Origin of the sequence: Alishewanella longhuensis (assembly GCF_014653435.1) — a bacterium.
GTDB lineage: Bacteria > Pseudomonadota > Gammaproteobacteria > Enterobacterales > Alteromonadaceae > Alishewanella > Alishewanella longhuensis.
Genome location: NZ_BNAO01000010.1, coordinates 113,838 through 165,694, shown reverse-complemented (window position 1 = coordinate 165,694; position 51,857 = coordinate 113,838). Strand labels below are relative to the sequence as shown.

General features: G+C 47.0%; 50 protein-coding genes and 2 riboswitches (1 of these 52 only partly in view). Of the genes, 24 read left to right on the top strand and 26 right to left on the bottom strand.

Translation table 11 applies throughout. The features are described 5' to 3' along the window. Nucleotides 1-381 precede the first annotated feature (381 nt). From IE163_RS16455 to IE163_RS16430, 6 genes are all read right to left on the bottom strand, one after another. The gene (locus tag IE163_RS16455; RefSeq protein WP_189434080.1) at nucleotides 382-804 is read right to left on the bottom strand and encodes a pilin; all 423 of its coding nucleotides are present in this window, start codon (nucleotides 802-804) and stop codon (nucleotides 382-384) included. Nucleotides 805-1,007: 203 nt separating this feature from the next. Further along, a complete protein-coding gene (locus IE163_RS16450; RefSeq protein WP_189434079.1) occupies nucleotides 1,008-1,871 on the bottom strand; it encodes an aminotransferase class IV in 864 nt (287 codons plus the stop codon). A 15-nt stretch (nucleotides 1,872-1,886) separates the two neighbouring features. Then, nucleotides 1,887-2,864: a glutamate cyclase domain-containing protein gene (locus tag IE163_RS16445; protein ID WP_189434078.1), complete on the bottom strand. Its 978-nt coding sequence runs from the start codon at nucleotides 2,862-2,864 to the stop codon at nucleotides 1,887-1,889. Nucleotides 2,865-2,866: 2 nt separating this feature from the next. Next, nucleotides 2,867-3,883 carry a 5-oxoprolinase subunit C family protein gene (locus tag IE163_RS16440; protein ID WP_189434077.1) on the bottom strand — a complete coding sequence of 339 codons (1,017 nt, stop codon included), beginning with the start codon at nucleotides 3,881-3,883 and terminating at the stop codon, nucleotides 2,867-2,869. Next, a complete protein-coding gene (gene pxpB / locus IE163_RS16435) occupies nucleotides 3,880-4,617 on the bottom strand; it encodes a 5-oxoprolinase subunit PxpB (protein WP_229833618.1) in 738 nt (245 codons plus the stop codon). The genes IE163_RS16440 and pxpB overlap by 4 nt, the downstream gene beginning before the upstream one ends. Then, nucleotides 4,605-5,387 (bottom strand): 5-oxoprolinase subunit PxpA, encoded by a 783-nt coding sequence (locus tag IE163_RS16430; protein ID WP_229833617.1) that lies wholly within the window; start codon nucleotides 5,385-5,387, stop codon nucleotides 4,605-4,607. Before IE163_RS16430 ends, pxpB begins: the two co-directional genes overlap by 13 nt. A 351-nt stretch (nucleotides 5,388-5,738) precedes the next feature. Between IE163_RS16430 and IE163_RS16425 the strand changes: the two genes are divergently transcribed. Next, nucleotides 5,739-6,752, top strand: coding sequence for a sensor domain-containing diguanylate cyclase (locus IE163_RS16425; protein ID WP_189434076.1), 1,014 nt, complete (start codon nucleotides 5,739-5,741; stop codon nucleotides 6,750-6,752). Nucleotides 6,753-6,776: 24 nt separating this feature from the next. Here the strand turns inward: IE163_RS16425 and IE163_RS16420 are convergent, their stop codons facing one another. The 9 genes from IE163_RS16420 to IE163_RS16380 all read right to left on the bottom strand — a co-directional run bounded on the left by IE163_RS16420 (nucleotide 6,777) and on the right by IE163_RS16380 (nucleotide 17,358). Next, on the bottom strand, nucleotides 6,777-7,571 hold the full coding sequence (locus tag IE163_RS16420; RefSeq protein WP_189434075.1) for a putative hydro-lyase: 795 nt from the start codon (nucleotides 7,569-7,571) through the stop codon (nucleotides 6,777-6,779). A gap of 114 nt (nucleotides 7,572-7,685) precedes the next feature. Beyond that, on the bottom strand, nucleotides 7,686-9,770 hold the full coding sequence (recG, locus tag IE163_RS16415) for an ATP-dependent DNA helicase RecG (protein WP_189434074.1): 2,085 nt from the start codon (nucleotides 9,768-9,770) through the stop codon (nucleotides 7,686-7,688). 106 nt (nucleotides 9,771-9,876) lie between these two features. Further along, nucleotides 9,877-10,269, bottom strand: coding sequence for a deaminase RidA (ridA, locus tag IE163_RS16410; protein WP_189434073.1), 393 nt, complete (start codon nucleotides 10,267-10,269; stop codon nucleotides 9,877-9,879). Between the two features lie 6 nt (nucleotides 10,270-10,275). Continuing rightward, nucleotides 10,276-12,393 carry a bifunctional GTP diphosphokinase/guanosine-3',5'-bis pyrophosphate 3'-pyrophosphohydrolase gene (spoT, locus tag IE163_RS16405; protein WP_189434072.1) on the bottom strand — a complete coding sequence of 706 codons (2,118 nt, stop codon included), beginning with the start codon at nucleotides 12,391-12,393 and terminating at the stop codon, nucleotides 10,276-10,278. Between the two features lie 122 nt (nucleotides 12,394-12,515). Further along, nucleotides 12,516-12,791: a DNA-directed RNA polymerase subunit omega gene (gene rpoZ / locus IE163_RS16400; protein ID WP_189434071.1), complete on the bottom strand. Its 276-nt coding sequence runs from the start codon at nucleotides 12,789-12,791 to the stop codon at nucleotides 12,516-12,518. Between the two features lie 61 nt (nucleotides 12,792-12,852). Beyond that, nucleotides 12,853-13,485 (bottom strand): guanylate kinase, encoded by a 633-nt coding sequence (gmk, locus tag IE163_RS16395; protein WP_189434096.1) that lies wholly within the window; start codon nucleotides 13,483-13,485, stop codon nucleotides 12,853-12,855. Between the two features lie 142 nt (nucleotides 13,486-13,627). Continuing rightward, the gene (locus IE163_RS16390) at nucleotides 13,628-14,140 is read right to left on the bottom strand and encodes a hypothetical protein (RefSeq protein WP_189434070.1); all 513 of its coding nucleotides are present in this window, start codon (nucleotides 14,138-14,140) and stop codon (nucleotides 13,628-13,630) included. An 85-nt stretch (nucleotides 14,141-14,225) separates the two neighbouring features. Continuing rightward, nucleotides 14,226-14,312, bottom strand: a riboswitch (cyclic di-GMP riboswitch). A gap of 92 nt (nucleotides 14,313-14,404) precedes the next feature. Then, nucleotides 14,405-14,893: a PaaI family thioesterase gene (locus IE163_RS16385; RefSeq protein ID WP_189434069.1), complete on the bottom strand. Its 489-nt coding sequence runs from the start codon at nucleotides 14,891-14,893 to the stop codon at nucleotides 14,405-14,407. Between the two features lie 86 nt (nucleotides 14,894-14,979). Continuing rightward, nucleotides 14,980-17,358 (bottom strand): fatty acid cis/trans isomerase, encoded by a 2,379-nt coding sequence (locus IE163_RS16380; protein WP_229833616.1) that lies wholly within the window; start codon nucleotides 17,356-17,358, stop codon nucleotides 14,980-14,982. Between the two features lie 119 nt (nucleotides 17,359-17,477). Here IE163_RS16380 and IE163_RS16375 point away from each other — a divergent pair, with 119 nt between their 5' ends. Next, a complete protein-coding gene (locus IE163_RS16375; protein WP_189434067.1) occupies nucleotides 17,478-20,426 on the top strand; it encodes a ligand-binding sensor domain-containing diguanylate cyclase in 2,949 nt (982 codons plus the stop codon). Nucleotides 20,427-20,562: 136 nt separating this feature from the next. Here IE163_RS16375 and IE163_RS16370 read toward each other — a convergent pair whose 3' ends face one another. Beyond that, the gene (locus IE163_RS16370) at nucleotides 20,563-20,841 is read right to left on the bottom strand and encodes a hypothetical protein (RefSeq protein ID WP_189434099.1); all 279 of its coding nucleotides are present in this window, start codon (nucleotides 20,839-20,841) and stop codon (nucleotides 20,563-20,565) included. A gap of 174 nt (nucleotides 20,842-21,015) precedes the next feature. Between IE163_RS16370 and IE163_RS16365 the strand changes: the two genes are divergently transcribed. The 4 genes from IE163_RS16365 to IE163_RS17870 all read left to right on the top strand — a co-directional run bounded on the left by IE163_RS16365 (nucleotide 21,016) and on the right by IE163_RS17870 (nucleotide 23,167). Beyond that, entirely contained in the window at nucleotides 21,016-22,023 is a 1,008-nt protein-coding gene (locus tag IE163_RS16365) for a YecA family protein (protein WP_189434066.1), read from the top strand. A gap of 153 nt (nucleotides 22,024-22,176) precedes the next feature. Next, nucleotides 22,177-22,380 carry a hypothetical protein gene (locus IE163_RS17880; RefSeq protein WP_229833615.1) on the top strand — a complete coding sequence of 68 codons (204 nt, stop codon included), beginning with the start codon at nucleotides 22,177-22,179 and terminating at the stop codon, nucleotides 22,378-22,380. Between the two features lie 126 nt (nucleotides 22,381-22,506). Beyond that, nucleotides 22,507-22,719: a Fic family protein gene (locus IE163_RS17875; RefSeq protein WP_229833614.1), complete on the top strand. Its 213-nt coding sequence runs from the start codon at nucleotides 22,507-22,509 to the stop codon at nucleotides 22,717-22,719. 13 nt (nucleotides 22,720-22,732) lie between these two features. Then, nucleotides 22,733-23,167, top strand: coding sequence for a Fic family protein (locus IE163_RS17870; protein ID WP_229833613.1), 435 nt, complete (start codon nucleotides 22,733-22,735; stop codon nucleotides 23,165-23,167). 126 nt (nucleotides 23,168-23,293) lie between these two features. Here the strand turns inward: IE163_RS17870 and IE163_RS17865 are convergent, their stop codons facing one another. Further along, entirely contained in the window at nucleotides 23,294-23,956 is a 663-nt protein-coding gene (locus tag IE163_RS17865; RefSeq protein ID WP_229833612.1) for a DUF6088 family protein, read from the bottom strand. A gap of 238 nt (nucleotides 23,957-24,194) precedes the next feature. On the opposite strand from IE163_RS17865, the gene IE163_RS16350 reads away from it, so the two are divergent. The 3 genes from IE163_RS16350 (at nucleotide 24,195) to IE163_RS16340 (ending at nucleotide 27,019) form a co-directional block, all read left to right on the top strand. Continuing rightward, nucleotides 24,195-25,331 carry a Fic family protein gene (locus IE163_RS16350; RefSeq protein ID WP_189434095.1) on the top strand — a complete coding sequence of 379 codons (1,137 nt, stop codon included), beginning with the start codon at nucleotides 24,195-24,197 and terminating at the stop codon, nucleotides 25,329-25,331. A 143-nt stretch (nucleotides 25,332-25,474) separates the two neighbouring features. After that, nucleotides 25,475-26,527: a helix-turn-helix domain-containing protein gene (locus IE163_RS16345; RefSeq protein WP_189434065.1), complete on the top strand. Its 1,053-nt coding sequence runs from the start codon at nucleotides 25,475-25,477 to the stop codon at nucleotides 26,525-26,527. After that, entirely contained in the window at nucleotides 26,528-27,019 is a 492-nt protein-coding gene (locus IE163_RS16340; protein WP_189434064.1) for a PIN domain-containing protein, read from the top strand. It begins immediately after the preceding gene. 58 nt (nucleotides 27,020-27,077) lie between these two features. Here the strand turns inward: IE163_RS16340 and IE163_RS16335 are convergent, their stop codons facing one another. After that, nucleotides 27,078-27,992: a BrxR family helix-turn-helix transcriptional regulator gene (locus IE163_RS16335; protein WP_189434063.1), complete on the bottom strand. Its 915-nt coding sequence runs from the start codon at nucleotides 27,990-27,992 to the stop codon at nucleotides 27,078-27,080. Nucleotides 27,993-28,046: 54 nt separating this feature from the next. After that, on the bottom strand, nucleotides 28,047-28,352 hold the full coding sequence (locus IE163_RS16330; RefSeq protein WP_189434062.1) for a hypothetical protein: 306 nt from the start codon (nucleotides 28,350-28,352) through the stop codon (nucleotides 28,047-28,049). A 301-nt stretch (nucleotides 28,353-28,653) separates the two neighbouring features. On the opposite strand from IE163_RS16330, the gene IE163_RS16325 reads away from it, so the two are divergent. Beyond that, the gene (locus IE163_RS16325) at nucleotides 28,654-28,971 is read left to right on the top strand and encodes a hypothetical protein (RefSeq protein WP_189434061.1); all 318 of its coding nucleotides are present in this window, start codon (nucleotides 28,654-28,656) and stop codon (nucleotides 28,969-28,971) included. Nucleotides 28,972-29,151: 180 nt separating this feature from the next. After that, a complete protein-coding gene (locus IE163_RS16320) occupies nucleotides 29,152-32,292 on the top strand; it encodes a DEAD/DEAH box helicase (protein ID WP_189434060.1) in 3,141 nt (1,046 codons plus the stop codon). A 153-nt stretch (nucleotides 32,293-32,445) separates the two neighbouring features. On the opposite strand, the gene IE163_RS16315 is transcribed toward IE163_RS16320, so the two are convergent. After that, the gene (locus tag IE163_RS16315; protein ID WP_189434059.1) at nucleotides 32,446-33,306 is read right to left on the bottom strand and encodes a YicC/YloC family endoribonuclease; all 861 of its coding nucleotides are present in this window, start codon (nucleotides 33,304-33,306) and stop codon (nucleotides 32,446-32,448) included. A gap of 145 nt (nucleotides 33,307-33,451) precedes the next feature. On the opposite strand from IE163_RS16315, the gene rph reads away from it, so the two are divergent. The 3 genes from rph (at nucleotide 33,452) to IE163_RS16300 (ending at nucleotide 35,349) form a co-directional block, all read left to right on the top strand. Further along, nucleotides 33,452-34,171, top strand: a complete 720-nt coding sequence (rph, locus tag IE163_RS16310; RefSeq protein ID WP_189434058.1) for a ribonuclease PH — start codon at nucleotides 33,452-33,454, stop codon at nucleotides 34,169-34,171. Nucleotides 34,172-34,173: 2 nt separating this feature from the next. Next, complete coding sequence (gene pyrE, locus IE163_RS16305; protein WP_189434057.1) at nucleotides 34,174-34,818, top strand: orotate phosphoribosyltransferase; 645 nt, start codon at nucleotides 34,174-34,176, stop codon at nucleotides 34,816-34,818. Nucleotides 34,819-34,977: 159 nt separating this feature from the next. Further along, the gene (locus tag IE163_RS16300) at nucleotides 34,978-35,349 is read left to right on the top strand and encodes a diacylglycerol kinase (protein ID WP_189434056.1); all 372 of its coding nucleotides are present in this window, start codon (nucleotides 34,978-34,980) and stop codon (nucleotides 35,347-35,349) included. A gap of 63 nt (nucleotides 35,350-35,412) precedes the next feature. On the opposite strand, the gene slmA is transcribed toward IE163_RS16300, so the two are convergent. From slmA to coaBC, 3 genes are read right to left on the bottom strand one after another with little or no spacing between them, the layout of a single operon-like run. Continuing rightward, nucleotides 35,413-36,006, bottom strand: coding sequence for a nucleoid occlusion factor SlmA (gene slmA / locus IE163_RS16295; protein ID WP_189434055.1), 594 nt, complete (start codon nucleotides 36,004-36,006; stop codon nucleotides 35,413-35,415). Between the two features lie 16 nt (nucleotides 36,007-36,022). Further along, on the bottom strand, nucleotides 36,023-36,481 hold the full coding sequence (dut, locus tag IE163_RS16290; protein ID WP_189434054.1) for a dUTP diphosphatase: 459 nt from the start codon (nucleotides 36,479-36,481) through the stop codon (nucleotides 36,023-36,025). Between the two features lie 23 nt (nucleotides 36,482-36,504). After that, nucleotides 36,505-37,713 (bottom strand): bifunctional phosphopantothenoylcysteine decarboxylase/phosphopantothenate--cysteine ligase CoaBC, encoded by a 1,209-nt coding sequence (gene coaBC, locus IE163_RS16285; RefSeq protein WP_189434053.1) that lies wholly within the window; start codon nucleotides 37,711-37,713, stop codon nucleotides 36,505-36,507. Between the two features lie 93 nt (nucleotides 37,714-37,806). On the opposite strand from coaBC, the gene radC reads away from it, so the two are divergent. The 5 genes from radC to mutM all read left to right on the top strand — a co-directional run bounded on the left by radC (nucleotide 37,807) and on the right by mutM (nucleotide 40,547). Next, nucleotides 37,807-38,481, top strand: a complete 675-nt coding sequence (radC, locus tag IE163_RS16280; protein ID WP_189434052.1) for a RadC family protein — start codon at nucleotides 37,807-37,809, stop codon at nucleotides 38,479-38,481. 265 nt (nucleotides 38,482-38,746) lie between these two features. Next, entirely contained in the window at nucleotides 38,747-38,983 is a 237-nt protein-coding gene (gene rpmB, locus IE163_RS16275; RefSeq protein ID WP_189434051.1) for a 50S ribosomal protein L28, read from the top strand. An 11-nt stretch (nucleotides 38,984-38,994) separates the two neighbouring features. Next, nucleotides 38,995-39,150 carry a 50S ribosomal protein L33 gene (gene rpmG / locus IE163_RS16270; RefSeq protein WP_008219722.1) on the top strand — a complete coding sequence of 52 codons (156 nt, stop codon included), beginning with the start codon at nucleotides 38,995-38,997 and terminating at the stop codon, nucleotides 39,148-39,150. A 93-nt stretch (nucleotides 39,151-39,243) separates the two neighbouring features. Then, nucleotides 39,244-39,732, top strand: a complete 489-nt coding sequence (locus IE163_RS16265; RefSeq protein ID WP_189434050.1) for a hypothetical protein — start codon at nucleotides 39,244-39,246, stop codon at nucleotides 39,730-39,732. A 2-nt stretch (nucleotides 39,733-39,734) separates the two neighbouring features. After that, complete coding sequence (gene mutM, locus IE163_RS16260) at nucleotides 39,735-40,547, top strand: bifunctional DNA-formamidopyrimidine glycosylase/DNA-(apurinic or apyrimidinic site) lyase (RefSeq protein WP_189434049.1); 813 nt, start codon at nucleotides 39,735-39,737, stop codon at nucleotides 40,545-40,547. A gap of 26 nt (nucleotides 40,548-40,573) precedes the next feature. Here the strand turns inward: mutM and IE163_RS16255 are convergent, their stop codons facing one another. The 3 genes from IE163_RS16255 to IE163_RS16245 form a co-directional block, all read right to left on the bottom strand. Further along, nucleotides 40,574-42,214: a BamA/TamA family outer membrane protein gene (locus IE163_RS16255; RefSeq protein ID WP_189434048.1), complete on the bottom strand. Its 1,641-nt coding sequence runs from the start codon at nucleotides 42,212-42,214 to the stop codon at nucleotides 40,574-40,576. 102 nt (nucleotides 42,215-42,316) lie between these two features. Continuing rightward, nucleotides 42,317-43,195 (bottom strand): mechanosensitive ion channel family protein, encoded by an 879-nt coding sequence (locus IE163_RS16250; RefSeq protein WP_189434047.1) that lies wholly within the window; start codon nucleotides 43,193-43,195, stop codon nucleotides 42,317-42,319. Between the two features lie 10 nt (nucleotides 43,196-43,205). Further along, nucleotides 43,206-44,015, bottom strand: coding sequence for a DUF432 domain-containing protein (locus IE163_RS16245; RefSeq protein ID WP_189434046.1), 810 nt, complete (start codon nucleotides 44,013-44,015; stop codon nucleotides 43,206-43,208). A 282-nt stretch (nucleotides 44,016-44,297) separates the two neighbouring features. Between IE163_RS16245 and mgtE the strand changes: the two genes are divergently transcribed. From mgtE to IE163_RS16220, 5 genes are all read left to right on the top strand, one after another. Then, a complete protein-coding gene (gene mgtE / locus IE163_RS16240; RefSeq protein ID WP_189434045.1) occupies nucleotides 44,298-45,641 on the top strand; it encodes a magnesium transporter in 1,344 nt (447 codons plus the stop codon). A gap of 135 nt (nucleotides 45,642-45,776) precedes the next feature. Beyond that, the gene (locus IE163_RS16235) at nucleotides 45,777-46,196 is read left to right on the top strand and encodes a type 2 periplasmic-binding domain-containing protein (protein ID WP_189434044.1); all 420 of its coding nucleotides are present in this window, start codon (nucleotides 45,777-45,779) and stop codon (nucleotides 46,194-46,196) included. Beyond that, nucleotides 46,186-47,355, top strand: coding sequence for a hypothetical protein (locus IE163_RS16230; protein ID WP_189434043.1), 1,170 nt, complete (start codon nucleotides 46,186-46,188; stop codon nucleotides 47,353-47,355). The genes IE163_RS16235 and IE163_RS16230 overlap by 11 nt, the downstream gene beginning before the upstream one ends. Next, on the top strand, nucleotides 47,355-49,760 hold the full coding sequence (locus IE163_RS16225; RefSeq protein ID WP_189434042.1) for a putative bifunctional diguanylate cyclase/phosphodiesterase: 2,406 nt from the start codon (nucleotides 47,355-47,357) through the stop codon (nucleotides 49,758-49,760). Before IE163_RS16230 ends, IE163_RS16225 begins: the two co-directional genes overlap by 1 nt. A gap of 34 nt (nucleotides 49,761-49,794) precedes the next feature. Then, nucleotides 49,795-49,911, top strand: a riboswitch (TPP riboswitch). A gap of 108 nt (nucleotides 49,912-50,019) precedes the next feature. Beyond that, on the top strand, nucleotides 50,020-51,857 hold the 5' portion of the coding sequence (locus IE163_RS16220; RefSeq protein WP_189434041.1) for a TonB-dependent receptor. Its footprint extends 241 nt past the window's final position; the window shows 1,838 of its 2,079 coding nt (coding positions 1-1,838); the start codon lies at nucleotides 50,020-50,022; its stop codon lies off the right edge, out of view.

The following is a 51,857-nucleotide window of genomic DNA, read 5'->3' as shown; positions in this document are numbered from 1 at the left end:
TTGGTTCGGTATCTGACCCTGAAGGTTCAAGGTTGGAAGGTTGGTACTTAAAAAAACAAACCCGCACGAGGCGGGCTTGTTGTTCGGTATCTGACCCCGAAGGTTTCGATTAGGCAAGCCAGCGCATGAATATCAGTGGTTCGGTATCTGACACCGAAGGTTTTTAAGGTTTTTGACTCCGAAGGTTCAAAAACAAACCCGCACGAGGCGGGCTTGTTGGTTTGGTATCTGACCCCGAAGCTTCCGGTATCTGACCCCGAAGGTTACTTGGGGCGCTAATCCGGTTAATCCGGTTTAACGCTTTGCTTACTCAGAAAAACAAACCCGCACTAGGCGGGCTTGTTGGTTTGGGATCTGACCCTGGCTGCTAACCCTGAAAATTTAGCAAAGTTTCGGTGTATTGCTTGTACATGTACCAGTAATCGCCCAAGTAGTGCCGTTCGCGCCTAAAGTAGGTGTTGCTACATATGTTAAGCTATCTACTGCTGCAGTTCCTGTAGCTGTAATTACACCAGCAGCCGATACATCAAGAGATTGTACGTTCCCTACTGGAGCAGCAATTGCTGCTGGGACGCCATTGGTGCCCGCGCCGCAAGCAGTTAAGGCACCAGTAGTTTGTGCGCACACACTCACAGCAGTTTTGTAACCATTTGCGAGAGAGATTACTTCAGAGAAACGAGCACGTTTTGTATAATCTTGATACGCAGGCAAAGCAATGGCTGCCAAAATACCAATAATCGCAACAACGATCATTAATTCGATTAGGGTAAAACCCTGTTGTTTTGCACGTTGAACATTAATCATTTTTAAAACTCCTGAGTTTAAAATAGCCCCAAGGGCTACTATTCATTTTGGATGCTTTTCAACAAACCGCAAGTTAAATTTAGATGTCTTTAGTAATAAATACTAATTTATTGCCGAAGCTCAGTATTACGGCGCTTTTAAACGTTTTTAGCGACAAACTGGCCTAATTCTTAAGTATTAGCTGCAATATTTGTTTAACGTGGTTAATCGTACTTATGGGCACTAAAGAGCTGTTGTGCCTTGAGCCAGATATCGCCGACCTTGCCATCGCCTACCGGCTTACCATTAATCTGTAGCACCGGTGCTATTTCTTTACTGGAGCTGGTAAGCCAAATTTCATCGGCTGCTACTACTTCATCATAACTAATGTCACGCTCTATCACGTTAAGCTGCGAGTGCTGGCGCAAGATCTGTAATAACAGCAAGCGGGTAATGCCGGGTAATAATTTATGGCTAAGCGGTGGGGTGGCAATCTCGCCATTTTTAACGATAAATACATTTACCGCAGCGCCTTCGGTGAGGTTACCTTCGCGATCAAAAAGTAAAATCTCCTGGGCGCCTTGTTCTACGCCTTGTTGATAATGCAGCACATTACCCAGCAATGACGTGGATTTAATATGGCAGCGCTGCCAGCGTAAATCGTTGCCGGTAATCACCGCATAGCTAGTGGCTTTGGCTTTATCGGGTATTGGCGCGGCGGCGATAGCAAAGGCATAAGCAAAGATGGTTGGGCTAACGCCAGTGGGAAAGGCATGGTTACGTTTACTGTCGGTGCCGCGGCTTACCTGAATATATACCGCTAGGTTATCACCTAGTGTCGGGCGGTTTGCTTCAAGCAGCTTATCGCATAGTGCGCGCCAGGCGGGCTCAGTCATGCCGTGCTCAATACTCAGTGCCGCCAAACCCGCATGTAAGCGACTAATATGCGGGGTAAAGCCGACAAAACGGCCATGATAGGAGGGGATCACTTCGTAAATACCGTCGCCAAATAAAAAGCCCCGATCCATCGGTGATATTTTCGCTTCGCTTGCGGCCATAAACTGGCCATTTAAAAATACTGTGTTCATGCTACTTCTCAATGATTAACCATTAATATTATTAATTACCAGCGCCTGTAAGCGACTAATTAAGGCATCACCTTCCTGATACGGCAGGCCATCTTCGGTTAGGGTGGGCTGGCGGGTGACGCCATCGATACAGCCATGCTCTACCAGAAAGGTTAAAATGGGTAACAGTGCCGCGTTTGCCAGCAGGTTTTGCCCGCGTAGTAGCGAGAGCATGGCAATAATGCCCCAGGCCGCCCAATTTGATACATCGGCAATCACCAGTTCGTCGCACTGGGTAACACTTGGCGTAATGGTTAGCTGGCCTGCCAGGCTGAGCTGACTGAGCGCGGCGGCCACATTACCCATGCCAATTTCATTACCGCCATCGCCAATGGCTAGCGTGGGGCAGCGGGCCTGGGTTAAAAAGAAATCGAAACTGGCGCAGCGCTCGGAAATATCTTCGCCACGCATATTGTTATAGCGGCCATTGGCACCAAAGCCCGGGCGTTCTATGGCTAATACCAGGGCAGGTTTAAGCGCGGCCAGCGCCTGCTCGGCAATATTGGGCAGTTGCTGGTACTGGTTTACGCTAAGCGGGTAGCATTGATAATGCCCTTTTAATACACTAAACAGTGGGTCGCCACAAAGGATGATCGGCTTAAGGCCAATTTTTTCGGCACATTGATAAAGCGCAATGGCACCAACAGGGCCGTCGGTTTCAAAGGTATTGAGTACCGGAAAGCCAGTACCGATAAGTACTGTGCTGCCAGCGGGTAAATTAAACAAACGGGCTGCCCGTAATACGTAACCAGGGCGTAAGTGTGGTTGCACTAACTGCATACCACGTAAATTGCGTTCGACCAGGAAGTTTTCTATTTGCAGGCTTAACGCATTAAAATTAAGTGCGCTATAGCCAATAGGCAAGGTGCTAGGTGGCGTAGTGCTCACGCCGGTAGTGTCCGTTAGCGCAGCGCCAGTAGCGGGGTTGCAATGGCTAGGTGTGGGTTTTGTCATGGTTAGCACTCTTGGCTGGCGCTGGCTAGCGCGCAAAATATTGTTGTTTCGCGCTCGAAGCGGGCAGCATCGAGTTGCAGCGCATTATGGGCTTGCTCTGCGCTAACAGGGGTAAAGTGTACCTCAGTGCCGGGGGTGGCTTGCGCCAGTTGCCAGCAATCCAGCGATAACACATTACCTATTTTCGGATAACCCCCTAGGGTTTGTCTGTCGTTTAACAGCACTATTGGCTGGCCATCTGGCGGTATTTGTATTGCGCCATAGCTAATACCCTCGGATAACAGCTGGCGTGTGCTGCAATGAATAGCGCTGCCATTAAGTTTATAGCCCATTCTATCGCTCTGTGGGCTAACCTGATAGGGATTTAAGTAAAAGCGTGCGCGCTGGCAGGCGCTAAATAACGACGCCTGATAGCCTTCAATTACTCTAAGGGTTAGCGCTGTTTGACCTGGCAGGCTGCGCTTGGTCAGCTCAGTGGGTAGGCTGCTGCCTGCTGCTGTAACCTGCACTGCCGCGGTCGCCAGCGGTAAAAGATCATTAGCCTGCAACTTTTGACCGGCGAGGTGCTGCCTGGGGTTATCGGCGGCCTTGCGCACAAGGCCACCAATGCCTTCGCGCATTACCGTAGCGCTGCTACCAAACTGAGGTGGCACTTGAATACCCCCTGTTACCGCAATATAGGCACGCAAGCCGCCACTAAAGATGCCCAGTGCCAGTTCATCGCCAGGCTTTAAATGCAATGCTTGCCAGCAAGGTACCGGTTGCCCATTGTGACTAAGCGCTAGCGCGGCGCCGGTAACGGCTAGGGTGCAAGGACTTTGCGCTAGTAGAATTAAGCCGCCAACACTATGTTCAATTACGGTGCTGTTTAATGGGTTACCCACCAACGCATTAGCCCAGCGAAAGCTGTGGCCATCCATTGGCCCGCCTTGAGTTAGTCCCAAGCTGCCCTGACCAAAGCGCCCGAAGTCTTGCAGTAAACTGAGTACCCCAGGGCTTACTATGCGCAACGCGTTCAAAGTACACCGCCTAATAGCGTAAAGTCACGCTCTGTTATGGGCACAAATTTTACCTGATCACCCACCGCTACCGGCATAGCCGGTTCTTGCCAGGCGTTAAACATGGCTATGGGGCAAAGCCCCAGTAAATGCCAGCCGCCGGGCGATGCCGCAGGGTATACCGCGGTTTGCCGGTCGGCAATGGCAACGGCGCCGGCCGGTACTTTCGGGCGTGGGCTACTTAAACGCGGCACGGCAAGCTGTTCGGGTAACTCGCCTAAGTAAGCAAAACCAGGCGCAAAACCAATAGCATAAACCTGATAGCTGGTTGAGCTATGTAATGCGATCACTTCGTTGATGCTCAGATTTTTGTCTTGGGCGACCTTGGCTAAGTCGGGACCACTTTGCTCGCTATACCATACTGGCAATTCCACTTGTTTGCCCTGCTGTTGGCTAACCAGATTTACCGCTTTGGTTAAGGCCTGCTCCAGTAAAGGTTTAATGCTTAAGTGGCTATGCTGTAATGGGTTAAACACAATCAATAAAGACGCATAAGAGGGCAACAGTTCTAGCAGTTGCTGCCCAAGCATCGGGCTTAATTGGCTGTTGGCTAAAGCGATCTGCTGAGCGGCAGCGGGGCTGATGACTTGGGTGTTAAGATACAAAATAAAAGCGTTTTCACCCGCCAGGCTTAGTGTGTAATCAGCAGGTGTTAGCCTGGTTGCCATGTTAGCTAAGGGCGTTACTGCTGGCATCTGTTGATAAGCTCCCGTATTTGCTGTAACTGGCTTATTGCTGCCAGATTATCACCATGCACACACAGGGTGTCGGCGTGCAAAGGTAGCGCTTTGCCACTCTCCGTGGTTACGCTGCCATAGTTTAACAGTTGCTGTACTTGTTGCAGTACTTCGCTGCCATGCAGCACGGCACCTGGCTGAGTGCGGGGGGTAAGTTTACCCTGGTCGGTATAACGGCGGTCGGCAAAGGCTTCCAGCAATAAAGTTACGCCAAGGGTACTGGCTTGTTGCTGATACTGTTCGGCCTCATTGGTGGCCAGTATCATCAACTTTAACGGTTTGTAATAGCTGGCCACTGCCTGTAATACCGCTTGCCAAACAGTGGGTTTACTCATCATATCGTTATACAGTGCCCCATGCGGTTTAATGTAACTAAGCTGCAATCCCTGGCATTGTGCCATGCCATCTAACGCAGCTATTTGGTAATGCATAAGGTTGATGATTTCCTGCTCGCTACATTGCATGCTGCGCCGGCCAAAGCCTTGTAAGTCGGGGTAAGACGGATGTGCGCCAATAGTCACGCTGTGCTGCTTTGCCAGCGTTAAGGTGCGCTTGATCACGTCGGCATCGCCAGCATGAAAACCACAGGCAATATTAGCCTGGTCGATATAAGGCATGGCTTGGCTGTCTAGCCCCATTTGCCAGCTGCCAAAGCTCTCGCCTAAGTCGCAGTTAAGCAGTAAAGCAGCATGCTGTGATTGCTGAGGTATGCTTGGCATATTTGGCATGAGGTGTCTCGCTACTTAGTTGGATACCTATCAGGCGCTGCTATCGCCAGCTTAAAGATGGTCAATTGGGCTGACAGCTGCAAGTGAATTGGATATAGTTTGCTCGACTGTCAGCCAGTTGTCCAGCCATTGGCTGGGGGTTTTAGCATAAAAAATTCTATTGGGTCACTTTGTTGGGAATAAAGTATTCTACAGGTGGGTTAGATCATCGCTTAATGTAGCGAGTGACGGTTTTTTTTGCTAAAAAGTGACTTATTTTGGTCGTTTCAAATATACTCACTGCAAGGACCTGTTTTGTGCTTTACTAGGGTGGGTTAACCTTTAACAAGCCATTTTTTAAAAGAGTTGGGTATGAACAGTGACCGTTTAGATAGTAGGTTTCAGGAGTTGCATAACGCCCTATCGCCTCTTATGCAATTGGTGTGCAGTATTACCTCGCTGGAAACGGCCTTTGTTACCTATATTGATCCAATGCTTGCCAAACAGCAAGTTGCGGTTGTCTATGGCAATGGCGATATTCATATCGTGGCAGGCTCAGAACAGCCCTGGCAGGATTCGATGTGCCGCCAGCTATTTAATGATGATAGTTGGTTAAATCTGAATATTGCGCAAACTTACCCGCAAAGTGTGGGGGCTAAATTAGGCATGACCACTTTTTTTGCGTTGCCGGTGCAATATGATGAGCAGTTGATTGGCAGTTTATGCGGCGCTAGCACGCGCCAGCAAAGTTTATCTGCTACCCAGTTAAAGCAACTGGAATTAATTGCTGCGGCAGTCTCTTGGTTAATCGCTAAGTGGCAGCGCTTGATTAAACTACAACAGCGGTTGCACATTACTCAACAGCGGTTAGAGCAGTCCTATCAAGATCGTGAATCGTTAAAACAATTAGCAGAGCAAGATCCCTTAACGGGTTTGTTAAACCGGCGTGGCTTTGCAGAGTTATGGCAAAGCTGCACTGAGCAGGATATTACTGACGGTGATATTGCGGTTATCGCGCTGGATTTTGATAATTTTAAACAACTGAATGACAATTTTGGCCATCAGGCCGGCGATGAAGCGCTGAAAGATTTAGCGCTGCTATTGCAAAAAAATACCCGTGATTATGATTTCGCCGCTCGCTTAGGTGGCGATGAGTTTATGCTGGTATTGCCAGGTTGCAAAAGGCTAGAAGCTGTGCAAATAGCAAAGCGTATGCAGCAAGACTATGCTGCTACTCAACATGGTAAGCAGCATAGTATTAGCATGGGCATGGCGATAAGCAGTGTTGGTGCCGCTGATGATTTGCTGCTACTGGCAGATAAAGCCTTATATAAAGCAAAAAACAGTGGTCGCGGTCAATTGGTGATCAATACTTTTCGGCTTTGACTTTAGGGATTTGCCTGCCTGGGCTTATAGCATAGCCAACTTGCTATTGCTTAAGTCTGTTATCAGCATATGGCCAGGCGCGTGGCTAATGCAAAAATCTAACTTGGCATTGGCAATGGCAATTTGAGGTGTTACGCCACAGGCCCAGAACACCGGTACTTCACCCGGCTTTATGCTAACGGCGTCACCAAAATCTGGCTTGGTAATATCGGCAATACCAATAGCGGCCGGATCGCCAAAATGTACCGGTGCCCCATGTACTTGCGGAAAGCGTGAGCAAATCTGAATAGCGCGAATGGCATCGGCAGGCGTCATAGGCCGCATACTCACCACCATATTAGCGCTAAATACTCCGGCACTTTGGCAGGCTAAGTTAGTGCGGTACATCGGCACATTCACTTGCTCGGTAATATTGCGGATCTCCAGGCCATCAGCCAGTAGCGATTCTTCAAACGAAAACGAGCAGCCAATTAAAAAGGTGACTAAATCATCACGCCACAGTGCGCTTAGGTCAGTGACTTCTTCCACCAACTCGCCTTGTCGAAATACCCGATAGCGTGGCAGATCGCTGCGGATATCCAGCTCTGCTGCTAAAGCTGGCATATCCACTGCTCCCGGCTTGGCAGCCATGCCCAGTAGTGGGCAGGGCTTGGGATTAAAATGACAAAACTGCAAAAAATCAGCAGCATAGGCTGCCGGAATAATTGCCATATTGGCTTGTACAAAACCCGGTGCTAAGCCCGAGGTATTGCTGTTAAACTGGCCACTGCGACATAGCTGACGGAGCTGATAAGGTGTTAAAGCGGTCACATCTTGCATAGCGTACCTCATTCTTGTTGTTCATAAACCCAGCTTTTATCCACACAACTTCGGTACGGTACCGGAGTTGTGTGGATAAACTGGTCGGGCCGGTACCGGAGTTGTGTGGATAAGTTAGGCGTGGCCGTATATTTCTTTGTTGGCTAGCCAGCGTTTTATCAGTTGTAGGCTCTCTGGCCGGTGTTGCTGCCATAAGGTGGCGGCAATTTGCCGTGCTTGTGGCAGCAGTTCGCTGTCGCGGCTTAAGTCGGCAATTTTAAATTGCATTAGCCCTGTTTGCCGGGTGCCCAATAACTCGCCGGGGCCGCGAATTTCTAAGTCGCGCTGAGCAATTACAAAGCCATCGTTGCTTTCGCGCAGTACGCCAAGCCTGGACTGCGCGGTGCGGGATAGGGGCGCATGATATAGCAACACACAGTGCGAGATGGCGCTACCGCGGCCGACCCGGCCTCGCAGCTGATGTAGCTGCGCTAAGCCCAGCCGCTCGGGGTTTTCAATAATCATTAAGCTGGCGTTGGGTACGTCTACCCCCACTTCAATAACGGTAGTGGCGACCAGTAAATCTAAGGCGCCCTTACTGAAGTCTTGCATAATTTGTTGTTTTTCCGCGCTTTTTAAACGGCCATGCACCAAGCCAATTTTTAGCTCGGGCAAGGCTTGCTGCAGCAGTACGGCGGTATCTTCTGCCGCCTGGCATTGCAGCGCTTCTGATTCTTCAATCAGGGTACACACCCAATACGCTTGCCGTTGTTGTTCGGTGACCACTTGCCTAACCCGGCTGATAACTTCATCGCGGCGACTATCCGGAATGGCGACTGTGGTCACCGGGGTGCGGCCCGGCGGTAATTCATCAATCACCGAGGTATCCAGATCGGCATAGGCGGTCATGGCCAAGGTGCGGGGAATAGGGGTAGCGGTCATCACCAATTGATGCGGATAATGATCGGCTATGCCGCCTTTTTCGCGTAGCGCCAGCCGTTGATGCACGCCAAAGCGGTGCTGCTCGTCAATAATCACTAACGCCAGCTTGCTAAAAGCCACCTCTTGCTGAAAGAGCGCATGGGTGCCAATAATCATTTGTGCTGCGCCGTTTTGCATGGCCTCTAAGGTGCTTTGCCGAGCTTTTCCTTTGGTTTTACCACCCAGCCAGGCCAGTTGAATACCCAAGGGTTCAAACCAGCGCTGAAAATTAACGGCGTGCTGCTCGGCAAGCAGCTCGGTAGGGGCCATTAATGCCACCTGATAGCCATTGCCGATTACGGTAAGTGCGGCCAGTGCCGCCACCAGAGTTTTGCCCGAACCCACATCGCCTTGTACCAAACGCAGCATGGGCAAGGCTTTGGCTAAGTCTTGTTGAATATCATTCACTACGCGTTGCTGTGCGCCGGTAGGTGTAAAGGGTAACTGGGCCAAAAATTGTTGCAACAAGCTGGCCGGAACAGGCAAAGCCACGGCCTGTTGCTGTTGTCCCTGGCTACGTAACTTGTACATGCTAAGTTGCTGGGCAATCAGCTCTTCTAAAATAAGCCGCTGCTGCGCCGGGTGTTTGCCTGCTTCTAATAACGTGAGGGCAGCGTCTGGCGGTGGCCGATGAATATAACGCAGCGCATCGGCTAATGACCAGGGTTGGCGCAGTAGCGCTGCCGGTAAGTATTCGTCGGGAGCATAACGGTCTAAATAACTCAGGGCGGCATCCGTTAAATTACGCCAGGTCGCCTGTTTTAAGCCTTCGGTGGTGGGGTAAATAGGGGTTAGGGTTTCAGCAACCGGGGCATCTATAGCGTTGTCTTGGATCACCCGATATTCCGGATGCAGCATTTCCAGCCCGCGCGGGCCGCGTTTGGCTTCACCAAAACAGCGCAATACCGTGCCTTTTTCTACCGCGTTTTTTTGTGCCGCTGAAAAGTGAAAAAAGCGTAGGGTAAGGCTGCCGCTATGATCGCGCAGTGTTACCAGCCAGCTGCGCCTTTTACCAAATTGCACCTCGCTGCTTTGCACTTCGCCTTGTATTGTAGCGTGTACCAGCGGCATCAAATCGGCAATAGGATAAAGCCGGGTGCGATCTTCATAACGCAGCGGCAGGTGAAACAGTAAATCTTGGATACTAAAAATCGCCAGTTTTGCCAGGCGTTCAGCAGCTTTGCTGCCCACGCCTTTAATGGCAGAAATGGCGATATTATCCAGACGTGTTTGGCTCAAAACGCTTTTCTCAACAGCATAGTCATAAAAGCATGATCTAAAAAGCAGGTTTTGAAAAACATAGCCTTAACGTCCAAAGCCCGAAGTATGCTCTTACTTGGCAAAATTAATGGGTAGAGGGCACTTCCATTACGCCGTCAATTTCAATTTGTGCGCCACGTGGCAGGGCACTTACTTGCACAGCGGCACGCGCTGGGTAAGGCTCAGCGTAGTACTGGCTCATAATTTGGTTAACGGTAGCAAACTGGCTTAAATCGGTTAAAAAGATATTCACTTTGACCATATCGTTTAGGCTGCCACCGGCAGCTTCGCAGACCGCGCTTAAATTTTTAAACACCTGATGCGTTTGTTCGGCAAAATCTTCCGACACCATTTGCATTGAGGCTGGTTCTAATGGAATTTGCCCTGATAAATAGACGGTAGTGCCAATTTTCACCGCCTGGCTATAGGTGCCAATAGCCGCCGGGGCATCGTTAGTGCGGATAATCACTTTAGACATAACAACTTACTTCCTTCTGTAAACTTTTTGCACATCGGGCAACACGCGGATTTTGCGCATGACGTTGGCCAGATGTACACGGCCATTGACCGACAGGGTGATTTTAATAACGTACTCGCCGGTATCACGATCGTCGGTGGAAAGATCCTGAATATTCGAGTCTTGCGAGGCAATAACCGAGGTGAGCTTAGCCAGTACGCCCTGACGGTTGATAATAAAGACCCGGATATCGCATAGAAATTGTTTTTCGGTGGTGTTATCCCAGCGTACCGGGAAGAACTTGGCCGGTTCTTTTTCCCAGCCTTTGATGTTGCGACAATCGTTACGATGTACGTTTAAGCCTTTACCGGGCGTGGCATTGGCCACTATCGGATCGCCTGGGATAGGGCGGCAGCATTTAGCAAAGGTCACCAGCATGCCTTCCGAGCCGACAATAAAGGTGTTACCTTTGGGCATCGGCAGGGCTTTGCTTTGTGGCTCGCTGCTTTCAAACTCGCCTAATAAGCGCCGGGCGATAGCGATAGGCAATTGGTTGCCCAGGCCTATTTCGGTATAAAGCGCATCTAACGATTGCTGATGCACATTGGCCAGCACCTGCTCTATGCGTTCTGGCGCAATATCTTCAATTTTTACATTGCCAAGCGCAGAGGTGAGTAACCGCTTACCAAGGCTGATGGCTTCGTTCTGCTGTTGCTTCTTCAGATAATTACGAATACCCAGGATAGCGCGGCTGGTGACCACATAGTTTAGCCAGTTGGCATTAGGCTTACCGCCAGGGCTGGTGATGATTTCTACCGTTTGCCCGGTTTCCAGCGGTTTGCTTAGCGAGTAGGGTTTACGATCGACCTTAGTGCCGACACAGCGATTACCAATATCGGTATGCACCGCATAGGCAAAGTCTACCGCGGTGGCGCCTATAGGCAGCTCAACAATGCGGCCTTTGGGAGTAAATACATACAGCTCGTCGGGATAGAGTTCGGATTTTACATTTTCCACAAACTCAAAGCTGGTACCTACGCTTTGTTGTAGCTCAAGCAAACTTTGCATCCAGCGCTGGGCGCGAATTTGAGCAGTAGATTCACGCACTTCACCATTGGCTTTATACATCCAGTGCGCGGCAATACCCTTGTCGGCCATTTCGTCCATTTCGCGGGTACGCATTTGAATTTCAACCGGAATACCATGCGGGCCTATTAACGAGGTATGCAAGGATTGATAGCCATTTTGTTTAGGAATAGCAATATAGTCTTTAAAGCGGCTTTCAATAGGTTTAAACAGATTGTGCATGACACCTAAGGTGCGATAGCAATTATCTACGCTGTCTACCACTACCCGAAAGGCATAGATGTCCATGACATCATTGAACATCAGCTCTTTGTTTTTCATTTTACGGTAGATGCTGTACAGGTGCTTTTCGCGACCGCTAACATCAGCGGTAATGCCGTTTTGTTCAATGCGGCTGCGGATATCGTGTTGTACTTTTTCCAGCAGTTCGCGTCTGTTCCCGCGCGCTTGTTTAACCGCAGAGCTCAGCGCGCGATAGCGCATTGGGTACAGCGCCTGAAAACCCCAGTCTTCCAGCTCATTTTTAATATTATGAATACCCAAGCGGTTGGCAATAGGGGCGTAAAGTTCTAAGGTTTCTTTGGCAATGCGGCGGCGCTTGTCGGGGCGCAGGGCGCCTAAGGTGCGCATATTATGGGTGCGGTCGGCCAGTTTTATCAAAATAACCCGGATATCCTGGGTCATGGCCATAAACATCTTTTGTAAGTTGGTGGTTTCAAACTCTTTAATGTCTTTAAATTTTACTTTATCGAGTTTACTCACACCCTGCACTAATTCGGCTACCGTAGCACCAAACAACGCAGTGAGATCTTCTTTGCTTACCGGGGTGTCTTCAATAACGTCGTGCAGCAAGGCCGCCATCAGGGTTTCGTGATCGAGTTTCATCTCGGCCAGGATACTGGTTACCGCGACCGGGTGGGTAATATAGGGCTCACCGCTGGAACGATATTGCGGTGCATGTGCATCTCTGGCTACCACATAGGCCTGTTGTACCAGATTTACCTGCTCCGGTGGCAGATACGCACTTATCTGATTTTTTAGACCTTCAAATAGATACACGAAAACTCCAAACTAGTGCAGCAGAAACAAAATTACCTGGCTGATTTAAGCTTAGAATATACGTTTAAATTTGGCGAATGCCAACGGCTAAAGCGCTGTTGGCACCGAAATGACAGGATTTTTTACTGATCAGAACCAATAATAGCCGCAACAGCTGCCATTTCTGACGCTTCTTGTTGCAGTTGATCACGACGCTCTTGCGCATCGAGGATGCTGCTGGTGATCAGGCCTTTTTCTATTTCGCGCAGGGCAACTACGGTAGGTTTGTCGTTTTCACGGTCTACCAGTGGCTCTTTGCCTTCTACTGACAGCTGACGAGCACGGCGTGCTGCAACCAGAATTAAATCAAAACGGTTACCAATTTTATCTACAGCATCTTCAACGGTTACGCGAGCCATTCAGCACTCCGACAATTCTTTAGGATTAAACCAGGGATGTTACAAGACCGCCTAGTGTACGCTATTTTGTGCCTTTCGCCAACAGCTGATCGAGTAATGTACTGTGCCGATGTTGTTGGCTGGCTAACGAGTTGCGTTGGCTTAATACGATCTGTTCCATTTGCTGCAAGGCATCGCTTAGCGTGTCATTAATAATCAGATAGTCGTACTCATCGGCGTGCGACATTTCACTTTGTGCTTTTGCCATCCGACCGGCGATAACCTCGGCACTGTCGGTACCGCGCTGATTAAGACGCTGCTCTAGCTCAGTTAAACTGGGCGGCAAAATAAAGATACCGATAGTGCTTGGCTCTTGCGCCCGAATTTGCCGGGCGCCTTGCCAGTCAATATCCAGAAATACATCGATACCTTGGCTCAGTTGTTGGTAAATTGCATTACGCGACGTGCCGTAATAGTTGCCAAACACCTCGGCCCATTCTAAAAACTCATTATTGGCAATGCGCGCTTGAAAATCTTCTACCGTAGTAAAATGATAATGCACACCATTTTGCTCGCCAGCGCGTGGCGCACGGGTAGTGTGTGACACACTAAGTTGCATATCGGCATGTTTTTTTAGCAAGGCTTGAATTAATGTTGATTTACCGGCACCACTGGGGGCGGAAATAATAAAAAGGTTGCCGCTTAACTGCTTGATGTTTAAATCTGTCACCATTGCCACCTTGGCGTTTAATAATAAAAGCAAGTTTACTGGTTGTTATTATGAGGTGCAAATGTGTGGAGGGACATTTTTAAAGTATTGAAAGCCAGATTGCACTGGCTTTCAATATGAATGGTATTTACTCAGTTATTGCTAGAGGATACCAGGCTTCTCCGTCAACGGAAACTTCTAGCAATGGGTCTGCACTTTCGAATGTTAAACTTCCCTCTACCAGAGCGTAATCTGTCCAGTTTTTATTTGGCGCAACACATTCACCAGGGCTAAGGTAGGCTGTTGACGAGCTGACATTAGATTCTGTTCCTAACAGAATAAAACCGGTGATTTGATTTTTTTGTTTAGGATGGAAGTTGATTGAGCCAGAGATGCTGTCGTAACTTTCATTTTTAGGATGGGTAACATAATTACCGCCGTTATTGTAGCCGCCGCACACCCAGCTAGCTTGTTGCGCGCCTGAGCTGAATCTGAATTGAACTAAAGCAGCGTTATTTTGGAAGGCAGAGTTATTCCAGTCGAACAGAGACTGCACATCACCCTTACCGACATAACCAACACCATTTTCATCATAAGTAACGGCGGCAGAGGCAGTAGTTGCAGCAAAAACAGCAGCTAAAGCAAGTAATTTGAATTTCATGTAGAACTCCGAAAGGTAAAAAATTTAAGTTTCCTTACACTCAGCAGTCCGTTTTAAATAGCAGAGACTGAGCATTTTCACCTGATTCGACAACCCGGCCATCTTTGCTTTTTAATGCTTAAGATCCGTGGCTTTGCGACCCCACCTCACAGCGGGTGTACCTGTTCGTCAGTATTTTGTTGTTTAACTACACTAGTAGTGAATCAATAATAATCCTTATTGATTAGTTGTCAATCAATTGCACAATAAATAACCGTTGTTTTTTTACTTAGTTTTCTTAGCTTTGGCTTTAATAGATAACGTTAGCGTAAAAGTTGCCATTGCTTCATCGCCATGTTTGCTGGGGCAAGTTACTACGACAGAAACGGGTTTATTTATGCGCTCACCGGTTGCCAGGGATTCGTCAATCATCTGATCAATGATATCGCCATCATGACTGGTAAAGTGCACAGTGCCTTCTGGGCGTTTTAGAAATTGGCCGTTAACGTCTTTAAAGGCAAAATTGGCGTTAACGCCACGATCTTTGGCTTTGCTAAAGACTGAAAAGGCGCCAGCTAAATCAGCGCCTATGGCTAGAGCACCAAAATAAATACTGCCCAAATGGTTTTTGGTGCGCCATTTATGTGGCATGGTAATTTCAACGGTTTTCTCATCCATGCGCACGATTTTGGGGGAGCAAAAACCAATTAACGGAATATAGCGCCAGGCGAAGAGTTTTAAAAACCAGTTTGCTTTGCGTAGTGAAGTTGCCATACCGAGTCCTTCATATTTATCTTGTTTCGGCTAGCTTATCACTGGTCCGACCAAAAGCAAATTGCTTGTTTCTGTCTGGTGGTGAGTTAGCGGTTTTCCAACCGGTTGTAATCCAACCAACTGCCATCAACCGGATACTGCTGCATAAAGCGCTTATTCAGTTCATCGCTAAAGGCCCAAAAGTGAGCGCTGCTGCGGCGGACGGCAAAATGCTCTATGAGTTTAATATAGTCTGCTTCGGTTTGTAGCTGTTGTACCTGCGCTACTAATCTGGGTAGCTCACTTTCTTGTACTCGCCAAAAAGCGTCGGGGTAACTGCCCAGTAAACCACTCACTAGTGTTGTATCATCTTTTTCCGGGTTGCGATTACTTTCTTCGTTAAACAAACTGCTAACATTGTAATGGGCACTGTTGCGGATCAGGGTAAAAAGTTGGGGTGTTGTAGAGGTGGTTGAATCTACCATTATCATCGTCAGTTCAGGCAGTAATGAAGCAGGTTTACCTTGCAGTTTACCAAGCTCTGCCAGCAAAGCGTTGCTGCTCTTAGCAAGTTGACTGTCATGCAGTTGATAGCGTGCCGGTTGCACCGCTTTCAGATGTTCAGCAAAAAGTTGATACAGTTCTTGCTTCGGATCGTCGCTAACAAACTGAATACCGCTAGGTTGGTGGAAAGGGTTAATATCGCCTTCAATAAACTTGGTTAATTGTGGCCCGGATTTTTGGTACCAGCTTTTGAATTCGCTTCGCCGCAGCTCGGCAGGTAAAAAAGCTAGAAAGTTAGACTCGCCTTCCATGCGCAGAAAATCCATATAAAGCCGGGTCATTAATTGATGGCCATAGTTGCCATAAACATCAAAGCCCGCGACCAATAAGTAATGAATGCGTTCTAACAGCACATAATCAATAACCCAGGCTGTTTTTGGTGGTTCGCCGATTAGGCCTTTTACCACGGTGGCGTTATCAAAATGGCGAAATACTGTCAGGCTGGCATTCTGGTTGTTGCCATCGCCGTCCCATAGTCCTTCCGGGGTAAGGTGCACACCGTCTTTTAACGCTTGGTTCATAAACTCACTGCGGGCTCGCATATAGTTGCCCTGCCGGGCTGCAAAGCCAACCCAGCTTAAAGCCAGGGTGGAGCTTTCTTTTTCGGCTGGCAGACGGAGGTTGTCTTGTTGCGATAAATAAAAGGCATCAACAGCGCTACTTTCGGCTAATTCTGGTTTTACAAAATAAACCCAAAAGCGATCGTTAATTACATTAAGGGCTACCTGGCCGCGGCATACTGGCCCTTTAATGTAGCCCATAATAGTATTTTCAGCGCGTTCCAGCATAAAGCGATAGCGGGCATTTATCGGTAATTCAACAAAAGCGGTTAGCGGATTAGCCGCAACTTCAGGTGCATAGCTGGGTAGTTTGTTCACTTGATATGCAGCGTCTTTAAACCAACTTTGCCATTTTTGCATTAGATCCTGGTTGATGTCGTAGGGCTGATGCGTCTTATGCACTAGCGTGTCGTGTATGGGTTGCAGCCGGTAATACACCCGGTTTACGCCCGGATCATCAAAAGGCCGGCGACTGGCGATCACCTCAATAGTGTTACCTGGTGCAGTTTTAGAACGTACCAGGCGAAAGAATTGTGGCTGCTCAGTGGCCTGATGCAAAGCGCTAAAATAGAGGTTTGAGGTAAATAAATGTTCATAAATATAGCGAGCACTTAGTTGGGTTTTTAGATCATCGCTATTTAACCATTGCTCCAAAGCCTCTGTGGCGGCGAGATGCGCAGCAGAGAGTGCAGGATCAGGGGGCATATAAGCGCCTAGTGCCAGCCAGTCCATTAGCAGCTGATGTTCATCAGTATTTAAAGCAGGCAAACCAAATGGCATACCAGAGTATGGCTGGCTTTGGGCATAACGATCAAATTCTTCAATAGTGGGGCACTGTTGTTTGCGGTTTAAACTAAAATCGAAATGCGCTTTTAGTTCTGCGCTGCTAGGATTTGGCTGTTGTTGTTTTAAGTTAAGCATTCTGGCTGTTAATGATGCTTGCAAGTTGGCTTCTGGCGTTTGCTGCCGCTCGTTTAATACCGGGAAAAAGCCGCGGGCGCGCCACTCAGCAATGCTGGTCGCATCCAGATAGAGGCGATTAGGTGTAGCTGCCAGTAACCGGCCACCATCGTACACTTTTTCTTTGTGTGCGCCGCGTTCAAAACCATGTGGTGAAGTCATTTTTAACTGGCAAGGGGCATCGTAGCAGGCGTGACACATTACGCAGCGCGACTCGAGCAGAGGCTTTATTTGCTCATTGTAATGCCTTGTTAATATGTGCCTATCGGTGTCGGATGCGCGGGTTGCTCGATTGGCCTCATTGGCACTACCGTAATGTTTATCGAGATTTAAACTAACCAGCGCAGCACAACTTGTTAGCAACAGCGCTAATAAAATAAGCCACTTTTTTGACTTCAGCATACTGCGGGCCATCCTTGAGAACGTTTTGGCATGCTAGACATTCTAACGGGTATTTTTTCACATTACTAATTAGCAGGCTTTGTGGTATAAAAAACCAGCTGTTTAAAACAAGGAGCATTATGCGACGGCTCGTTTGGTTTTTTGTGCTACTCAGTCTCAGTCTCAGTCTCAGTGCAGCTGCAGAAAATCGTTTTACTCCCTATGCTGATTATTTATATCGTATCTGGTCGGTAGAGTCGGGGCTACCGCAAATATCTGTACAAACAATAGTGCAGGATGCTGACGGCTTTATTTGGCTTGGCACGCAAAATGGCCTAGCGCGGTTCGATGGTCAGCAATTTGAAGTGTTTAATACGGCGAATACCCCCCTTTTACCCTCAAATTTAATTTCCTCTTTATTAATCGATGATCAGCAACAGCTATGGATTGGTACAGCAAATGGATTAATCAAACGCGTTAATTATCAGTTTGTGAACATTGAGGGTGGTCGAGTTGGAAATATTAATGCGCTTTTGCAAACCGAGGATGGCAAGGTATGGGTAGGGGCTGATCAGCTCTATTATGTTGCGGAACAAGGGTTGCAAAATTATCGCGAGCATCAATCTGAGGTTTTTAGTTTATTACAAAGTTCTACAGGTTTATGGGTAGGGGCGGTGAATGGTGTCGGTCTGGTACAAGACAATAGCTACCAATGGTTGGCAGCCCCAGTTACAGAGCATACTTTGCAGTTCCACGAGCTGGGCTTTTACCAAAATGCGCTGTGGCTGGGTAGCCAGGCAGGGTTGTATCTGTTAGACGAGTTTACGAAGTGGCAGCCAATAACATTGCCAGATTCTGATACGCAAAGGATAGAACTTATTTTTAACGATCAACAGCAAGGGTTGTGGATTAGCACTTTGGATAGGTTGTTCCGTTGGTATAAAGGTGAACTGATTGAGCAAATTATCATGCCTGAACAAGATAACTTCAGCTGGGTTGAAAGTATGCTGCAAGACATTCATGGCAATCTATGGTTGGGAAGTCGCTCACATGGCGTAAAGCGTTTACGCAAGGCGATGACCGAGCGTTATGGTACAGCGGAAGGTATCAGTGATCCTTATACCTGGGCAGTGCAACCCTGGCAGCAATACTTGATGGTAGGCAACCGTAAGGGTGTTGAATTATTTGACCCAACAACACGTAGCTATCAGCAAATACTAGGTGAGGAGCAATTACCCAATCCTTTTGTTTATAGTTTCTTTACGGATAAGGCAAAACAGCTGTGGGTAGGTACTCGTGGAGGTGTGGCTGTTTTCGATGAAGCTACATTAGAACCGCTATTTCAGTTACCAACATTAGCGCATCTGTTGGTTACAAGTTTTGCCGAGCAGGATAAGCGTTTATGGTTGGGTACCAATGGTGGCCTGTATTTTTATGAGCAACAAAATGTTGTGGCCTTTGAGCATAGCCATTTACCAGCAGAAGTGCGGGTACGAAGTATTTTTCCTGATGCGCGCGGTCAATTGTGGATAGGTACTGAAGTTGGATTGTTTGTTAAAGATAGGCATGATCAGGTGCAACGTGTTGATGATCCGGTGTTAGGTCACAGTTTTATTACCACCGTTTTCGCGTTACCGGATGGTCAATTATTTATTGGTACTTTTGACCGTGGTTTTAGTATTGGAGAGCAAGGTAGTTGGCAGCGTTTTACCCAGCAAGAGGGCTTACCCGGCAATGGTGTTATTTATGTGCACTTGCAGGACGATATGCTGATTGTTAGTAACTTTCAAGGCATATACCGGCTAAATTATCCTGAACTGCGTAGCGGCGTTATCAACGAACTGTATATGTTAGTAGATGATCGCCGACCCGAAGGCACAACTGACTCACATCGCTGCTGTAATGGGGCTGGGGCCAGTAAAGGAGCCTTACATGCAGATCGGTTATGGTTTCCTACGTTAAATGGTATTGTGGCAGTTGGTTTGAACCAATTAAATACTATAGCGCCGTTGCCCAAGCCTGTGATCACCGCCATTCGGGTGGATGAGCATACTTATCACGATAAAAACTTCAGTTTGGCCGCCGGGCAACGTGACTGGCAAGTTAGCTTTAGTGCACCTTATTTTATACAAGCGCTTTCACTGCAGTTTCGATACCAGTTAAGAGGGTACGATGATAGTTGGGTTTATGCCGGGAATAGACGAGAAGCATTTTATACCAACTTAGCACCAGGGCATTATCAATTTACGGTGCAGGTGAAATCTGCGGCTGATTATCGGTGGAGCGATTCTGCTTACGTATCAATTTACTTACCTGCTAAATGGTATGAGGCGAAGTGGTTTATCTTTATGCTATTTTTCAGCAGCCTTATGTTGCTTTGGGGCATATACAGGTTAAGAGTAGCAGCTTTAGATAGGGCGCAGCGGCGGTTGCAACAGCTGGTTGCTGAGCGCACTGAGGCGTTGCATCAAGCTAATATCCGTTTGCAACAAATTAGTATGGAGGATGCGCTAACCGGTTTGCATAATCGGCATTATCTTAGTATCCATATAGAGCAATTGTTAGCGCGCGCGCAGCGTAATGCAATGCCATTAATGTGGGTGTTGTTGGACATTGATCATTTTAAGCAAATTAATGATCGTTTGGGGCACCAGGTAGGCGATAACGCGTTAAAGCAAGTTGCCAGGATACTGCAAGAAAATAGCCGAAGTACTGACCATTTATTACGTTGGGGCGGCGAAGAGTTTTTATTAATTTTGGAAGACAGCGCTAATACTGAGCAATATTTACAGCGTTTACAAAAAGCGCTGACTGCTGGAGAGTGGCAGGCGCTTGGCTTAAATAACCCACTAACATGTTCTATTGGTGCTATGCAGCACTTACCTGAGCAGGATTGGCAAAGTTGTCTGCAATTGGCTGATCTGGCGCTTTATCAGGTTAAAAATTTAGGTCGCGATGGTTATTTACTGCTAAAAGCTACTCCTAAATATCCTGTTCACGGTCATCCAGAGAATATGTTATTAGCCGAGCTTGTTGCTAACGGCTGGCTAAGTTGGCAAAGCGACAAGCAAGCGTTTACATCAAATTAGGTTTTATCTGATTTTAAACATACTGATTAGGTTATTTGCAACCACTAGCCTTTATGGGGCGCTTTAGTTTCGGATATCTATATCCTTCAATTTACCCGTCAACGTAAACATAAATTGGAAAGAGGGTGGTGCAGACTTATCGCGCATACTGACGTTTTAATTCTGCAATAGATTTGTGTTCGCCGCTTTTTTTCAACGACAGTCCTTCGTAGCTGAAGTTGACCTTATAATTTTCCATATTAGGGGTGAATTTAGCCTGACGTTCATTGGTAACATGTATCTGCATAATTCGTTTTGCTTCGCTCAGAACGATTAGCCTCCCCTCAGGTGTATCCAAATCGAGCTGCTTAACGGGCTTGATCTTTGGCCGTTGAACAGGTTCGGTAACACCGTATTTTGCAAGTTTGTTTTCCATCGTGTTTGCACTCAAGCTGTTGCTCATATTTAGTTTATATCTCATGTACACGAGTGTCGACTGAGCTTTTGAGATTCATTGAAATGCTGTTTACACTATCGAAATTTTACGAGTAAGAAGTGAGTAGATATACTGGTCTTTGAAAAATATTGACATAGTGCAGAGCGATTTAGAATGAAAGCAGGTCGTAACGAGCCATGCCCTTGTGGCAGCGGTAAAAAATACAAACAGTGCTGCATCAATGCTACATCTAAACAGCATAGTGATGTATTTGATGATATTGCGCAAACTGTGGCGATGAATCCTAATTTGACGCTTGAGGAGTTAAATCTTGTAGCGCAGCAGAGAATGGCAGAACGTAATAACAGACCTAGCGCCGATTTTTGCGGTTTGACACCAACGCAAATGGCGAACTGGCTTTATGCCCCGTTGGATGAATTAGAGTGGCTGACCATAAGCACGCCTGAAGATATCTCATCTAGCCCTGTGATGCGATATTTAACATTGATCCTTGATGAAGCGATGCAAAATAACGGTTCCTTTAAAGCAACCAGCAAGGGCAACTTACCGGCAAAGTTGGTTAAACAGGCCGGTGACTTATTGCCGGAGTTTTCGATATCCAAGGTAAATTCGCGGTTAAGTATTAATGACTTTGTGGGTGTAAATGAAGACAAATTTAACGCTTTACACTACACACGCGTTTTGGCAGAAATCGCCGGGATTATTTATCGGCGCAGTGGTTGTTACCATATTAAAAAAGCAGCGCAGAATCAGTACGAAAAACAAGGTATTCAGGCGTTTTTCCTGCCTATGCTAAAAGCTGCCATCAGCAAATATAATTGGGGTTATCTAGATAGCTGGGAAAATGATGTGGATCTGCGTACCTTTTGGGTATTTATGCTGTGGCGTTTGCAAAGCCACGGTTCTATTGATCAGTTGATAGACGACGTTGCGAAAGCTTTTCCAGACTTGCTAAGCCAGCTGACACCTGATGAGCATTTTTCATCCATCAGACTGCTGAGCTTACTAATCGAGTCACGTTTTATTGAGCGTTTTTTACAATTTTGGGGGTTTGTCGTTGCCGACCCGAGAAAGAATTTTGCAAAAGAGCATGTACTGCGACGCGCCAGTATACAACCGCTTCTCATGCACACTTTTCACTTTACTATTAAAGATCGCTAGGGTGGTATGAGCGAATATCAATATTATCGATTTGAGTGTCTGGATGGATTTTTAGACAGCTGCCAACGCCATGCGTTGAGGCAAATTTCAAGCAGTGCCGAAATTACCGCAACCTCTTTTCAAGTTTAATGTTTGTTTAGTAAGGGGAAAGGTATGAGTTATATTCCACCATTTACCATTACCGCCGATATTGTTAATTTGGTGGCAAACATAAGCGAGCAGGTGGGCCAGTTAAATGCCAGTGCGCTTATTGTGTCGCCGCAATTGCGCAAGCAAAACCGCATAAAAACTATTACTGGCACCCTAGCTATTGAGGGTAATACGCTGAGCGAGGAGCAAATTGCCGCCATAATTTAAGGTAAGCCGGTTTTGGGAAGCGTTCGTGAGCTGGCAGAAGTGAAAGGGGCAATAGCGGCTTATGAGGCTCTGGTTCATTTTAAAGCCCACAGCCTGAACGATTTACTCGCCGCCCATGGCTGAATGATGGCAGATATTTTAACTTCGGCTGGGCAGTTTCGGCATAAGGCGGTAGGTATCCACAAAGGCGGTGAAGTTCATCATGTAGCACCACCAGCACATAAAGTTTCCGGCTTAATGGCCGATTTAATGCAATGGTTGCAGCAGGCAAAAGATCATCCGTTAATCACCAGCTACGTATTTCACTACGAATTTGAATTTATTCACCCCCTTTGCTGATGGCAATGGCCGTATGGGACGTTTGTGGCAAACCTTAATTTTGTCGCAATGGCACCCGCTGTTTTTATCCTTACCCCTAGAAAGTATGATTAAAGATCATCAAGCACAGTATTATCAAGCCCTGGAACAGGCAGATGAGCAAGCTGATAGCACCGTTTTTATTCATTTTATGCTAAGCACTATTGCGAAAACTTTGGCTCAAGCTTTGGTAAGAAACGCCCCTGTAAACGCCTCCGTAAATGCCCCTGTAAATATTGCTGGCTTGAAAACGCTTGATGCGATTATGTTATTGCTGCAACACAATCCGCACTTAACGCGCCAGCAATTAGCCGATGTGATAGGAAAAGACTTACGCACCATAGGTCGAGCAATTAGCAAGCTACAACAAAACAACCAATTAAAACGCATAGGCTCCGACAAAACCGGGTACTGGCAAATTCACCCTTAGGAGGTGTTTAGCGTTAGCTTTTAGAGGTTTTCCCACCACTTTACCCACCATTTGTCTCATGCTTGAATTTAGTCAGTGCTTCTTCTATTCAACTCGAAAATAACCTGAAAAGGGTTTAGTGAAGGTCTACCGCTTGTATTTGCGTTTTAGGTCTGCAATAGATTTTTCCTCGCCACTGCTTTTCAAAGACAGCCCTTCATAGCTCAGGCTGACCTGATAATTTTCCATATTAGGTATGAATTTAGGCGGAAGCTCATTGGTCATCAATCCTAACTCTTGATCGAGTCGTGAAAGTTCTTCAAGTGCTTGTAACCGCTGCTCTTCTAATTGCTCATCTTGCTTGGAGAGCTTTGTATGGCTTTGTGCTACTTTGTTGGTATCAGGTTGTTGATGATTTGCGAGCACACATCTCCCTATCGCGATTTTACGACTAACACGCGGATTCTTCGGAATAACAATGGGGTTTGCGGGAACCTGTGTACTTTTTCCGTCGTAGTATCTTTGAGATACCTCATCAAATTGATATTCGATACCTAATCTCTTTAACGCCTCAAGAAGAACGCCTAATGCACCTCGGTTGTTATCTGGCATTAATTTACCGTTGATCCTATTTATCCTGGTCCGAACATACAGACCGTGGCCAATTTTCATTAGCAAACCTGCCTTAACCAGATTTCTTAACCCCCGGCCCACCTGAGCATAATCGGCGATATCAGCAAAATCAGAGCGCATAAAAACAGAATGCTCAGCGTTTTTCACTCTGATTACTAATCTGTCTTGTATTGTCATCTGCTATCTCCTGTCACTCGTGGCAAAGCGTAAAACTATGTTAGTTAAATGACTAAGTGCTCGGCATCCATCATACGTTGGTGACGTGCCAAATTCAGCTGAATTCACCTAGTTAATATGTAGCATTAATCAATGATCAGCTCCACTAACGATTTCTGAGGTGATTAATCTTGCTATTCACCTCACTATATGAGTAGATTGTGTCATGTATTCACCTCAATCAGCAGAAGATCAGCCTATGTGGATCTGGCAACAACCCGATTGGCCCAGCCGTCAGCAAAATTCACCGCAAGTTTTTCGTTATGATCATGCGGCACTGACGCCTAAGTTACGTGAGCTGCACTTTTTGCAGGGGGTTCTGCTGGGCAAAATGGGGGTGCAGGACAACTCGCAGGCCGCACTGGATAACATGCTTGCCAATATCCTTACCTCTAGCGCTATTGAGGGAGAGCGACTTAACCATAGCGTGGTGCGTTCATCATTAGCCCGAAAGCTAGGTATTGCTGAACTGCAAAGCGTTGCAACAACAGCGCAATCGGATGGCCTTGCTGCGATGGTGACCGATGCTATCGGTAATTGGCAACAGCCATTAACGCAGGAGCGATTATTACAGTGGCACTCTTGGCTATTTCCTTCTGATAGCTCGCTATTACAGAGAGAGCAGATAGGGCAGAGAGTGCAGGGCGGGCAGCTGCGCGGTAACGATCCGATGCAAGTTATTTCTGGCAGAATCGACCGCCCTAAAGTGCATTTCGAAGCACCACCACGTGAAGTCTTGGAAAGCGAACTTAATTGCTTTATCGATTGGTTTAACCGCTCGCAAGAGGATGTCAATTTAGACCCGCTGCTACGCGCCGGCATTGCGCATTTCTGGTTTATCACACTGCATCCACTGGAAGATGGCAATGGCCGCTTGGCCAGGCTGCTGACCGATCTGGCGCTGGCGCAGGCCGAGCATCAGTCCATCCGCTTTTATGCCATTTCGGTTGCCATTCTGGAGCGACGAAGCAGCTATTACGACATCCTGGAGCAAAGCCAAAAAGGCGATACTGATATCACTGCTTGGTTGGTTTGGTTTCTCGACACGCTAGCCGCTAGCCTAAAGCAGGCGCTGGCTGATATTGAGCAAACGCTACTAAAAACCCGTTTCTGGCAACGGGTAAATCAAACGCAATTGAATAAAGAACAAGTTAAAGTACTAAACCGGTTACTGGATGGCGATTTCAGCGACGGCATCAGCAATAGCCAATATGGCAAAGTGGCTAAGGTAAGCCCCGCAACCGCCAGCCGACACTTGGCACAGTTGGTAGAAATGGGGTGTTTGGTTAAAACCGCTGCTGGGGGAAGAAGTACTCGGTATGTGATCTCGCATTAGCGGGCGTTTACAGCCTTATAAAGCAAAGTATCTAAACAACTCCAAGATCGCCATCCTTTTTACCCTGTGATGTCAATCGACAGAATCACCCAGTTGGTTTATAATTTCCCAAAAATACTTATATTTATAAACCGGAGGTCAGTGTGATTGGAGAGCGCATAAAACGAGCCCGTACTGCTGCTGGCCTGTCTATGCAGGCCTTGGGTGATATTGTTGGTATTAGTGCCAACATGGTTAAAAAATACGAGCATAACCAAAGTATGCCTTCCTCGGGTGTGTTGCTCAAATTGGCTGCTGCATTATCGGTTCGCTCTGAATACTTTTTTCGCCCAGCACAAGAGACGTTAGGTGAGGTAGAGTATCGAAAGAAAGCGTCAGCTCCAGCTAAGCTACTGAAAAAAATAGAATCTGATGTGATCGACCAAGCTGAACGCTGGCTGGCGCTCAAAAATGTGTGGCCTAACTTCCCAATTTCAGACTTTGACTATCATCCGGATATGTCAGTGGTGAGTTCATTAGCTGCGATAGAGCAGGTTGCAGCTAAAGTACGTAGCGACTGGCAATTAGGGATGAATCCGCTACCTGACTTAATTGATTTGCTTGAGTCTAAAGGTATTTTGGTCATTGTCAGCAACGTGCCTCAAGCAGATAAATTTGATGGATTACAAGCCAAGATTTCAGGGATGCCTATCGTTGTGGTATCTGCGCACTGGCCGGGGTGTCGCCAGCGATTCACGTTGGCACACGAACTTGGTCACCTAATTTTACATGGTCTGTTAGATGATTCCATTGACGAAGAGATGGCATGCAATCGTTTTGCATCAGCATTTTTATTGCCAGACATTGGGCTTTATCAACACTTAGGTGAGCAGCGCTCGAACATTGATGCTAAAGAACTTTACTTTTTGAAGCATGAATACGGCTTAAGCATGGCAGCCTGTTTGTATCGTAGCGCCGATCTTGGTGTTATCAGTGAAGAGAAAAAGCGCCAAATTTTTATCCAGTTTTCTCAAAACGGCTGGCGTAAGCAAGAACCAGGGAAGCCTTACCCGCAAGAGCAGACACAGCTGTTTGAGCAACTAGTCTATCGCGCTTTAGCAGAAGGAATTCTTAGCGAGTCGAAAGCCGCTGAATTGTTACAGATATCGGTGATGGCACTGCATAAGCAACGCCGAATGTTAGCTGAGGCTGTATAGATGTACTTGTTGATCAGTGATGCCAATATTCTCATTGATCTCGAGGAAGGCCAGTTGCTGGAGGTCTTTTTCAATTTGCCCTACCAATTCAAAGTTCCTGATGTGTTATTTCATGAGGAGCTGAGTGAGCAACACGGCTTTCTAATTGATTTAGGCTTGTCTCTGGGTGAGTTAAACCCTGAGTCTATGATGTATTCCTTTGAATTGAGGCAAAAATATACGGGCCCCAGCATGAATGATTGCTTCGCACTTGCGTTGGCCAGACAAGAACAGTGCCCGCTTCTTACCGGCGATATAGCGCTTAGGAAGGCTGCCGAAAAAGAAGCGATATTGGTTCAAGGGACGCTATGGGTTGTCGAGCAGCTTGTCACGCATGGCATGCTTACAGTTGTTGAGGCGCAAGCTGCTTACGATAAAATGGCAAAGGCCGGGCGTCGCCTGCCATGGACTCTTGCTAAACAGCGCCTGATGCAATTTTCAAATTATCGGTAATGTCACCGATTTGAGATTATCTTAATTGGCATCAGCAGAGTTTAGAGCCGACTTGTCATCAAAACGCATGCCGCTTCACCTCATCCAAGTTCGCCACCATAATTTGCTGCGCTTCTGGGCGCGCTTCTATTTTGGCTAAATCTAGATTTAGCGCCTGCACGGCATAAGGTACCAGCGCAGAGCGCACGGAGAACACCCGCTTGCCGTGTTGCATATTGTAATCTTCGGCAATAATGGCTTTTTGATAGTCGGTTAAGCGGGAGTCCGGCACCAGCACGATATCAATAGTGGTATTCCAGCGTTCATCCTGCTCTTTAGTCATCTCGGCATCGCCTTCAATGCCATGTATGCCGCGAAAGCGGCTAAGCACAAAATCCCGAAAATCGCGGTTTTTCTCGCAGTAGGCGCGTACATGCCAGCGTAGTGGCGTGCAGACCAGTGTATGCGGGGCAATAATGCGGCTTTCTTCATCTGGGCTGGTAAGCGACACATAACCCATATCGATCTTTTTACCGTCCCGCGCGGCCTGCACCAGTGCCCGCAAAATATCCGGGTTTACTTGGCGTAGTGGTGGCGTCAGCATTTCGGTATGGGCAAAGCCTAAATCAAGCTGGCTAAAGGTGTGGGCAAAATCTTTGGTGCTGGCTAGCGCATGCAGGTATTCATCGGCCAGGCCACTGGTGACTTTGGGGGTAAAACTGGCAGCCGGTTTATAGCCTTTTAGTTTGCCGTCATACACCAGATTACCCGGCGCAATATCGCGCAAATAGGCGTTAATATCTTTGGATGCCTGCTGGCGTGCGATACCAAAACTATTACATAAATGATTGGTGGTTAAACGGCCTTCCCATAGCGCGACAATTTCAATTAGCCGGTAACGCATTAACAGCTCCCAGCGCAGCGGCCAGCCACTGGCGTCTAGGCTACTACGGTTATCTGTTGAAAGTGGGGGCTGTGGTTGAGGGTTTTGCATATAAACTCCTGTAAAATGTGTCTGCTTAGCATACACACATGCATTAACTAGGTTCTAGGCTTCGGCCGTTGCGGCAGTTAAGGTGGCAACCGGCCAAGCTAAATTAAACTGCTGAAGAATGGCTTGCTCCGCCGCTAACCACTGGCAAAAGTTATCCACTTTTAAGCCATAAGGAATGGCCAGCACATAATACTCATAACCTAAATAAACTAAATCGGCATAGCGCCAAATACGCCCAGCATACACCACTTTATCTTGCCGCGCTGCAGCTAAGTGCTCAATAGCATTCATGGTTTTACACAGTTCTTGTAAACGTATTAGCCGGGGTAAATCCTCAGCACAAATAGGTTGGTTGTTCATGATTAGCTCGCTTGATGTTTGGGTATACGCCAACTCTAAGCCAGTGCGCGAACGTCTTAAAGGGCTTGGCGCAAAGGCCAAAAAACATCTGCCTGAAAAACATACACTGAGTGTCTGCACAGTATGGTGTGAAATAACAAAAAGTCTAAGATGGTGACTCATGGATGACATGTCATTGACCATGACAGGGTATGGACAAACTAGCAGGACGCTACTGGCAAGGATGCTATTCAAAAGGATGCTATTCGCTTGGACGCGCAGGGACAAACAGGCAAGGATGCCAATTACCAAAGGAGGTTAAATGAGCATGCTACAGCAAGATCTATTCTTAATAACCTTAGAAGCGCAATTTCGCGATCTGTTCCAAGCCAGCAAAGCCGGCAAAGCCGGCAAAGATAACCACGAACAACGCTTGCGCACACAAGGCTTTATTCATGCCGGTGAGCTATTACAGCTATGCAGCCGCCAACAAGTGCAGCAACTAATGGAAAAGGTACACATAGAGGTATTTGGGATCAGCATTGCCGAACGAAAGCCCTCAGCCCAAGCGCGCCGCCAGCAGGCTTTGCAACTGGGTGATTATGCTTACTTTGAAGAGCCGGCGTTTAATCGGCAGTAGGATTGAAGTTTATAGAACTTGGCCTATCTTCATGCATGTTTTTGTTCATTTTCTTTACTGACTAAAGGTAAATGCGCTTGCTGAAAAAGCCTTAGTTGGTAAGATTCACTATCAATTATGTTGAGGCTATTTACGAACATAGCCAAGTTTAGGGATTCCCCTGCCAACACAAGGACTGGTATGCAACAGATCGGCATTTACGAGCAACTTATCACTCAGTTAGTCGCTAACCGCCTTGATCGTGACAAGTTTTATGTGGGAGAACGTGAGCTAACGAGCGCTGAGGCATCCATTTGGCTATCGCGTTTTTTATCCCATATTTTGGAATACGCCATTGAGGCGGTGCCTGCCAGTGATAATCGTTTGCAGCAGCAAATTGACTTATCCAATCAATTATTACTGTGGTTAAAGTCGCAAATTCAAGATAAAGATTTTATCGATGAGAATTTGCTGTGTAGCCAAGGTAAAATTTTAACTGCGCTCTACGAACTGGAAAACCCGGTTGCCGCCGACTTAAAAAGCTATATTAGTGATATTTTCCCGCTGACAGGGCTTAGCCAAAGCGAGCTTTTTTGTGGTAGCAATGCCGGCTTATCAATGGAATCTGAACTAAAGCGCGAAATTTTATCGGCTGATAAAATTTACTGGTTAGTCTCTTTTATCAAGTGGGCAGGGATTCGGATCTTTCGAAAAGAGCTTGAAGCCTTTACCGCCAGTGGCCGCGAGTTAAAAATTATCACCACCTCCTATATGGGCGCGACCGATGCCAAAGCGGTTGAGTATCTGGCTAGCTTGCCCAATACCGAAGTAAAGCTCAGTTATAATACTGAGCGTGAGCGCTTACACGCTAAGAGTTATTTATTCTTGCGTAATACCGGTTATCACACGGGCTATATTGGCTCATCTAATCTGTCGAATTCTGCCTTAACCAGTGGCTTAGAATGGAATTTGAAAATCACTTCGCAAGAAATTCCGCATATTATCAATAAATCGTTGAGTACCTTTGAAACCTACTGGGCTTCTAACGATTTTGAGCCTTTTAGTGGTGACGCTGTTTGCAAGGAAAAACTAAAAACAGCATTACAAAAACAGCGAAGCAGCGGTGAACATGCGCAAAGCCACTTTTTTGATCTCACGCCCTTTGCGCATCAGCGCGAGATTTTAGAACAGCTGGCGGTAGAGCGCAGTGTCCATCAGCGTTATAAAAACTTAGTGGTCGCCGCAACAGGAACAGGCAAAACGCTGATCTCTGCCTTTGATTTTGCCCGTTTTGTTAAAACCAAACCGCAAGCGCATTTTTTGTTTGTGGCACATCGGGAAGAGATCTTACTGCAAGCCCGAGCGGCTTATCGTGGTGTGTTACGCAACAGTGGTTTTGGTGAGCTGTGGGTAGGCGGTCATTCGCCAGCCCATTACCGACAATTGTTTGTGTCTATTCAAACCTTAAATAATCAGCTAAGCCAACTGAACCTTACCGCCGATTATTACGATTATATTGTGATCGATGAAGTACATCATATCACCGCGCAAAGTTACCGTGCGGTTTTAGCCTATTTTTCCCCTGCCATTTTGTTAGGTTTAACGGCCACACCTGAGCGGCATGATGGTGGTGATATTTTAGCGGACTTTGGTGGTGTGATTGCGGCAGAAATTCGCTTGCCTGAAGCGATTAACCGCCGCCATCTATGTCCGTTTCAGTATTTTGGTATTGACGATGATACCGATTTACGCAGCATCTCATGGGCGCGCGGGCGCTATGATATTGCGCAGTTAACCAATCTCTATACCCATAATCAGGTTCGGGTGAACAAGATTTTGCTGAGTATGCAGGAAATAATTACTGACCTTAGCAACATGAAAGCGCTGGCTTTTTGCGTTAGCAAAGATCATGCAGCCTATATGGCACAGCAATTCTTGCTGAAAGGGATTAAGGCCGATGTGCTGACCAGTGATAACAGCCAGGAGCGACAGCAAAAGCAGCAGGCCATTCGCTCAGGGCAAATCAATGTGCTGTGTGTTGTGGATATTTTTAATGAGGGTGTCGATATCCCCGAAGTGGATACCTTATTGTTTTTGCGGCCAACGGAGAGCTTAACGATTTTCCTACAGCAATTAGGGCGGGGCTTGCGGTTAGCTGATGGCAAACAATGTTGTACTGTACTGGATTTTGTTGGCAACTCGCGCCCCGAATATGACTTTGCGCATAAGTTTCGAGCCTTAATTGGCCGAACAAACCGCGCCATTAGCGAAGAAATAAAACAAGGTTTTCCGCACGCACCACTGGGCTGCCGCATTGAGTTAACTAAACGCACTGAGGAAATGGTACTTAGCAATATTCGCCAAGCTACGCTGACATTAACTCGATTATTGGCGCTTATCCGGCAGTATCCGCAGCACTCAACGTTACCGTTAACGCTAAGTAATTTCTTAAGCCAACATCCCTTTATTAATTTGCATGAACTTTATAAACGCGGTTGTTGGGCTGACTTGGTACAAAGAACACAACATTCTATCCAAGAGCAAAGCCCTGATGACAATTGGTTTAATATCTGCAAAAGAGCCATTTTTAACCGAATTCTGACCTGTGATGATCATCATTACTTAAGTTTTCTAAAACAGCTTTGCCTAAATAATTTTGCCATGACGGCTAACACCACCCGTTATGCCTTAATGTGCCATTATGATTTTTGGCAAAAAACAGGCACAGAGTCTGGCTTTACCTCGTTAGCACAGAGCCTTGCTAAGTTAAATAAACTGGGTATTAAGGCGGAACTGTTTGATGTGCTGAACCAGCAATTAGCGCAAACCAAGCACCAGCAACTGAGTATGGAAAATTTACCTGACGTGCCATTAAGGCTGCATGCCCGTTATGCTCGCGAGCAAATATTGGTGGCTTTTGGTGCAACCACGTTTGAAAAACAAGCCCCTGCGCGCGAAGGTGTATTGGTACTGAAAGAACAAAATATCGAGCTACTGTTTGTTACCTTAGATAAAAACGAAAAACACTTCTCGCCAACCACCATGTATCACGACTATGCCATCAATGAGCACCTGTTTCATTGGCAGTCGCAAAATAGTGCCAGACCCGATCGTGGCCGTGGTTTAGAGTATGTTCAGCAGCAAAAACTGCGAAAGCGCATAGTCTTGTTTGTGCGTGAGCAAACCAGTGATGAGTATGGCCGCACCATGGGGTTCGTCAATTTTGGTGAAGTAGACTATGTCTCGCATACTGGCTCACAACCCATGAACATCACCTGGCAGCTAAAAGAACCCATGCCTGACTTTATGTGGCAACAAGCGGCAAAGTTAGCAGTGGGCTAAGGGTATCTAAACTGTAGTGGGAGACAAGTTAAGTTATGTAGTTATTCTAAAAGATGTAACGTTCTGAAATGAGATAGGGCAACGCAAAAATATAAAGCCCTGTTAAATCAGGGCTTGGGTGGAAATTGAAACGTTTAGAAAAAGGAGTGAATGTTATTCAATATTCTGGATCTGCTCCCGCATCTGTTCTATCAACACCTTAAGCTCCACTGCCGCATTGGTAATCTCAGTGCTGATAGCTTTCGATGACAGCGTATTCGCTTCGCGGTTAAACTCTTGCATCATAAAATCTAAGCGACGGCCGCAGGCGCCGCCTTTTTTTAGGGTGTGGCGGGTTTCTTTAATGTGTGCGTCGAGGCGGTCTAGCTCTTCGGCTACGTCGGATTTAGAGGCTAAAAAGGCCATTTCTTGCTCGAGGCGGTTTTGGTCTAAGTCGGCTTTAATCTCATTTAGGCGGTTGGTGATACGGTCGCGTTGCCATTGCATGGCTTGCGGTAAATGTTCCCGCACAAAGGCCACGCGTTCGCCAATGGCGGTTAAGCGTTGCTGGATCATCTCTTCAATGGCCACACCTTCGCGGCCGCGACCGGCTAAAAAGTCTTGTAAGGCGGCATCAAAACCGGCCAGTAATTCGCCTTGCAGCGCGTCTAAGTCTTCGGTTGGTGTCTCCATTACGCCTGGCCAGCGCAAAATGTCGGCAATGTTTAGTGTGGCTTGGGGGGCTTTTTGTAGCAGTTGCTGAGCTTTATGTAGTAATTGCTCAGCAAACACCTCGTTTAGTGTTAGCTCGCCCGCAGCCTGATTAGCCTGATACCGTAAATTCACTTCAATTTTGCCGCGTTGCAGGCTATTGCGCAGTTTGTCGCGCAGTAGGCTTTCTAAACCACGAAATTGTTCAGGTAGCCGAAAGTAAGATTCTAAGTAACGTTGGTTAACTGAGCGAATTTCCCACTGGGCAGTGCCCCAGCTGGCTTTGGTTTCGTGGCGGGCAAAGGCGGTCATGCTATGAATCATACTGGGCTTCCAAACAACTAACGAAAATTAAGTGTTTTGAAGTATACCTGACTTTCGTTTAATTGGGCTGATTTTGGCGAATGGATAGCCCTAAGCGGCCTTAACTCCTATAATAGCCATTAATTTATTAGTCAGGAGTAGCCTTATGCGTCCAAGTGGCAGAATCGCCAGTCAGATCCGTCCTCTTTCTTTTACCCGCAATTTTACTGCCCACGCCGAAGGGTCGGTTTTGGTGGAATTTGGCAATACCAAGGTGATTTGTACTGCCAGTGTGGTAGAAGGCGTGCCGCGCTTTTTAAAAGGCAAAGGCCAAGGCTGGATCACCGCTGAGTACGGCATGCTGCCACGTGCTACCCATAGCCGTAATGATCGTGAAGCGGCACGCGGCAAGCAAGGTGGCCGCACTATGGAAATTCAGCGTTTAATCGGCCGTGCGCTGCGCACCGCAGTTGACTTAAGCCTGTTGGGTGAAAATACGATTACTATCGATTGTGACGTCATTCAGGCTGATGGCGGTACCCGCACGGCGTCTATTACCGGTGCCTGTGTTGCGTTAGTGGATGCCTTTAGCTATATGCAGGCAAAAGGCTTGTTAAAAACTAACCCGTTAAAATTTATGGTTGCTGCCGTTTCAGTTGGCATGTATCAGGGCAACGCGGTAGCCGATTTAGATTACGCTGAAGACTCTGCTGCTGAAACCGATATGAACCTGGTGATGACCGAAACCGGCCAGATTATTGAAATTCAGGGCACAGCCGAAGAAGCGCCTTTTAGCTTTGAGGAAATGCAGCAAATGTTGGCGCTGGGCAGTGCGGCCATTACTGATATTGTTAAAGCGCAAAAACAGGTGCTGGGTAAGGAGTAAAGATGAAAGCTTTTCAACGTGAATTTATTGAATTTGCACTGTCGCGCCAGGTATTAAAGTTTGGCAGTTTTACACTAAAATCAGGCCGTACCAGCCCGTATTTTTTTAATGCCGGGCTGTTTAATACCGGCAGTGATTTAGCCAAGTTAGGCCGTTTTTATGCCGCAGCACTGCAGGACAGCGGTCTTGAGTTTGATGTGCTATTTGGCCCAGCTTATAAAGGCATTCCTATTGCGACGACTACGGCTGTTGCTTTAGCTGATCATCATGATCGCGATGTGCCATATTGCTTTAATCGCAAAGAAGCGAAAACCCATGGTGAAGGCGGCAACTTGGTTGGTTCACCCTTAAAAGGCCGCATTATGCTGGTGGATGATGTGATCACCGCCGGTACGGCGATTCGAGAGTCGATGCAGTTAATTCAGGCACAAGGTGCTGAGCTAACGGGGGTGTTGATTGCGCTGGACAGGCAAGAGCGCGGCCAGGGCGAGTTATCGGCGATTCAGGAAGTAGAGCGCGATTTCAACACCAAGGTTATTTCCATTATTAGCTTGCCAGATTTAATTAGCTTTTTGGCCGATAAACCGGAGCTCGCCGAGCATTTAGACGCTGTAAAAGCTTACCGTGCTCAATACGGTGTGGCATAACACATTAGCGCAATAATGCCCGGTTAAGCTGTATCTGGCGTTAACTTCTGAACAAGCGGTATTGCAGGGAATACCAATATCGCTTGAATAAGCCTGTCAGTGAGTACAGTTCTGACTGTGGCGCTGCGCTTGAGATTATGGATAAGGAAAGGATAGCTCATGCAAAAACCCAATGGCACTGGTATTGGCCGTATTGTTAAAGCTGCGCGTTGCTCGATGCAAGGTTTTGCGGCCAGTTGGAAGTTTGAGTCAGCCTTTCGTCAGGAAGCGACGCTAACTTTGCTGGCGCTACCACTCGCCGTTTGGTTAGCCAGTTCGGTAAGTCAGTTTGCGTTACTGATGGCAGTATGGTGTTTAGTTTTGGTGGTCGAGCTGCTTAATTCTGCCATCGAATCGTTAACTGATCGGGTGGGGCTAGAGCGGCATGAATTGTCGGGTCGTGCTAAAGATATGGGTTCGGCAGCAGTGTTTGTTGCTTTAGTCATAGTCGCGTTGGTGTGGGGTGCTGCGCTTTTTGAGCGGTTTTATTAACTCTGTTTAAGCAGAGGGTTCAATATGACCCCTCTGCTGACAACCAAGCGGTGCTTTGCCAGGCTATGCAAATAAGCTTTGCTCAAATAAAGCCCACTGATGTGCCCAATATTGGGTAGGTAAACGTTTAAAACCTGAACGGACAAATTGGTTAATTTTGCCCTCTACTGTGGCCAGCAGCAGGTTGGCAAGTTCGGCTTCATCAATATTAAAACTCTTACCTTCACGCAGTTTACGCTCACGCAGGCACTGTCGGAATTGTGCTTCGAGCTTTTCAAATAAGGCCGCAACCCGCTCTAGTAAACGCTCTTGCTCGCCCTGCAGTGCGTCACCGGTTAGAATACGACAAAACCCTGGGTTACGTTCGGCGAACACCAGCACCAGTTGCAGCATTAAACTAATGCGGGTTTGCGTATCTTTATGTTCTTCGGTAATGGCATTTACCCGTGATAACAGCGTATCTTCAATAAACTCAATTAGGCCTTCATACATACGAGCTTTGCTGGGAAAGTGCCGGTAAAGCGCTGCCTCTGATACCCCGACCTTTTCAGCTAAGGCTGCCGTAGTAATACGCTGACCGTTGCTGTTGCTTTCCAGCATAGCCGCCAGGGCTTGTAAGATATCTTCTTTACGATTGGGTTTTTTAGCTGTTGTCATGCGCGCAGGGGGTTCCTTACTGCTTACCGGAGTGGCCGAAGCCGCCTTCACCACGTTCTGTGGTATCAAAACTACTTACTACATTAAACTCAGCTTGGACTACCGGCATAAAGACCAATTGCGCAATGCGATCACCCGGTTCGATAGTAAAAGGCTCTGTACCGCGATTCCACATAGATACCATTAACGGGCCTTGATAATCTGAATCGATTAATCCCACTAAATTGCCCAGTACGATGCCATGTTTATGACCTAAACCAGAGCGCGGTAAAATGGTGGCACATAAATTAGCATCGCCAATATAAATGGATAGACCGGTTGGGATTAGCACCGTTTGGCCAGGTGCTAAACTCAACGGTGCGTCCAGACAAGCCCGTAAGTCTAAGCCCGCAGAACCTGTTGTGGCATATGCGGGTAACGGGAACTCAGTACCAATACGTGAGTCGAGAATTTTCAGGTCAATCGCTTTTTTCATAACAACTTCTTTTTATGTTTATTTTAGGCTTGATAGTGCTGGCTGATTAGCGCAATAAGCTGCTCTGCCAGCTGTTGTTTCGCTTGTACCGGTAAATCCAGCTCGCCACCGCGCCAGATCACGCTAACGGCATTTTGCTCACTGTTAAAGCCTATTTGGCTGCCAGAGACATCATTAGCGCAAATCATATCCAAGCGTTTGTTCAGTAGTTTTTGCCGGGCGTAGTCCAGTACATTTCGGGTTTCCGCGGCAAAGCCCACGGTAAAGGGACGCTGCTGCTGCAAAGCTGCCACTGTTGCGATAATGTCTGGGTTCTTCACCAGTTTTAGCTGTAGCTCGTTCTCGCTACCCTTTTTAAGCTTATCGGTTGCGATCTCTGCTACCCGGTAATCTGCAACTGCGGCACAGCCAATAAAGATGTCGGCAGTAACCGCTGCGGCTAATGCTGCTTGTAGCATCTGTTCTGCACTTAACACGTCAATACGATCTACGCCAGCAGGGGTAGGTAATTGCACCGGACCGCTTATCAGGGTGACCCGGGCACCGGCTTTAGCGGCAGCGGCTGCCAGAGCATAGCCCATTTTCCCAGAACTATGATTACTAATATAACGCACCGGATCAATGGCCTCGCGAGTGGGGCCAGCAGTAATAGTAAAGTGTAAACCTTGCAAATTTTTGACAGGTGTAAATAACCGTTCTGTTAGGGCGGTAAGCTCTAACGGTTCTAACATACGACCTGCACCGACATCGCCACAGGCCTGCGCCCCAGAGCCAGGGCCAAATATGTGAAATTTATGTTCACTTAATGTTGCAATATTCTTTTGGGTAGCTATATTTTTATACATCTGCTGGTTCATAGCTGGGGCAACCGCCACCGGGGCACTGCTGGCAAGTACGCAGGTGCTTAATAAATCGTTAGCTAAACCATGGGCAAGACGGGCAATTAGATCGGCACTGGCCGGAGCAATTAAAATAAGATCGGCCCATTTTGCCAGCTCGATATGGCCCATAGCGGCTTCAGCTGCAGGGTCGAGCAGGCTATGGCTAACCGGGTTGCCAGAAACGGCCTGCAGTGTCAGCGGCGTAATAAATTGCTGGGCGGCATCGGTAAGAATAACCCTAACCTCGGCTCCGCGCTCTTTTAGGCGCCGTACCAGATCAGCACTTTTGTATGCGGCTATACCACCGCTGATGCCAAGTAAAATACGTTTAGAAGCAAGGGTTTGCTGCATTTTAATACTGTCCCGGCCACGTGAATGATGGCATAAGATAGCACGGAATCAATAATTCAGCATCAGTTCAGCTGTTTGAAAAAGGAGGAAATTATGGCTATTACCGACTGGCCGCTGGCAGAGCGCCCCCGTGAAAAACTGCTGGAGCAAGGTGCCGCGGCGTTATCTGATGCCGAGTTATTAGCGATTTTTTTGCGTACCGGTATAGCGGGTATTGATGCGGTGAGTTTAGCAAGGCAGCTATTGCAGCAATTTGGCGGCTTAAAGCCTTTGCTGGCCGCCAGCCAAAGCGAGTTTTGTCAGGCCCGGGGTTTGGGTGAGGCCAAGTATGTGCAATTGCAGGCGGTATTGGAGCTTAGCCGACGTTTTTTGCAACAACAGCTGCAGCGCGAAACCGTGTTCTCAGAACCTGAGTTAGTACGAAAATATTTAAGTCATCTACTCTCGCACGAGCAGCGTGAGGTCTTCATGGTACTTTACCTTGATAATCAACATCGTATGATCTGTGCTGAGCCGCTTTTTCAGGGCACTATTGATGCCTCGCCCGTGTATCCGCGTATTGTAGTTCAACGCGCTTTAAAGCATAATGCCGCCGCTGTTATTCTGGCTCATAATCATCCTTCTGGGGTGGCCGAGCCAAGCCGCGCTGACAGAGCGATTACTGAGCGTTTAACACAGGCCATGGCCTTGGTGGATATCCGGGTTTTGGACCATTTTGTGGTGGGTGATGCTGAAGTTGTCTCTTTTGCTGAACGCGGCTGGCTATAACGAGGTGCTGGCCTTTAATAGCGCTGCTGCCGGTAAATACCCAAAATCATTGAAGTTGCAGAGAAATGGTAAGTGAGCGGGCTGGTACTTCAGCGAGCGAATTTAGCGAATACCGCTGTAGCTGCAAGGATGACGGGTATAATTTGTCTTGAGTTTAACCGCGCTTTCGTGTATAAAGTGCGCCCTCATCCATTTTCGGGGCAACCTTCAAGGCCAGAAGGGTGAAAGATAGCTCGAGCTGACGTAATTTTGGAGAAATATTGACATGTCTAGAGTATGCCAAGTAACTGGCAAAGGTCCGATGGTAGGTAACCGTCGTTCGCACGCCAACAACGCGACAAAGCGCCGTTTCCTGCCTAACCTGCAAACTCACCGTTTCTGGGTTGAAAGTGAAAACCGTTTTGTTACTTTACGTACTACCCCACGTGGTATGCGTATTATTGACAAGAAAGGTATCGACGCCGTTTTAGTAGACGTTCGTGCCAACGGTCACAAGGTATAAGGAATTAACAAATGCGCGATAAAATCCGTTTAGTTTCTTCTGCTGGTACTGGCTTCTTCTACACTACAACGAAGAACAAGCGTACCATGCCAGAAAAGATGGAAATCAAAAAGTTCGATCCTAAAGTGCGTAAGCACGTGATTTTCAAAGAAGCGAAAATCAAGTAATCGACTTACAGAAACCCGGCTTAGGCCGGGTTTTTGCTTTTTAAGCCCTGCCTGCGTTACTATGTTTTGCATTTCATTTTTTGCAGATTAGCTATGCTGAAACTCTCACGCCGTAACTGGAATAATGTACTGATCTTTTTGGTACTGATTTTAATGTATAGCCTTTATGACTGGTCAGGCAGTAATACTGCTTCTGTGGCTGAACCTACGCAATTGGTGCCTGAGCAAGCACAGCTGTTAAGTGTGTCTGTTGGTAATCAACGTTTAGTGCAGGCCGCTGGGCAATGGCAATTACAGCCAGTCGGTCGTGCAGGTGTGAATGCGCAGCAGATGGCCAGCGCTTGGCAATATAGTATTCTGCAGCCAGTAAGTTTGCAGGCACAGCAAAGCTGGGTGCCGGTAGCTCAGGCCAGCGTGCAGCTGGTGGGTGAGCTGACACCACAAATTTGGCTGCTCTACCCAGAGCCTGCTGAGCAGAATGCATCAGTAACACAACAGAAGTACTTGCTGCAGCAAGTGGGGCAGTCGCAGCTGTATCAGCTTAGCGCAGCCCAGGCCCGTTTATTATTTTTAGTGGAGTAAGCATGCCGGAATTGCCTGAAGTTGAGGTATCCCGCCTTGGGATCAGTCCGCATTTAGCACAGCAAACACTGATTAAGGTTATTGCCCGGCAACGGCAACTGCGCTGGTGGATACCGGATGAGGTGGTTGCTGCAGCAGAGCAGCCTATTTTATCGGTAAGCCGCCGCGCTAAATATTTGCTGATAGAGTTACCAACTGGCTGCATTATTTTACATTTGGGGATGTCTGGCCATTTAAAGGTGGTGCCAGCCAAACAACTACCTGAAAAACATGATCATCTCGATTTTGTGCTAAGCAGCGGTCAGTGTTTGCGGTTAAACGATACCCGTCGCTTCGGTGCGGTGTTATGGCAAGCGAAAGATACGGTGCATCCGCTATTAGCGGCATTAGGGCCAGAGCCGTTAACCGACGCCTTTGGTGCCGCGACTTTGCTTAACGCTTGTGCCAAGCGCAGCGCGGCCATCAAATTGGTGTTAATGGATAACAAGGTGGTAGTAGGAGTAGGCAATATCTATGCGAACGAAGCGCTGTTCAAGGCGGGTATAGCCCCGCAGGCACCGGCTAACCAGGTAAGTGCAGACAAACTAACTTTGCTAGCAACCGTAGTCAAAGAAACGCTGGCTGCCGCTATAGTTCAGGGCGGTACGACGTTGCGGGATTTTAGTCAGGTCGATGGTAAGCCAGGGTATTTTAAACAAGAATTGTTGGTGTATGGCCGTGCGACCCTGCCTTGTGTGGTTTGTGGTACCGCTTTGCAGGAAATTCGTTTGGGGCAACGGAGTACAGTGTTTTGCCCTAAATGTCAGCCACACTGATAGCAGCGTGAGTTGGGGGCTTTAACTTAAAAGCGCCTTTTCGCCGTGGCCCGCCATTGCCAACTGCTAATGTCTGGGTTATCGGTTACAGGCCGGGTGAGATCCAAATGAACCATGGTGCCACGGCTGGAGTGGCTGGATAACAAGCGAATGCCAACCCCGACGCCTAATAAAATTTTATCGTCAACACCGGCTCTGCCGTTTTGGGCGCTGGCGTAATCAAATTGGGTATTGGCTCCCCAACTGCGACCGACATCAGTAAAGGCGGCAAAGCCGACATCAAAAATTTGCCATAGGTTCCAATCGGTATAATGGCGGTATTCGGCTGTGGCAACCATCCGATTATCGCCACGCTGGTAATACAGTGGAAAGGCCCGCAGTCCGCTATCTCCTCCTAGGTATAAGGCTTCATCTGTAAATAAATTTCTGCCTTTCTCCGCAGAGATGCTGGCCATTACACTGTTGCGGGCATTGAGTTGATGATTTACCTGTAATGCCAGATGCCATAATTCCTGACGAGTATTTTCCCAAGCTAAGCGATCGTAGCTCAGCTCACTAAATATCCAGGTTTGCGGCCCCAACTGCCAGGCTTTATCTACATTTAGTGTAAGTTGTAAGCCGTCTGCATCAGCACCAAGCCACGGTTGTAAATAACCTAAGCGCAAGCGTAATTGCCAGCCTGCATTGATATCTTCTACCCGATTAAACTGGTTTATATTATAGAGTTTGTAAAAATCATCCTGCAGTAATTGATACTCTATCCATAGTGCCGATAAGTTGCGTTCGGCAGGTAATGGCAAGACGGTGCCCGCCTGCTCACTAAAGGAAACATCTTCCAGCGTTAACCCCAACAGTAGGCGTTGAATACTTTGCCCACGCGCCGCTAATTTAAAGCCTGCCGAACTCTCGAATTGATTGCGGGTGCGATCGTATTCATTGACACTTTCGGCTAATAAATAATCTGTTACCTGCTCTTTATTTTTTAACAAATCAAAGTTAAAAGCCCAGTCAGAATCTAAGCGATAGAATGGACGCTGCAAGGCAAATTGATAATTCTCGCCATCGGAGTTATTGGCATAACTGACCAAGGTATTCCAATGACTCCCAAAAATATTGGGACTGGCAAAACTAAGCAAATAACCGGTACGCTCACTGTCTTTTGAGTAATCCAGTTGGATATGGTTACCTGAACCCAGTAGATTATCCTCGGCGATGCCCAAAGAATATTTGGTTTCACCACCTTCGCTGGAGAAATCGATCTTAGGCAGTAGCGACCAGTTGTCCCAGGTGCTGACCTGCACCACCGCGCTGTTATCTGCGCCACAATAGCTGACAACCTCTACTTTGGCATCTCGCAAATAACGTCGGCTACGTAGCAAACGCTCTGTTTCAGCTAGCTCTGAGAGTTTTAATGGTGCCGCTTCGCTAAACAATAAATCATCACGAATGGTTTCTTCGGTGCTAATAATATGGCTGGCATTCGCAAAGCGATGCAGCCAAAAAATGCCTTTTTCGGTAAGGTCGAAGACGTTATTGCGTTGAAATGTTATCGCGCTGATAGTGGGGTTTTGTTGTTTTAACAGCGCACTATCAAAGTCGCTGTTGCACTGGGCAGACAGCGTAAAACTGGTAACAGACAATGACAACAGGCTTAAACTACGCCACATTCGCAAGCTCCTGGTAAACCCGGCTGTATTGGCCAGGTTATCTTTACTATGACGTGTTTTGGGATAAATACCAATGTCTATATTATCAGGCACTGTGCTGGCTTAAGAATTTGCCGGTTTATCTGGTTTTTGCTCTGTACTGGCAGGCGTTGCTTCCGAGACAATCCGCACCGGAAAGGGCGGCGTCTCACTGCCAGCATAAAGGGTGCGATGTGGGAAGGGGATTTCAATGCCAGCAGCATCAAAGGCCAGTTTTATTTCCTCTTGCAAGCTATTACGCAGCGCTCTAAAGTTGCCGGTGCTGCACCAAACCGAAAATTGCAAATTTAAGGCAGAGTCACCAAAGCCGGTAAATAAAAAGGCTGGCGCGGGTTCGTCCAAACTGAGTGGATTTTTCTCTGCTACGTCAAATAGTACTTTGCGTACATTAGCGATATTTTCTTTATAAGCTACCCCTAGAAGCAAATCAAAACGGCGAATGGGGAAGCGTGTCATATTGGTCATTTCAGACTTGATCAAACTTTCATTCGGGATCCGCACAAACAGATTATCAAAGGTGCGTAACTTTACTGACAGTAAATCAATCGACAGTACTTCGCCGATCGTCGTGCCCACTTTAATGGTATCGCCAATTTGGAAAGGCTTTTCACCAATCAGAAATAGCCCGCTGATTAAATTGGAAGCGGAGGTTTGGGAGGCAAAACCAATAGCCACGGATAATACGCCAGCAGCGCCAAGCAGAACACCTAGAGAGAAGCCCAACTGATGCAACGCTGAAGCTAAGAATAGAGCTAATACCAGCCAATAGACAACACGGCGGAACAACACGGCATGATGTCTGGAAAAATTGTTACTGATGATTTTCTCAGCGGCTTTGGCGGTATAACGGGCGAGTAAGAAGCCGCTCAAAATCAATAATAAGGCCTGGAGACCATTGATCACAGCGTCTGATTGTATAAATTGCAGCAGAGCATCAAACATAATCTATCCTTTATTGGCTAAAGATGCCGGTGAAAGCCCGTACTAAATTGTTTTTATCAGGTAACTCTCGTGGTGCCGTTAACAAATCAGCACTGCTCAGACCTGCGGGCAGCTCCTTGCTAATTTTAAAGCGGGTTAAACTGCTGTCACCTTCATGTTGTAAAGTAATAGGGTCGGTCCAAAGGCTGCCGTCATTACGACCATAAATGGCGAGATAGGGCAATGGAATACTAATTTTATCAATAGTTAGCATTTTATCAGAACGATTTTCGATGGTCACCGCCGTGACGGCTCGATGCGGCCTGGCCGGTATTTCCGCCAAGCTTTGCCTGGCATGTGTTTTATCTGCGTAACACAGCTGGCCATGCTCAGTGGAAGCGCCAAACCAGGTGTCGGATAGACGTTGAATAGAGATTTCCAGCAATATGGTTTGCGGTTGCTCTAAACTAACCTGTATACAAACCGGGGAGCTGATATAAAACACATTTTGTTCCCCTGCCGGAATACTTACCGGCTGACGGGTTTTAATCACCACTGGCCGTTCTAACAATTTTGGTGTTAAGCGGAAGCTGGTTGGGCTGTGCCGAAAAATAAAGCGTTGTGATGTTAACAGTTCCGGCAAACAGACAGCACTCTGGCTGACAGTGCTAAAGTTGGTTTCGGCTTGATCCTGGCGTTCAAAACTAAACTGCCATTCTTGCAGGCAACGCTTAAAATACAGCGTAATGGGGCCAACACTGTATTGCCAGCATTCATCCAGAGCCAATGCCTGAGGCTGCCACCACTGAGACAGGATCGCTGTATTTTGCTTGGTCATCATTCCACTCCTTTGATGCGAAACACTATGCTAACAGAAAGTCTGGTTTATTCAGTAAAACTTTGGCTGCTCAGGTTGAGTTCAGCTCACTTAGCTTATAAAATAGCGTGAAAATTTGCTTAAGTGGCAATGTGTTAATTATCCATTTGGAGTTTTTCAACTTTATGGACGTTCCCAGTAGCAGGCGTAGCCTGCATAGTCACCAGAATCATATTAATCTGCGCTTAATAAGCTGATCTGCTAGCCAGTCTCTTATTAAGCAGTTGTTGCTGATAAGAGGTTGTTATGGAATTACCTGTTCTTATCGATACTCTGCGCGCTGCGCTGGAGCATGATACCGCCCATTTGTTACGTGACCAGCTGGAAGATGTGCATCCAGCCGATTACGCTGCTGCCCTAACAGAATTTTCTGCTACCGAACTTTGGACTTTATTAACGGTTTTACCGCGCGCAGAGCAGGCTGAGGTTTTTGGCTATTTACCAGCTGAAGTGCAAGTTAAACTGGCCATTAGTATTAGCAGACGGAAATTGTCACCTATTATCCGGCAAATGTCGTCGGACGAACGCGCTGATTTATTTAATCGGTTAACGGAAGAGCAGCGCGATACGCTGTTACCTGCACTGGCGCAAGCTGAGCGAGAAGATCTTTTGCGCTTATCGGCGCATGAAGAAGGCAGTGCTGGCGCTATTATGACTTCAGATTATGCGGTGTTGCCGCCGGATCTTACGGTGCGCGAAGCCATTGAAGTGCTGCGCCTGGAAGCGCCGGACAAAGAAACTATTTATTCATCTTATGTGGTAGATAAAGCGCGGCAATTGATTGGCGTAGTCAGTTTGCGCGATTTAATTCTGGCACCCGTGAGTATGCGGGTTGATGATTTAATGAATCATGATCCTATATACGCCAGTGTCGATATGCCGCAGGAAGAAGTAGCTAGTTTAATAGCCAAGTACGACTTACTGGCACTACCCATAGTGAATGAGCAACATCAAATGGTTGGTATTGTGACCTACGATGATGCGATGGACGTTGTTGCGGAAGAGGCCACCGAAGATTTCCACAAAACCGCTACTATCGGAAAGCTGGAGAGTAGTGTTAAACATGCTGGTATCGGCCTGTTATATCGCAAACGGGTATTTTGGCTGGTTGTACTGGTATTCGGTAATATTTTCTCCGGCGCTGGCATCGCCTACTTTGAAGAAACCATTGCCAGCTATCTGGCGTTGTTATTCTTTTTACCCTTACTTATCGCCAGTAGCGGTAATGCTGGAGCGCAGTCTGGCACCTTAATGGTGCGTGCTTTAGCTACCGGTGATGTTAAGCTGCGAGACTGGGGCTCATTATTAGGTAAAGAATGTCTGGTAGCCGGTTTACTTGGCCTGACAATGTCGGCCGCAGTGGTGGGGTTGGGGCTGTGGCGCGGCGGGCCCGATATTGCTGTAGTAGTGGCGCTTACCATGATGTTAGTAGTGTTAGTGGGCAGTTTAATTGGGCTATCATTACCTTTCTTACTCAGCCGCTTTAATATGGACCCGGCAACAGCAAGTGGTCCTTTAATTACGTCTATCGCTGATGTGGCAGGCGTGCTTTTGTATTTCTCAATAGCGACCTGGTACTTAGGGTTGTGAAATAATTTTCACTTTAGTAACATTTTTATCTGCTATTGCTTATAGTTAAAGCTGCTACTCAGATAGTCAAGCTAGCTTTTATAAAGCGACTATAATTAATAACCGGTTAGCCGGAGTTAGGTTTATAGGGATAAGATGACTTTACTACGTGCTTTATACTGTTTATTGCTGCTGCTTTCCTGGCCTGTAAAGGCGCTGGAAGTTGTTGCACACTCATCTGTGAGCGAAGAGCAGCTTAGTACATCTCAACTCAGAGCCATTTTTACTATGCGGCAAACCCGTTGGTCTGATGGGCAGCCCATCCAGGTGTTTGTACTAAATTCGGCAGATGAACAACATATCCGATTTAGTCGGAACTATTTAAAAATGTTTCCTTATCAATTAGATGCGATATGGGATCGGCAGCGTTTCTCCGGTATTGGTAGCTTCCCAACCCAAGTACAGTCTGAAGAGGAGATGTTGCTACTATTAAAACAGACACCGGGCGCTATTGGTTATCTGGCTACAGACAAAGGTTCTCCAGCTGTGCGGGTGGTGGTGGTACATGAAAAATAGCCGGCAATTTTACTTACTTATTTCACTATGTCTGTTACCGCTCTCCATCCAGGCGGAATCTCTTAGTGTGCATGGCTTTCTTGCGCAAGGGCTTGCGCAGGCGAAGAAAAGCAACGCCGTTAATAATAGCGGTGATCTCTCTGCGGCTTTGACAGAGGTGGGTATTAATGCCAATTGGAAGGTTTCATCCCGCTTAAAGTTATCTGGACAGTTAGTTTATCTGAATGGTGGTAACCGCTATCCGGAGGGAGGGCGGCTGGATTACTTATTCTTAGATATCAGTTTACTTGATGATTTTGATCATCAACTTAATTTGTATCTTGGGCGTTATAAAAATCAGCATTGGCTGTATTCCAGCACCCGGGATGTCCCCTTTACCAGACCCAGTATTATGTTGCCTCAATCGATTTACTATGACGCTTTTCGCGACATTGCGGTTGCCAGCGATGGGGTAGCCATTAAAGGCTATTTACAAGGCAGCAGTGGTGAACTTGAGTATAACTGGAGTCTTGGGGCTACGAATATTACCAAGGCACAAAGCCAGATCTTACTCAGCCCTGTGGTGCAAGGAGAGGCTAAACAAAAGTTTGTACACCAGGCCAGTCTTTTTTGGCAGAGTTTGGGTAGCCAGGCGACTTATGGTATTTCCTTGTTGGATTCTGACTTTAGCTATGGCGCTGCCGATTTTGATTTTTTCTTTGATGCTGACCTGACGGTGCAGCGTTTTATGCTGACTTGGCGCTATCAAGCTGAAAAATGGGAGTTAGCTGCGGAGTTAATGCAAGAACGATTGTCGATAAAAGGGTTTTATCAGCCTGGTTTTCGACGCGATCAGAAAGGTCAGGGCGGTTATTTATTAGGGCGATACCAATTGTCCACTAAACTCAGCGCTCTGATCACACTAGATTACCTGACACAAAATAAAAACGACAAACGCGGTTCTTCTTTGCCTGAAATCGGTATTCCAGCTTATTTTGGCTATCAGCAGAGTATTATGTTTGGACTCAGTTATGCGTTTGCCAAAAACTGGCAATGGCAGGTCGAGCATCACTGGGTAGATGGCACAGGAAGACTTTCACCTAGTCTGATACCTGATTTGGCTCTTAATAATCAGCGTTACTGGCAAGTTTGGGCGCTGCAATTAACGTATAGATTCTAATGCGATTCTTTAGCTTTAATACCAAAATTATCGGCCTGATGCTGGCTCTTATGCTGGTACTTATTGTGCTGGTAACCAGTTTATCGCTAGAGCGTTTAAACGAGAGTTTTATAGAGCAGCAGCAATTAAAACAACAACAAGTTACCCAGCATTTTTTGCAGTATCAGCTATTGCTGCAAAGCCAGCAACAAGCCTGGTTTGAAAGTTTTGCTGAGTTGGCGTCTTTGCCACAACAGCAAGGTTTTTCGGGTTTTTTAGCCGAATTATCGCAACGGTACGACGCCTTAAGTTTACATCTGAATATAGAATCGTTATGGCTTTTTTCAGAGCAAAGCACCGAAGCGCTGTTTCAATCTGCGCCTTTTCCTGCAGCATTAATGCCTATGGTAGAACAAACTTATCTTGAGCAGCGCCCGCAATCCCGGATTTATTGTGCAGCGCATTGCAGCAGTTTGGTTAGCGTGCCGCTCTCTGATCAGGATGGCAATATTGCGGTGCTGATTTCCAGTCAAACCTTGGCAGGTGTTGTTATAGCGCTTGGGCAAGCCTTGCAAAGTGAAGTGGCCATAGTACGTTTTGATGAGCAGGGCTTATCTGTACTCTCAGCCACCACCGCGGCGATTGATTTTGCTAAGATTATCATTACTGCACTGGCACAACTTAATGCAGAGAGCTTACAACAAGCTACTATGACAGGCTTAACACTTAATGAGACCCCTTATTTTGTGCATCAACTGCCACTGGTAACTCAGGGGCGCCAACAGTATGCAATTTTGCTGCTGGAGGATATTGCCGCTTATCAAGCGGCCAATAATACGTTTAAGTGGCAACTAATTGCTCTGGCGTTAATCTGTTTTTTACTTTTTTTCTGGCTGGCTTATTGGTTAACCCGCCGCTTAACCGGCAGGTTATTGCAGATATCGTTTGCGCTACCCCTACTGGCTGAGAATAAGTTTCGACCTTTTCGCGAGGCGTTGCCAAAGCCCTCTGCTTGGCTAAGTGATGAAGTCGATCGCTTGCACAAAGCCAGTGAAGCCTTAAGTTGTAAATTAGAGTTACTACAAGACAACATTGCAGCAAAAACCCGGGAACTGGAAAACATGGCCATGTTCGATCTGCTCACGGGCTTGGCAAATCGCAATATGCTGCAGTTTCACCTGAAAAAAAGTATTGCAGGATTAAGTAGTAGTAGTGTCTGTTTGGGTTTATTGTTTTTAGATCTTGATCAGTTTAAGCGGGTGAATGATATCCGTGGTCATGAACAAGGAGATCAGTTATTAATTGAGGCGGCAAATCGTCTCAGGCAAGCCCTGGCACCAACAGATCTCATTTGTCGTTTTGGCGGTGATGAATTTGTGATTGTTACCGAAGTTGCCTCGCCAGAATTATTGGTGGATTTAGCCAACACCCTGATTACCGTTTTTCAGGAACCCATGCAGCTAGCAGAAGAGCAGTATCAACTTAGTGTAAGTATTGGTATTAGTTGTACCCGTGATGCGCATTTAAAGCCTGACGACTTGGTACGCCAAGCGGATTTGGCGATGTATCAGGCAAAAGCTCAGGGTGGTAATAGTCTGCATTTTTATAGCCAACAAATGTTCGATGCTTATCAGAATCGTCTGGCATTGGAAAGTGAGCTAAAGCAAGCCTTGTTGCAGCAACAGTTTTTACTGTATGCCCAGCCAAAGATCCGCTTGCTAGATCAGCAACTACAGGGACTTGAAGTGTTACTGCGTTGGCAAAGCCCGTCCCGGGGGCTGGTGCCTCCAGACGAGTTTATTACGGTATTGGAATATGCGAACCTGATGGTGCCGGTTGGTTACTGGGTAATTGAACAAAGTTTCATACTCATGATTGCTCTGCGCCAGGCAGGTTTTACCGAGCTGACAGTGGCAATTAATCTTTCCGCTGCTCAGTTAAATGATCCTAATTTGCCGGTTTTTTTGCAGCAGCAACTGCAGCACCATCAATTATCTGCCGCGATGTTCGAGCTTGAGCTGACCGAAAGCTTGTTAGCCAATAGTATTGGCGAAACCATCACCAATATGCAGCGCTTGAAAGCCTTAGGTTTTAGGCTGGCAATTGATGATTTTGGTACCGGTTACTCTTCACTGAGCTATTTACGGCAAATGCCGGTAGATACCATCAAGATTGATAAAAGTTTTGTGTTTGGCATGTTAGATAATCAAGCGGACTTCGATATTATCACCTCTACGATTGCTATGGTGCGTAAGTTAGGTTTAGAAGTGGTGGCTGAGGGCGTGGAGACCCAGGCACAATGCAAGGCGCTACTGCAGCATCATTGTGATATCGGTCAGGGCTACTTATTTGCCAAACCACTGCCAGCTGTTGATCTGGCGGCACAGCTAAAACTTTGCCTGGATGATAAAGGTTGTTGGCGTTAACATTGTTTTTTTTTGTAAAAGCGCATAGACTGCAACGGCAACCAAGGGGTGCTCTTTTTAATTACGGTTAGAAAGTGCTGAGATGCTAGCAAGCGAACCCTTAGAACCTGATCCGGATCATACCGGCGGAGGGATGGTGCTAACTCCCCATCAGAGCACATTGACTACCTTAATACTCAGGCTAAGTTAGCTTAAGTTAGCGGATTTGATGTCGTCTTTGAACAGTGTGATCCTCAAATTGCTTTGGAGCCGATCACCTATGTTTTTGCGTTTTTCTACTTTATCTCTTGCTATCCTTTCTACCTTTTCTCTGCATGCTACTGAGCAGGATATAGAACGTATTGTGGTACAAGGCGATTTTCGACAGCAAAATTTACAACAGGTTGCTGGTAGTGTTGCTGTTTTAACCGAGCAAGATCTGCAGCGGCAGTCAGCACAGCATCTTGATGATGCTCTGCTACAATTTGCCAATGTTAATTTTGCTGCTGGCGCGTCACGTGGCCGCTTTATCCAAATTCGGGGTATTGGCGAGCGCAGCGAATTTATCGACGTTATTAACCCTTCTGTGGGTATTTTAATTGATGGTATTGATTATGCGGGGCTGGGTATTAGCAGTGTGGCCCACCCTGAGCAATTGGAAGTATTTCGTGGCCCGGAAGCTACCCGCTTTGGCACTAATGCCCTGGCGGGGATGGTGAATTTTACCAGTAAAAACCCAACCTTTACCCCTGAAGGTAAAATAAGTGCCAGCCTAGCCAATTACGATAGCGGGCAGTTATCTGGCTATCATAGTGCAGCTGTTTCAGAACAACTGGCGTATAGCCTGACGCTGGATCAGCAAAAATCAGATGGTTTTATCGAAAATACTTATCTAAACCGCGCCAATACTAATAATATCGACGAATTTACCGGCCGTTTTAAACTACAGTATCTGGCAGCTGAACAATTGCAACTGGGTTTAACGGCACATGTTATTGACCAGCAAAATGGCTATGATGCCTTTTCGCTTGACCGTAACAGAACCACGCTATCGGACGAGCCGGGGCAAGATAAGTTGCGTAGTAAAGCGTTGGCACTGAACCTCGCTTATCAGGGATTGAGTGTAGCTGATTTTAATGCCCAACTTAGTTACCTTAATGCAGATTCTGATTATGGCTTTGATGAAGATTGGAGCTATCGTGGCATACATCCCTGGGAATATTCTTATCAGGATCGTTACTTGCGCGAACGTGAGCAATGGACATTAGACTATCGTTTAGTGTCAAAACCTGCGGGACTACTATTTGGCAATACTGATTGGGTGTTTGGTCTTTATGGCAGTACGCGAGATTTGACGTTAGAACGTTTACGCCGAAAAGAAGATAAGCGAGAACGTTTTGCCAGTGCCTTACAGCGCCGGAATTTATCGCTATATGGTGAGACGCACACAGCGCTTACTGAACAGTTAAGCCTAGTGGTGGGTGGACGTATTGAACAGTACAAAGACGACTACCTGGACGTAGCCAGCATCAATTTGCAATCCGATAAAACCATGTGGGGCGCAAAAATCAGCCTGAATTATCAGCTTAATCCGCAAGCGCTACTTTATGGTTTAGTGTCGCGCGGTTATAAGGTTGGCGGTATCAACGGCGAGGCCTTATCAAAAGCCGCCGATGAAAACTTTGCGGTATTAGCAACTAAGGCCAGCTTTAATCCGGAAAGCGTAATTAATGCAGAATTTGGCGTAAAAGGTAGCAGTGCTGATGGTAGTTTAACGACCCGAGTCGCGACTTTTTACATGTGGCGCAAAGATATGCAGGTAAAAGGCTGGATTAACCCGGATTTAGGGCCTGAGTTTGCTGGCTTTATTGATAATGCGGCTAGTGGTCGTAATTATGGGGTAGAGATGGAAACCCGACTGCAGTTGAATAGTCAACTTCAATTGTTTGCTAGTGCGGGTTACTTGCAATCCCGCCTTGGGCACTATGTTACTGACAGTGGCTTAGATCTTAGCGGGCGCGATCAAGCGCATGCACCGCGGGTTAACTACAGTGTCGGTGCCGATTGGTTGTTCACAGAGCAACTGTCGCTACAGGCCGGTGTGCAGGGCAAGAGCAG

Bases quoted from the DNA above. Each gene is read 5' to 3' on its own strand.
- IE163_RS16455 (WP_189434080.1), bottom strand. From the start codon at position 804: ATGATTAATGTTCAACGTGCAAAACAACAGGGTTTTACCCTAATCGAA.
- IE163_RS16450 (WP_189434079.1), bottom strand. From the start codon at position 1,871: ATGAACACAGTATTTTTAAATGGCCAGTTTATGGCCGCAAGCGAAGCG.
- IE163_RS16445 (WP_189434078.1), bottom strand. From the start codon at position 2,864: ATGACAAAACCCACACCTAGCCATTGCAACCCCGCTACTGGCGCTGCG.
- pxpB (WP_229833618.1), bottom strand. From the start codon at position 4,617: ATGCCAGCAGTAACGCCCTTAGCTAACATGGCAACCAGGCTAACACCT.
- IE163_RS16430 (WP_229833617.1), bottom strand. From the start codon at position 5,387: ATGCCAAATATGCCAAGCATACCTCAGCAATCACAGCATGCTGCTTTA.
- IE163_RS16425 (WP_189434076.1), top strand. From the start codon at position 5,739: ATGAACAGTGACCGTTTAGATAGTAGGTTTCAGGAGTTGCATAACGCC.
- IE163_RS16420 (WP_189434075.1), bottom strand. From the start codon at position 7,571: ATGCAAGATGTGACCGCTTTAACACCTTATCAGCTCCGTCAGCTATGT.
- ridA (WP_189434073.1), bottom strand. From the start codon at position 10,269: ATGTCTAAAGTGATTATCCGCACTAACGATGCCCCGGCGGCTATTGGC.
- rpoZ (WP_189434071.1), bottom strand. From the start codon at position 12,791: ATGGCTCGCGTAACCGTTGAAGATGCTGTAGATAAAATTGGTAACCGT.
- IE163_RS16390 (WP_189434070.1), bottom strand. From the start codon at position 14,140: ATGAAATTCAAATTACTTGCTTTAGCTGCTGTTTTTGCTGCAACTACT.
- IE163_RS16385 (WP_189434069.1), bottom strand. From the start codon at position 14,893: ATGGCAACTTCACTACGCAAAGCAAACTGGTTTTTAAAACTCTTCGCC.
- IE163_RS16380 (WP_229833616.1), bottom strand. From the start codon at position 17,358: ATGCTGAAGTCAAAAAAGTGGCTTATTTTATTAGCGCTGTTGCTAACA.
- IE163_RS16375 (WP_189434067.1), top strand. From the start codon at position 17,478: ATGCGACGGCTCGTTTGGTTTTTTGTGCTACTCAGTCTCAGTCTCAGT.
- IE163_RS16370 (WP_189434099.1), bottom strand. From the start codon at position 20,841: ATGGAAAACAAACTTGCAAAATACGGTGTTACCGAACCTGTTCAACGG.
- IE163_RS16365 (WP_189434066.1), top strand. From the start codon at position 21,016: ATGAAAGCAGGTCGTAACGAGCCATGCCCTTGTGGCAGCGGTAAAAAA.
- IE163_RS17880 (WP_229833615.1), top strand. From the start codon at position 22,177: ATGAGTTATATTCCACCATTTACCATTACCGCCGATATTGTTAATTTG.
- IE163_RS17875 (WP_229833614.1), top strand. From the start codon at position 22,507: ATGGCAGATATTTTAACTTCGGCTGGGCAGTTTCGGCATAAGGCGGTA.
- IE163_RS17870 (WP_229833613.1), top strand. From the start codon at position 22,733: ATGGGACGTTTGTGGCAAACCTTAATTTTGTCGCAATGGCACCCGCTG.
- IE163_RS17865 (WP_229833612.1), bottom strand. From the start codon at position 23,956: ATGACAATACAAGACAGATTAGTAATCAGAGTGAAAAACGCTGAGCAT.
- IE163_RS16350 (WP_189434095.1), top strand. From the start codon at position 24,195: ATGTGGATCTGGCAACAACCCGATTGGCCCAGCCGTCAGCAAAATTCA.
- IE163_RS16340 (WP_189434064.1), top strand. From the start codon at position 26,528: ATGTACTTGTTGATCAGTGATGCCAATATTCTCATTGATCTCGAGGAA.
- IE163_RS16335 (WP_189434063.1), bottom strand. From the start codon at position 27,992: ATGCAAAACCCTCAACCACAGCCCCCACTTTCAACAGATAACCGTAGT.
- IE163_RS16330 (WP_189434062.1), bottom strand. From the start codon at position 28,352: ATGAACAACCAACCTATTTGTGCTGAGGATTTACCCCGGCTAATACGT.
- IE163_RS16325 (WP_189434061.1), top strand. From the start codon at position 28,654: ATGAGCATGCTACAGCAAGATCTATTCTTAATAACCTTAGAAGCGCAA.
- IE163_RS16320 (WP_189434060.1), top strand. From the start codon at position 29,152: ATGCAACAGATCGGCATTTACGAGCAACTTATCACTCAGTTAGTCGCT.
- IE163_RS16315 (WP_189434059.1), bottom strand. From the start codon at position 33,306: ATGATTCATAGCATGACCGCCTTTGCCCGCCACGAAACCAAAGCCAGC.
- rph (WP_189434058.1), top strand. From the start codon at position 33,452: ATGCGTCCAAGTGGCAGAATCGCCAGTCAGATCCGTCCTCTTTCTTTT.
- pyrE (WP_189434057.1), top strand. From the start codon at position 34,174: ATGAAAGCTTTTCAACGTGAATTTATTGAATTTGCACTGTCGCGCCAG.
- IE163_RS16300 (WP_189434056.1), top strand. From the start codon at position 34,978: ATGCAAAAACCCAATGGCACTGGTATTGGCCGTATTGTTAAAGCTGCG.
- slmA (WP_189434055.1), bottom strand. From the start codon at position 36,006: ATGACAACAGCTAAAAAACCCAATCGTAAAGAAGATATCTTACAAGCC.
- dut (WP_189434054.1), bottom strand. From the start codon at position 36,481: ATGAAAAAAGCGATTGACCTGAAAATTCTCGACTCACGTATTGGTACT.
- coaBC (WP_189434053.1), bottom strand. From the start codon at position 37,713: ATGCAGCAAACCCTTGCTTCTAAACGTATTTTACTTGGCATCAGCGGT.
- radC (WP_189434052.1), top strand. From the start codon at position 37,807: ATGGCTATTACCGACTGGCCGCTGGCAGAGCGCCCCCGTGAAAAACTG.
- rpmB (WP_189434051.1), top strand. From the start codon at position 38,747: ATGTCTAGAGTATGCCAAGTAACTGGCAAAGGTCCGATGGTAGGTAAC.
- rpmG (WP_008219722.1), top strand. From the start codon at position 38,995: ATGCGCGATAAAATCCGTTTAGTTTCTTCTGCTGGTACTGGCTTCTTC.
- IE163_RS16265 (WP_189434050.1), top strand. From the start codon at position 39,244: ATGCTGAAACTCTCACGCCGTAACTGGAATAATGTACTGATCTTTTTG.
- mutM (WP_189434049.1), top strand. From the start codon at position 39,735: ATGCCGGAATTGCCTGAAGTTGAGGTATCCCGCCTTGGGATCAGTCCG.
- IE163_RS16255 (WP_189434048.1), bottom strand. From the start codon at position 42,214: ATGTGGCGTAGTTTAAGCCTGTTGTCATTGTCTGTTACCAGTTTTACG.
- IE163_RS16250 (WP_189434047.1), bottom strand. From the start codon at position 43,195: ATGTTTGATGCTCTGCTGCAATTTATACAATCAGACGCTGTGATCAAT.
- IE163_RS16245 (WP_189434046.1), bottom strand. From the start codon at position 44,015: ATGATGACCAAGCAAAATACAGCGATCCTGTCTCAGTGGTGGCAGCCT.
- mgtE (WP_189434045.1), top strand. From the start codon at position 44,298: ATGGAATTACCTGTTCTTATCGATACTCTGCGCGCTGCGCTGGAGCAT.
- IE163_RS16235 (WP_189434044.1), top strand. From the start codon at position 45,777: ATGACTTTACTACGTGCTTTATACTGTTTATTGCTGCTGCTTTCCTGG.
- IE163_RS16230 (WP_189434043.1), top strand. From the start codon at position 46,186: ATGAAAAATAGCCGGCAATTTTACTTACTTATTTCACTATGTCTGTTA.
- IE163_RS16225 (WP_189434042.1), top strand. From the start codon at position 47,355: ATGCGATTCTTTAGCTTTAATACCAAAATTATCGGCCTGATGCTGGCT.